The sequence below is a fragment of the Streptosporangium nanhuense genome (assembly GCF_059358815.1).
Window position 1 is genome coordinate 220583 of sequence record NZ_JCADBG010000013.1, and the last position, 54836, is coordinate 275418.

Sequence of the window (54836 nt, forward strand, 5' to 3'; positions counted from 1 at the left end):
TGGAGCTGGCGGGTGATCGGATCGTAGGAGGCGGCCAAGCAGTGTGCGCCTCGGCGCAGCAGCGACTGCTCCATGCCGCCTTCCCACGTCGCTCGCTCCAACTCAACCCAGCCGTCGCCCGATAGCTCCGCCTCCAGGCAGTCCAAAACGAGTTCCGAGTAATCATCGACGCCGCGAGTGCCATACAACTGCTGGTAGGTCTCCCCGGCCCAGCCCTTGTCCTGGTCGGCCACACCGGTGACGTCGCCGATGGCGACGATCGATGCGAGCAGCGCGTCCGCTTCCGGGAACTCGGCCATGGGACAGCCGCCACGGTGGCACCAGTGCTCCCCTGGACACGAGAGGATCGCTCGCCGCACAGTGTCGACTGTGTCCGTACCATCGGCAGAGCGGCTCACGCACAGCAAGTAGCTGTGCAGTGGACCGGGGACGCCGATCAGACCCTCGGTGCCGTGCAGGGCCCCGCCATACACGTACACGATCAATCCACTTCGGCCCTCCCCCGCCCAGCCGGCGATGGCCGCGCGGGCGGTGGCAAGCGTGCCCACATCCATGCTGGAGTCCCATGCGTCAAGCAGCCAACGGGCGCTGTATCGCCAGTCGCCCGCGGACCCGAGAGCGATGGCCAGCGTCTCGATGTCTTGGTGCGTGTTGTCGGTGACTGACAGCCCGCCAAGGCTCGTCGAGGTGGCCAGCAGCTCGCTTGCTACTCCTGGATCCTGCGCTGCCGGCAGCGGCTGTGCCGGTTCGGTCGACCACCAGCGCACACCCTCAGGAATCAGCGCCTCGTTGGCCTGCGCGTCGATCGCAACAGTCGCAGCGGGCCCTTGCTCGCTGGTGACACCCAGGACCGTGTACAGAGCCGCTTCCCATTCCCCGATCCCGCCAGGCATCATGGCCAGCTCCGGCCGCTCCCAGTCAGCAGCGGGCAGAAGGACTGTCACCTCCCCGAGTTCGGCAAGGGCAGTGACCGTCAGAGGCCGCCCGGGAAGAGCCTCAGCGTCGGACGAGTCAGTTTGTGGTTCCCGAATGGGTTTGCCGTGTCGGTCCAGGCGTGGGATCCATGGTGGGCGCCGCTCCTGCCGCCGACGGATCCGGTCCGCCTGGCGCAGCAGTTCGTCCTTGGTCGGATATGAGCGAAGGAAGCCGTCGGCGGCCGGCCGCACCAGTGCGTCCAGATCATCTTTGCGAAGTTCCTCGGGGCGCTCGGGCACGTCAATGAACAGCTCTGGTTCGACCAGCTGAGCAAACCGTGCCTGTACCGCAGCGGTGAACTTCGCCGTGAAGTCACCCTTGGTCGACTCAAACGCCTTCCTGGCGGGCTCCAGGTCAACGCTGTCCCCAACCAGGCTTTCCATCATTGACAGCAGCACGCTGTTCTGGCTGTATGCGCTGAGCATGACCACGACCATAACGGTAAACACGGACACGGGCAGGGAAGTTCGCGCCACTGCACCACTAGTTGCCGCCTCAAGGCACTTGCTGCCCCCGGGCAGCATCGGGCCTTGAGCTGCACGGGTAAATTTGGCACTCGCAACCTCATTCGAGGGGTTGGATGGTATAAGCGATAGGCACTGAATGAGCCACATGACGGGCTGAATTCTCTGCATCCTGGAAGTTTTCGACAGACAGGGAGGCGCCATGCCACACCTCGGAAAGATCACGATATCCAGCGGGGATCCAGCTCCGATGGATGTAGATCATTTGATGGATGCGGTCGCAGCGGCCATCCAGGCAGGATGGGATTCACCGCAGGTCATATCTGAGAATGAGCCAGACGACGAACATGAGGAAGGCGGATCGATCCAGGATTACCGCATCCTGGGGTATCCGGGCGGGGCGATCATCTACGTCTTGCTGGCGGGAGCCGAACTCGAGCAAGCCGCGCTCGCGATTGCCGCGCTCGGCCGTCACCTGGCCACATGGAGCCCTGAACTGCTCGCTTACTCCGTCGCCGAGATAAATGTTTCTCGATACGACGAGCCCTATGACGCTGACAACTGGCTACCCCCATTCGATGACGACGAGCAGCGACCTCGGCCGCACTGGCCACCGGAGGCGCTTCTGGACAAGGACCTTCTGGCGATGAACGCCCGCTACCTCCTTGCCGGTGCCGTTCGGTCACTGTGGGAGCCCGGCCGACGGGTGGGCAGTCCGGCGGTCGATCCATATGACATTGCCGCAGGTGCCGCTGAGCATCCATGGGGAGGTGCTTTCGTTCAAGCTCTGGGGACGCTGCTAATCCGCGCTGCCCGGCTTGACGCGCGGTTGGGTGCTTCCACCAAACTGACCGCCCAGGGGGCGGGGGACCTCGCACTCGCTGCCGACCTGTTGCGCAGAGCTCGCAGAACGGCTCGTGAGAACTCAACGGAAGGTTGGACCGACGACGATATGCGTGGTCACCTGCTTATCGAGGGGTTCATGGAAAAGCATGAACTCGACTGGAACCAAGTCCGCGAGGGCGAGACATCCAGGCAGGTTGACAAGCGCAGTGCCGACCAGCTGAGGCAGCTGCTGTGGGCAGGGTTGAGAACGCTGGCGACACTCGCCTTCCCTCTTGCTCACGTAAGCAATGCTTGGGAACTGCTGAATGATCTGGGCGACGACGATGTTGTGGCGCTTTTGGCCGAGCTGGAGACCGAACGAATTGGCGCGGTCATCGACCATGATCAAGAGCAGCTGGAAAGCGCGGCTGCTGCTCACGCCGCAGTTTGGCTTGCGATCAGCAGACCTGGACTGTTGAACACCGAACAGGGCCGGTGGCTCATCAACATCGTTGTGAGTGACATCGGCACCTTTCATCAGCTCGTGTATTCGGCGCTGGTGATGGCGGGGGCGGGGCCGGCCCGGGCAGCTGTTGACGGCGTTGACATGCCGGCGGCTACACGTGCTGCCATGAGAGAATTCGTGCGTGCGCAGGCGCTGACCGACCCGGATGACGGGAGCTCGTACTCTTTTGATGAGGACGGCGATGCGTATGATGATATGCACCACGCACTTGAAGCGGCTCTCGACGGTGACGGTAATCTCTATGAGTCGGTGCGTGGGATCTTGAATGTTGTCGGTCAGGCAGCCGAGCTGACGTCGACCAAAGTGAACGCGCATCTAGGAAAAGACGGTTATATCTGCACGCCACGTGAACTGGCCAGGGGATTGCTCGAAAGGGCCGGAGAACATGCGTCTATCATTATCAGCGAGGAAGAGCCAGACGATGACGGGAGCGTCCGGCTCAAGGCTTTGTCGATCATTGCCCAGATCACTCCGGACGGGACAGGCGAAATGGCAACAGATTTTCCAGACCTCGTCAGCGACGATCCCCGCAATGAGCCCGCATCTCGGTCGTGGGCACGCCAGTGGATCATAGACGCGCTGGGGGTGGTGCGTAATCATGGCGGCAGCGATCGACAGATTCAGATTAATGGCAGCCCAGACGCCAGGATAGTGATCAACGCCGTCATGGCGAATCAGGAAATGCCTGAGTGGCCAACTCAACGAATGGTCGCCGCATCAGCCGAAGCGGCAGCAAGCCTGCTGCAATCCGCCGCTCTCTCCAGTTTGGCGGCCAAGATCTTCATACAGACATGACATCTCATGGCCGCCGATTGCGTCGAGCGGCAAACAAGGTGAAGACCGGCGCGTACACGCCGCGGGCCTCTGCCTCTTCCGCACCGATCTCCTCCCACCACCGCCACGGCGGTCCGGAGGGTTCCGGGTCCACCGCGTAGGTTCCAGCCTTCATGAGCACGGGAAGTAGTTCGTGGCCGTGCTGCTGATGGGCGTGGGCGGGGAGCGTGACCTGCGACACGGGTATGGTCAGCGAGGCGTCACAGTCCGCACACGTGAACACGATCATGCGCCCTCCCACGTCACGGTGCTTGGATCATCTTGGCGCGGAGCCGGTCTTGAGGGAATCGCTCGGCGCTGATTCGGCGAAAGGCCACGCCGCATCTCACAAGGGATGAGGAATGCTGTACAGCAGTCGATACAGCAACACCGCCTTACAGGATCGCTCTCCACCGACCCGCAACCACCACCTGAGCAGGGCGAGACGCGGCTGACTAGGCATCTGCCTTTCCCTACGGATCAGAAGGTTGGGGTTTCGAGTACCTCCGGCCGCACACATGCAAGAAGGCCCCTGATCAGGCATTACGCCATCAGGGGCCTTCCTGGTTTCTTGATCGCTTGGGCTTCTTGCCAACATCCTTGCTAACAGGGCGTCTTCCTTACTCGCCGACGGCATCCGCGAAGACATCAGCCGCGGAGCGTGATGGACGGATCGGCGTGATCGGGTCGAGCGACGACGTGGACCGGGACACCGGCCAGGAGCACGTCTTCCTACCAGAACGGGAGGTTGGTTCGGCGGTCCTGTACGTCGTCGTAAACCGCACGCAGCCATGGCTCGCGAACCTCCGGCAGTTGTGCCAGCGCGTGGAGGAATATCTCCCGGTCGAGCCGGAACGGGTGAGATGGCGGCGGTGGTGGAGGGTCATCGCGGTAGACGCCGTCGGGTAGCCCGCCCGACGCGGGGTGGAGCCGCCGATTGCGGCTGAAGGCCATGTACGTCCACACATCGGCATCCAGCGGCACCGCCGCCTCCGTGCCGGACGACCATGTCTCCCCGGTCTGCGGGTGCCGTGGAACCAAGGCGATGTGCGTGACCGTGGCGGGCAGGCCCGGTCCGGCCAGAGCCAGGCTCCTCGTCGGCGGCTCGGCCGGGAGCAGGACATCGAGCGCCGGGCGGAACGCTTCGGCGACAGGGCCGTTGGGAACCACGATCCGCGCACCGCCCGACGCGGCCAGCAGGTGGGCCAGCGCCACCGAGGCCGCCGCCTCCCACACCGGGCTCCACGCTCCGATCGGATCAACCGGCGGCCTCTCCGGCTGCTCCCGCAGTTCCTCCCAGCTGAGCACTCGGCGAGCGGGCGCATCGACGTCGAGGAGACGTACGGCGCGCGGGTCCAGCCACACCACCTGCCAGTACCCGCAGTCGTCGATGAGGGTGGCCACGGCACGCCCACACTGCGCGCATGCCAGGTTGGGGCCGTTTCTGCTGTCCAGACCGCAGCAGCGGCCGTCGCATCGCTCCGGAATCAGAACGGTCCCGCGAACGTCGCCCAGCGCGACCGCGATCGCTCCCGGCGGCCCGTACGATAGGGCGAAGACCGGCGCGTACACACCGCGGGCTTCCGCCTCCTCCGCGCCGATCTCCTCCCATCGCCGCCACGGTGGTCCGAAGGGTTCCGGATCCACCGCGTAGGTTCCAGGCTCCATGAGCACGGGAAGTAGTTCGTGGCCGTACTTCTGGTGGGCGTGGGCGGGGAGCGTGACCTGCGACACGGGTAGGGTCAACGAGGCGTCACAGTCCGCGCACGTGAACACGATCATGCGCCCTCCCGTGTCACGGTGCTTGGATCATCTTGGCTCAGAGCCGGTCTTGAGGGAATCGCTCGACGCCGATTCGGCGAAAGCCATGTCGCGCCTCACGAGCGATGAGGAATGCCGTACAGCAGCCGATACAGCAACGCCGCCTTACGGGATCGCCCTCCACCGGCCCGCAACCACCACCTGAGCAGGGCGAGACGCCGCTGACGAGGCATCCGCCCTTCCCTGTGGATCAGAAGGTTGGGGTTTCGAGTACCTCCGGCCGCACATGCAAGAAGGCCCCTGATCAGGCGTTACGCCGTCAGGGGCGGTCACGTCCAGCGGGGTGGTGTGTGAGTTGATCTCCCTGCGATCCTGTTGCCGCAGTTCAAGCCGTAGGTATCTGCAGGAGGGGGTCCTGCGGTGTGTCGCCGACGCATTCGGATTTGCGTCAGATGCCGGGGCTGATGGCCGGTGGGGTCCGGATGACCCGGGCTACGTCAGCGGGCGCGCTGTAGTTCAGGGTGTGCCCGGCGCCCGGCACTTCCACGAACTTTCCCTGAGGAAGCAGGCTGGCGACCCGCCCCGCCCATGCCTGGGGCACGATGAAGTCGTGTGCTCCGCGCATCACCACGGCGGGAGTGCGCACGTGCTGGAGTTTGTCCTCGATTGGGTCGGCGAGGGCGGCGGCGAGTGTGGCGAAGTAGCGGCGCGGGCCGCAGATGAGGTAGTCGCGTGCCAGTACCGGTATGAGGCTGGGACGCTCGAATCTCATGTTCGCAACCAGCCGGGTCCCCTGCCGCCACGCGGAACGCGCGTCCGCGTCCATGGTGGGGCCGATGAGGACGACCGGTCCCAGGAGCTCAGGGGCGTGTGTCGCCAGATCGACGACAACCTGGCAGCCGACGGAGTTGGCCACCAGCGGTGCGCCGCCGCGCCCGGTGGCGCGCAGCCATCCGGCCAGTGCCAGGGACAGGCCACGGATGTTCAGCGGCTCGCGTGGGCCGGGCGTCCGGCCGAATCCCGGTAGGTCGACGGCGACCACCCGCGATGCGGGGACGAGGTGCCGGGCCAGGGGGAGGAAGTAGCGGTGCGAGCAGCCGAGGCCGTGAACGCACACCACCTCGGGCGCGGACGGGGGCCCCAGTACGGCGGCGTGCATGCGCGTCCCCGCGGCAGCGGTGATCTCTCGTCCAGTCCAGCCGGTCAACACGGCAGGCGCCGCGAGCCCATGACAACACCGACCTGGGCGGCCGTCGTAGCGGTCCTGCGCCCGCCGTGCCGGCCGCCGTTCCGTGAACCCGGCCCGTACAGGTTGCCCGACGTGGCGGGCGCCCGCTCCCTCCGGGACAGATCGGTACGGTCGACCTGGGTGGCCGTCATCCGTTCGGTGCGACCGGGAAACATCTTGGACCGCCGTACCAGGGCACGTCCCGCGGAGCCGACGACGACCTTGTCTTTCACCCTCATGCCGATGGCTCCCCGAAATAGAAGATCAAAAGACCTGCCACGGCCCGTTCTCCTTCCCTCCCCCGGAGGTTCGCACCAAAACAGGACCGCCCCGACCCGGGCGCCCCATGCCCGCGCTGCCAGGGGACGTCTGAAAAACCAGGCCGGGGTTCCCCTGAATGCGGACCGGTGCGGCCCGGCCGACAGTCCCAGGACCTCGTAGCCTCGTCTCCCGTCCCGTCCCAGTGGGCGGCGGCTGGGGCTCACCGTACGGCGGGGCCGTGCGCAGGCCGTCGCCGCGGACGTAGATCTGGAGACCCAGGAGAATCGGTCGTTTGGTTTCTCCCGTTCCGTTACTGTCTGCTCGGATACTCGAAGTGAGGGGAGAATCGGATGGACGGCGAGCGCCTGCCCGATGACGTCGTGCTGGGGATGGTGGCCCGCCACCTGGCCGATGCGACGGGCAAGCCCTGGCAGGTCGAGGGGCAGCTGGCCAAGGGGCCTGGGACCGTGGCCGTCACGCTCCGGGAGGACCACACGGACTATCCCGGTCACATCGACCTCGACTTCGTGCTCAACGTCGACCGTCCCGAGAGCACCACGATCGCCGACTGCGTCGCGGGGTACGGCGCCACGACGGAGGAGGCCGTGGACCGCGCGATCCGGACCTGGCTCGGCACCACCGGCAGCGCCGTGCTCGAACTGCTCGAACGGAACGGCACCTTCGCCGTTCACTTCTCCTCCGACGACCCCGAGGGATTTCCGGGCTGGCACGTCATCCACGGTGGCATCATCGGCTGGGGCACCGGGGCCGATCACGAGGCCGGGCAGACCTGGGCCGCGGACAATGTGCTCCTGCCCCACCTGGCGCCCGTCCTGAGCGGAGGGTTCGAACGCGACCACCTGATCGGTGTCAAGGCGCTCTTCGGCGGCGGCCATGACGCCGACGGCCTGGTCGAGACCGCCGAGGTCCGCGTCGACGGTGTCCACCACGAAACGGCCTCACGCGTGCTGGCCGGTCTCGGCTGGCCCCGGCCGGCCGACGGGACGTCCTACACCCGGACGTTCATGCTGCTCGTGCACCGCGAGGACTCCTGACCGGATTCGGAATTCGCATGTCCTGATCAGGCTCTGTCCGCTTCGCCGTGCCTTCGGACGTGACTCGTCCGGCGGTCGCTCGTCGGGCTCTATCCGCGACTGGGATCCCGAGTCGCCGGGGGAAGGTCAAGTTCGGGTCGGCCGCGATGCGGGATGGGCCGGAAGCCCGGGTAGATCTTTACGCGCCATGGGTGCCAAGATCTTGCGCATGAGGAGCTCACTGGTATTCGCGGCATCGGCCTGTGTCCTGCTGGCACCGACAGCCGCGGAAGCGGAGAGCGTGGATCCGGTGGCGGCGGTGAAGCGGCTGATGGCCGGCCAGTTCACCGTCAAGGTGACCGAGGTGGGCAACATCAGCCCCGGTTCGCTCTCGCGGGTGGTCAACAACACCGCCAAATGGTTCCAGTACGACACCAAGCGCGCGGGCTCGATCCAGCTCGGTCGCAAGGGGGTCGTCGCCTCCGACCTCACCAGGCGCGTGATCTTCACGCGAGACGACTCCACCGTCATCCTGAAAGACCTGGTCAGCAAGGGTGATCCCGTTGGCCGGAGCCTCCACGTTCAGAGGGGGGCACACCGTTCCGTGGCGGCGAACGGCAAGCTCTACACCACCGGACCTCTCTACACGAAGGGGCATGGCTGGGCGCTGCGCGGCCCGGTGCACAGCGGGGGAGCCTTCAGCGACCAGATCATCAACGTCTTCGAACCGAAGACGCTGCAGCGGCTGCTGTCCGACACCCACACCAAGAAGCGGGGAGCGGGCCGGCTGAGCGGCATCCCCACGCACAAGTACGTCATGGTCTACGGCGGGACGCTCACCTTCGCCGACCTCTACGCCGCATCGCCCACCTTCCGGGCGACCATCGGACCGGAACTCGATGCCGTCATCGCCAAAGCCACGGTGACGTGGTGGCTGACGACGGATATGGACGGCAGGCCGCTGCTGGTCACCTCCATGTGGGACACCTGGATCGCCGGCCAGCCCTTCCAGCCGAAGCGGGTCCAAGGATCAGCGACGACCGAGTTCCTCTCCTGGCGTTCCGGCGTCACCGTCAAGGCGCCGCGGAAGTTCGTCAGAGTCGATGGCCCGGCAGGCGGCCTCCCCGCGTTCGACGACCCGATGGAGATCATCAAGGAGAGGGAGAAGCGCCAGTAACCGTCGATCGGGGGAGAGCTCCCAGCCGTGACTCGCAGAGCCGAACACCGCGCCGGCGCCAGGCGCGGTGGCCAATCGTGCGAGCCGTTCGCGTACGTCTGACCAGTCGGAGTGTGTCACGTCCGGCACGGTACAAGGGTGAGTGATCCACCCCTGTCCGTCGCGGAACCACGGCATGACGTTGATCACGGAACTGTCGGGGACGTCTGCTTGAGTCGCCCCAGGAACGAGCGCTGAGCGGGCAGGGAGCGGGAATGCGGCGGTCGGAGCGTCTTTGGCACCTCGTCCGGTCCTACGGTATGGGCGAGTGGTTCATGGCCGCCTGGGTGGAGGGTCCGGAGGTGTGGGAGGCCGCTCGGCGCCTGGGAGTGTCGGTCGCGGATGTGGACGACTCGGTCGAGTGCACCTGGGCGGACGTCCTGCGCGGGCGGCCCTCCGACGGCGACGCGGGGATCGTCTGGGCCGGTCGGCTGACGGCGGACTGGACGCAGATCATCCAGTTGCGGGGGTTCGACTGCGAGGGGGCTTTGCGGGAGCTCTCGTACGGCGGGCGGGTGCTGCTGATGCGCTGGGACATCAACGGGCCGCGCGATCTCGAATACGCGGTCGACGGTCACCACGTGACGGGTTTCAGCGTCACCGTCCCCGGCAGGCGCTGGGGAAGTGATCCTCACGCGCTCGACTCCCACGCGCGGGGGTTGCGGTTCGACCTGGACGACTCCGGCTGGGAGAGCGATCCCGAACTGCCGGCGGGATGGCTGGAGTACTGCGCGTGGGAGGAGGCCCGGATGGAGAGCGGACAGGACTACGGGGAGGAGGACATCCCCGACGAGTGGGGGGACTTCATCGGGCTTGTCCACAACGGATACAGCCCGCCCATGGCGACCTGCCTCACGTCGGCCCTGGCGCTCGTCGGCAGGGTGACGGGCAGGGAGATCGACAGGGAGTGGATGAACGGGGCCCACACGCGCTACGTGATCCGCGATCGGCGCGACGGGTAGGCGACGATCCCGCCCTCCTCGTCCCCGTCCTGTTCGTCGTCCTCGCCGAAGCATCCCCCGGCGTCTCGGCGTCATGTGGATCACGGTGATCGTCGCCTGTGCGGCTGCCGTCACACTCGCCGTGATCTTCCGGCCGATCGACGGGAGTTCGACGGCGGAGGATTCAGAACCGACGCGGGATCGCGACCCCGTCGCATCGGTCGATGACGACTACATGACGCGGGTGTGGAATTCGCCCGCGACAACCGCGGCGACGGATAAAGGTGGACGGGTGGTTTCGTTGATCGGATTCGTCATGGGATTCTCTCCGGCATGACCGAACCCGCGGATATCCCGCCTCCCCATATTCCCGGCCCCCAACCTGACGACGACATTGTGTCTGTTCGCATGCTGGGATCTGTCGCGTTGGCCGGCGGTGTCTTTCTGTCCTTCGGCGTCCTGCTCTTCAGTCGTGGGTTCTTGTGGCCGTGGCTCATGAGCCTGTGGCTCACAGCGCTGATCGGGCTTGGACTACGCCTGGAGGCGGCGATTCGCGAGCATGGACGGCGCCGCTGAAATCCCCGCCGCCGCTCCTGAGAGCTTCGAGCCGAGAGTCGGAAGCCGGGCAGGTCATCGGTTTCGCGGGGTACGAGGTCATCGCCGGTGCGGGCGTCGCGGGAAAAGGCTCGTGGGTGCCGGCTCGCCATCCGCGCCCCGCCCCGCCGGGATTCCGTCAGCCGCTCCGCGGAGGGGTGCACGTGATCGGGCCCGGGGCGCCTTCGGCCAGTTGCCCGGTGTACGCGCTGATCTTGTGGGTCACCACGCCGAGAGATTCGGTGAGCTGTTCGATCTGCGCGGTGACCTGGTCCTGGTGTTGCCGCAGGAGGGTCAGCAGGTGCTCCTCGTCGCCCACACCCCGCCTCACGAGGTCCGCGTACCGGCGGATGGCGGGCAGCGGCACGCCGGAGGCGCGCAGGTTGACGCAGAGGTGGAGCCACTCCACGTCCCGGTCGCTGTAGACGCGCCGGCCGCCGGGGCCTCGCCGTACGGGGGCGACCAGGACGCCCTCGCGCTCGTAGAAGCGCAGCGCGTGGACGCTCAGGCCGGTGCGTTCGGCGACCTGCCCGATGCTCAGGCCCGGGTTCGTTTCCGACATGAGGCCAAGGTTAGGGCTTGATCTAGAGTCGGCTCCAGCTCGTATGCTCCGACGCACGCCCATCCCGCCCGGTGCGCGCGGGATCGTCTCCGGCGTTCTCACGATGTTTCGGGGAGCCGATGATGCGTTACCGCCTCATCGGAACGGCGGCCCCGGTTCAGAGGTCCTTTCCGATTGATACTCGAAATGGACAGGCAGGAGCTGATTCGAATATGAGGTACCGCACGATCGGCGGCGATCCGAAGACTCGCCGCGAGGTCAGCGTGCTCAGTCTCGGCGCGATGCTGTTCGGCACCGCCGTCGACGAGGCGACGTCGTTCGCCATTCTTGACCGCTTCGTCGAGGCCGGCGGGAATTTCATCGACACCGCCAACAACTACGCCTACTGGGTCAACGGCACCCAGGGGGGTGAGAGCGAAGCGCTGCTCGGCCGTTGGCGACGCGACCGCGACGTCACGGACGAGATCGTCATCGCCACCAAGCTCGGAGGGCGGCCCAACGCCCCGGCGACCGGCCTCAGCCACGACCTTGAGGGCTTGTCCGCCAAGGTGATCCGGGAGTCCTCGGAGCGAAGCGGGGAACGGCTCGGCGTGGACAGGCTGGACCTCCTGTACGCGCACGTGTACGTCGAAGGTTCCGAAGTGCCGCTGGAGGAGACGGTCGAGGCGTTCGCGGGTCTGGTCCGGGAGGGCGCCGTGGGTCTTCTCGGGGCGAGCAACCACTGGGCCTGGCGACTTGAGCGGGCCCGGAACCTGGCGGCCTCGGCGGGTCTGCCCGGTTACGAGGTCGTGCAGTACCACCACTCCTACCTGCGTCGGCGCACCGATCAGCCGACGCTGCGCTCCAGGGACGGGGACCTCGGCGTGGTCGACGGGAACCTGCTCAGCTACCTGAGGGCCGAGCCCGCACTCACGCCGGTCGCCTACTCGCCCCTGCTGGGCGGCGGTTACGTACGTGAGGACAAGCCGCTCGATGCCGCGCTCGACCACCCGGGCACGCCCCGGCGTCTCGCGGCGCTGCGGGAAGTGGCGCGGGAGACGGGGGCGACGGTCAACCAGGTGGTGCTCGCCTGGCTCATCGGCGGCGATGTCCCGATGATCCCGCTGGTCGGCGCCTCCTCGGTCGCGCAGCTGGAGGAGAGCCTGGCCGCGGTCGACCTGGAGCTGACGGCGGAGCAGCGGGCGAGGCTCGACGCCGCGTACTGACACGCGAGCGCATCGTCGCGCTCCGCCGGGCGCGGTCGCGCGATGTGGGCGACAGCGTGGCTCGGCCGGCGCCCGCGACCCGACTGGCGCCTCGCGGCATTTCGAGGCAGTGCGGTTCGGCTGACGCTTTGCGGCATTTCGAGGCAGTGTGGTTCGGCCGGTGCCTTGCGGCATTTCGAGGCAGTGCGGTTCGACCGCGGCCTTGCGGCACTTCGAGGTAGCACGGTTCGGCCGGTGCCTCGCGGTACTTCTAGGTCGCGACGGCACGCTCGCCGATGGCTCGGACGCGAGCCCTCGTCCCGGTTCGGGCGGCCGGTCATCGGATAATCCAGTCGAAGTGGGCCATGGCCGACCGGAATGATGGCCACATGAAGTTCCGCGATGACAGCGCTCAGCCGCCCCGCCGGGAGATCCTGGTCGAGTTGCACGCCTCGCTCGACCGCCGCTACCGGCCCGAGGACGTCGCCGATCTGGTGCTCCAGGCACTGGCCGGGAAGTTGTCGCGGCGGGAGCGCGTGGTGCTGGAGCGCGCGGCCAAGCACGCCCTGCGCCGGCAGGGCGGGTTCTCCTCGATGTCCACCGACTACGCCCGTCCGGTCGGCGGGGCGCGGCAGGTCGCGGCGGCCACCCGGCTGTTCGGGCGGTCGGTGGAGGTCGACCCCGACGATCCGGAGTCGCTGCTGGAGTTCGCGGCGACCATGGGGCGCGAGATGAGGTGGACGCCCGAGCGCACCGACTTCCTGGCCGACCGGCTGAACCGGGACGCCCGGGAGGCGGCGGGCATGGACGTGACCAAGCGGGAGTACAACCGCCGCTTCCGGCTGCTGCGCAGGCTCGCCGCCAAGGCGGGCACACTCGGCGCCGAGTACGACAAGCGGCGCCTGCTCATGGTGGGCGTCACCGGGTTCGGGGCGGACATCACGCTGGAGAGGTTCGCCGCGGACGTCGACGCGGCGTGCTTCGTGGCGTACTACACCGCGCGGCGCAAGGTACGCCGGGAGTTCAGCCTGTCGGGGCGGGAGAACCCGTTCGACGAGATCGCCTCCATGCTGCTCGACCGGTGCGGGGCCGGCGGCGACTGGTGGATGATCGCCCAGGTGCGGACCGCTCCCGACGTCCTGAAGCGTCTGACCGAGCGGGAGCGGGGGCGGCTGCTGGGCCAGTGGTCGGCGGTCATGCGGCACAGCGCGGAGCTGCTGCGCGGACGCTGGAACCCCGGCACCGAACGCGCGACCATGATCGTCAAACGCGGCGACGACTCCACCACCTGGAACAACCTGGCGGTCGCCTACAACGCGGCTCGCGCGGGCTGGCTGGCCTGCCTGGCCTCGCTGGACGCACTGGACCTGCTGGACGTGGCGTGCCCGGGCAAGGCGATGCGGCTGATGGCCGCCGACCTGGTCAACTGGCACAGCGGCAGCGGCGGTGGCGTCGACCCGAACACGGCTGTGTGGGCGGCGTTGCCGCTGCCGTGGGAGGTCCTGGACGGGAGCGCGGCCTGTGCTCGCGCCGATGTCGAGGCGGCGTGCCGTACGGCGAAGCTGGACCCGGAGCGGTCGGGCTGGACCGTGCCCGCGCCCGGGCGCGGGGTGGCGGTGTTCCGGCCGACGCCCGAGCTGGTGCACGGGGTGAGCATCGCCGACCCGGTCTGGGCCGCCCTGCTCCGGCGGGCGGGGGCGTTCAGCGGCAAGCACGTCAAGCCCGAGATGGCCGACGATGTCCGCCACGGACTGGCCGCCGGGGTGGTCGTCGGCGATCTGCCCGTCCGGGACCACGATCGTTAATTCCGTGGCGCCCGTCGGACGACGTCGGGGAGAATGAGCCCGCGGCCCGCCGTAGTTCAGTGGTAGAACGCCTGGCTCTTCATCCAGGTGGACGCCGGTTCGAGCCCGGTCGGCAGTGGCGTGTGTGATGAGCGTGGCCTCGTCGTAGCTCAGTGGTAGAGCTCCCGGCTCGGGACCGGGTGGACGCCGGTTCGAGCCCGGTCGACGAGGCCACTGCCCACCGGCCCTTCGCCCGGGGCGGTGCGCCGGGTGTGCCGCGGTTCACGTGAACGCCGGTGCGGGACTCGTACGAGGGGACGACGTCGCGCGCGGGCACGGCCTGCTGCCCGCCTGGACGGTCCGCGCCGCCCGCCTGGTCGAACCGGTGGTCGGCGCCGCGGTGATCGCGGCCTGGATCTGGGGAGACCCCGGCCGCCACTTCTGGGTGGCGGCGGCGGTGTGGCACACCGCGCTGGCCGGGTATCTCGCGGTCCTGCTGCGTGTACGGGGCCGGGTGCCGTGTGGTTGCCTGGACGGGGTGAGCCCCGTGTCCCCGTTGAAGATCGCCGTCGGTGGCCTGTGGGCCGCCGCGAGCGTCGTGATGGCGGCGGGAGCGGTCTCCCCTCCGGAGGTCGTGGTCGTCCGCCTCCTGCACCTGGCCGTCGCCGGGTTCGTGGCCCTGCTGGCGGTCGTCGCGGCGTCGGTGTCGTCCGTCTTCCTTCCGAGGAGGATCAGATGACCCGATGGACGCTGATCGCCGCCGCCGCCGTCGCCGTCGCCGCGAGCGGGTTGTCCGCCTGCGCCGCGGGCGGGGAGGCCGCGGGCGGTGGGCCCGTCACCGCCGGGCCCACCATCGCCGGGCCCACCACCGCCGCGCCGACGGCGCGGGTGCTGCTCGACGCGTCGCAACTGCCCGGTGGCCCGTGGACGGCCGAGAGGACCGGCGACGTGCGCTGGGCCGACCTCGACGATGCGCTGGTGCCGTGCGGGAAACGGCTCATCGCCCCGGAGACGGCCCGGGTGCGGTTCCGGGTGTTCGCGTCGGCTGACGGGGTGTCGGTCTCGGAGATCGTGGTCTCCGGTACGGACACCACCCAGACCTTCAAGCGCTTCTACGCCGAGTGCTCCTCCGCGGGGAAGGTGGAGGGGCGGCCCGGCCCGGCCAACGTGGTGCTGCGCGGCGACACGACGGAGGTCGCCGTGTTCACGGACGACCACCTGGTCGTCGTCAGCGGCCCCACGGCCGGAGACGACCTCGGGGCGATCGCCGCCACCGCGCGCGACCAGGCCGCGAAAGCGGGCTGAGACGCCGGGCCGCCGCCGGCAAGCACCGGCATGCGCCCGCATGCGTCCGCATGCGGAGTGAACCGGGCCCCTGTCAGGAGGGCCCGGTTCGGATCCGGATGTCGCTGTCGACGTCGACAGCGACGTCGACAGCGACGTGCTCAGGCCGACGTACTGAGGCCGGTCGGCTTCGAGCGGGTTCGCCGTCGCGGTGACGGCGTCGGCGGTCGCCGTGTTCGCGGACCGGCCGTGAGGAACACGCACGCGGGGAGCGGAGACGGGAGAACCGCGGGCGCACGTCTCACAGGAACCTCCGTCTCACAGGAACCTCCGCCTCAGAGGAACCTCCGTCTCACAGGAACCTCCAGAGGTTGTTGTTCGAGCCGTTGTCGTCGGCGAGCACGACCTGCGCGCCCTGGGCGGTGCCGGCCAGGCCGAGGACCCGGCCGCCGTTGGCGCACTGGACGCGGAAGGTGGCGTTGCCGCCGTAGCGCAGCCGCCAGCGGTGGTCGGCGGCGCCGGTGTCGCCCCACTGCAGGATCCGGGAACCCGCGGCGGTGGCGGCGTTCTCCACCCCCAGCACCTTCTGGCTGTTGGAGTTGCGCAGGCGCAGGTAGCCGCCGGTGTCGACGACGGCCGTCCAGAGGTGGTCGGCGGTGCCGGTGTCGCCCCACTGGACGACGAGCGCGCCGTCGGCGGTGGACATGTTGGTGACCCCGAGCACCATGCCGGTCGCCACGTTCTGGATGCGGCGCGCGCCGTTGGGCACGAACCGCCACTGGTTGTCGGCCGATCCGTTGTCGGGGTCCTGGACCGCCTGGGCGCCGTTGGCGGTGGAGCCGTTCAGGGTGCCCAGCAGCTTGCCGCTGTTGGCGTTGCGAATCTTGGCCGAGCCGTCGCCGACGTCGGTGATCGTCCATCTGTGGTCGGCGGTGCCGTTGTCGCTCCACTGCATGACCCGGGCGTTGTCGGCCGTCGACATGTTCTCGACGCCCAGTACCTTGCCGCTGTTGACGTTGCGGAACCGCAGCCCGTTGCCGTCCACGACCGGCACCCAGTCGTGGTCGGCGGTGCCGTTGTCGGTCCACTGCAGCGCCAGGCCGCCGTCCGCGGTCGACATGTTCTGGATGCCGAGTGCCAGCCCGCTGGCCGCGTTGATCAGCCGGAAGCTCGCCCCGCCGCCCCCGCCCTGTCCCGTGGCGTTCCAGTAGACGACGTAGTTGTGGTTGGAGGCGTCGTAGAACGGGCCCAGGTTAACCGTCGCCCCGTTGGCCGTGGCCGTGAACGTCAGCGCCGAGGTGCTGGTCCGGGTGATCGTCGAGGGGGTCAGTGTCGGCGCCGCCGACAAGGACGTGTTCCCGTAGTTGCCCGACAGCACGACCGGGCCGTAGGTGACGGCCTGGAGGTTCGGGTTGTCGTTGGCGGCTTTCATGATCACTCGCATCGGGAGCCGCACGGTCACCGTGTCGCCCGACGTCCACGACCGGGTGATCGAGGCGTAGGTGCCCGGGGTGGTGGCGACGTCCTGCTGGACGCCGTTGACGCTGATCGTCGCGCCCTGGGTCCAGCCCGGGATGCGGACCTGCATCGTCCATGACCCGCTCACGTTGCCGGTGACCTGCAACGAGGTGGTGTCGCTCACCGGATACGTCGTCGTCTGGGTGACCGTGATGCCGCGCTGCGACCAGTTGAGCGTGGAGGGCGCGAACAGGTTCACGAACAGCGTGGTGCCGTTGTGGTAGTAGATCGAGTCCATCAGCTTGGTGTTGGTCTCGATGCCGGTGCCCTGGCAGCACCACATCGAGTTGTAGTCGGTGCTCCACGTGCCGCCGCCCCAGGCCGGGCCGACGCCTCTCCTGCCGCCGGGGTTGAGCGGGGTGAAGTAGGTGACGTGGCCCCGGCTGTCGGCCGGGTTCTGCTGGCCGAGCAGGTGGTTGACCAGGGCGTTCTCGTAGTAGTCGAAGTAGTCGGCCCGGTTCGGCGACAGCGTCCACAGCTCCCGGGTGAGCTTGAGCATGTTGTAGGTGTTGCAGGCCTCGCCGGTGTCCCTGCTCAGGTACGCGGCGATGGCGTTGGGGGCGCGGAAGTGCTCGGCCTGGCTGTTGGAGCCGTTGGCGTAGGTGTGGGCGTTGATCGTGATGGCCCAGGCGTTGGCGGCGATGTCGCGGTACCGGGTGGTCCCGGTCGCCTTGTACTCCCGTGCGGCACCGATCCACTTGGGCACCTGCGTGTTGGCGTGCCGGCCGTTGAGCTGGTCCTGGTTGGAGGCGAGCGGGTCGAACACCGCGGCGTGGTCGAAGCGCTTCGCGACCGTGAGCCAGCGGGAGTCCCCGGTCATCTGGTACAGGTCGGTGAGCACGGCGTTCATGCCGCCGAACTCGGTGCCCAGCATGGCCTGCATCTGGCTGGAGGACAGGCGGCCGGTCCGGGTGTCCACCCAGCCGGCGAGGGCCAGGAGCACGGTCCTGGCCTGGGTGTTGCCGATGTGCCGCCACACGTCCAGCAGCCCGGCGAGGGTCTTGTGGATGCAGTAGTACGGGACGTTGCCGTTGCTCAGCGTACGGTTCTCGACCGCGGTGATGTCGGACTCGGGGAAGCCCGACAGGTAGCCGGTGGTGAACCCGGCCGCGCCGTTGTTGGCCTGGCACTTGGCCAGCTCGGCGACCATCTGGTTGGCCTTGTCCCGGCAGGTGGTGTCCCCGAGCACGGCGTACGCCTGCGCCCAGGCCGTCAGGAAGTGGCCCTGCATGTGGGACCGGAACGGGAAGCTGGGCGCGTCCCAGCCGCCGTTGGCCGTCGCGCCGTTGGTCGACAGACGGTGGTTGGCGCGGAAGACGTAGAGCAGCCGGTCGACGTCGACGAAGCGCAGGTAGCTGAGGGTGCGGTTCTGGTTGTCCAGCCAGCGGCCGGAGGTCAGCCGGACCTGGCCGAGGTCGAACTCGTAGGCCGAGGCGCCGATCTCGGACCTGACCCACGGGAGCGCGGCCAGGGCGGGGGACGTGCCCACCACCTGGCCGACGGCCGAGAGCGCGGCGGTCGCGCCCGCGGCCCGGAAGAGCTGGCGACGACTTAGGGGCATGGGAAGCTCCTTGGGGTGGGGGGTGCGGTGACCGGCCGAAGCCACTACGGCCGGTCGGCCTTCTCGCGTGGTCGGGCCGTCGGAGCGGCCGGCCACGGCTTCCGGTGCGGAGATGCCGCGCTCAGCGGAAATCGCCGACGATCACATTTTCCCGTGAGGTGACCCGGGACGTCGTGCCCCGGCGGCCGGCGGCCACGGCCGCGCGAAATGTCGGTGGGGGTGGGTGTTCGAGAGGGGAAAGGTATCCGGCGCTCCTCGGCCGGAACGAGGGGGAGAGAGGCGTCGAAGTCTGTTACCGCTAACATTTTCCATCGCAAATCTCCCTGGCCTGCTCCTACGGGGGCGCTGTCGCGGAGTACATCCGACCGTCCGGCCGAGAGTCAACGAGGCGCGAACCCCGTTGACCTGGGCGTGCCGCCGAAATGTTTCCCTGCCTGGACGTTCGTCCGCCGGGAGATCACTTTTCGTGGCCCGCGCATGTGAAAATTTCATAGAATTCACCGGTTGGCAACCATGGGATTCCGGCTGGGCCCGGCCGGCTCCCTCGACGGTGTCCTGACCTGCTTTATGGTGCCGACAGGTGTTAGCGCAAACAGATTTCGTTCGCCCGCACCTCGTCCAGCCGGTTCGGAATCACGTTCTTCACCGGCCCCGGCGGTCGCGTCCGTATCATCTCGGCATGGTGCTGAACCCGGAGCCGAGGCTCAGCCGGCGGGCGGTGCTCCTGGCCGCCGGAGGGCTGCTCGCCGGTTGCTCCCGGCGGCCCGAGGCCGACAGGGTCCACCTGCGCCTGGCCACCGGCCCGGCCGGGGCGGTGTACCGCCGCATCGGTGGCGCGCTGGCCGAGCACATCTCCGAACAGGTGCCGGGCGCCACGGTGACCACCGTGCCGAGCGGGGCGTCCACCGACAACATCCGGATGCTGCGGGCCGGTGAGGTGCACCTCGGGCTGACGAGCCTGGACGCGCTGATCACGACCGACGGCAGCGCGCCCGGGGGACTCTCGGCGATATGCCGGCTCTACGACAGTCACCTGCATCTCGTGGTCATGGCCGGTTCGGCGATCGAGGAGTTCCGGGACATCGAGGGCGGGCGCGTGTCCCTCGGCGCCCACGACTCGGGCACCGAGTTCACGTCGCTGCGGGCCCTGAAGCACGGCGGGGTGAGCGCCGACGGCCGGTACCTCAGCCAGGCCGAGTCGGCGGCGGCGCTGCGCGACGGCGAGATCGACGCGATGTTCTCCCTGACCGGCGTCCCGACACCCGCCATCACGGAGCTGGTACGGCGGCACCCGATCCGGCTGATCCCGCTGGAGGCGCAGGCGGACGCGCTCCTCACCGCGTTCCCGGGTTCCTACGCTCCGGCCACGATCCCCGCGACCGCCTACGCCGGTGTCCCGGCCACCCCCACCGTCGCCGTCCCGAACCTGCTCCTCGTACGCGACGACCTGCCCGACGACCTGGTCCGCGCCATCACCGACACGATTTTCACGCACACCGGCACGATCACCTCCGCCGGTCGGGACGGCACGGAAGCCGTTCCCGAGGCGTGGCAGATCAACGTGCGCACCGGGATCTCCACCGCGTCGATCCCGCTCCATCCGGGCGCGGCCGCCTGGTTCCGCGACCGCAAGCGCTGAACCGGGAGGGCCTCAAGCCCGTGACGGAGCCGGGAGCCTCAGGTCCGTGACGCAGGCGGGAGTCTCACGCCCGTGACGGGGTTCGGAAGTGTCATGACGGGGCCCGGGAGTCTCAGACCTGCGAGGGTGCCGCGGTGCCGGACGGCGACGCCACCTGCGGGACGACCGGCAGCACGACCACCGCGGCGAATCCGTGCCCGGACCCGTCCGGGCGTGGCAGGCCCTCCTCCAGCCGCAGCTCGCCTCCGGCCGCCCCGACCAGGTCGGCGCAGATCGCCAGTCCGAGGCCGGTCCCGGACACGTTCTGGTGCCGCGGCGACCGCCAGAACCGTCGTAGCGCCTGGGCCCGCTCGGACGCGTCGATTCCCTGGCCGTCGTCGCGGACGGCGATGGTGACCACGCCCCCGGCCGCGGAGGTGTCGCCGGGGCCGGTGCTCGCGGTGGCGCCGCCGGGGCCGGTGCCCGCGGTGACGTTTCCGGGACCGGCGTTCATACCGCCGGAGGCGATCCGGGCGGCGTTCGCACCGCCGGAGGCGATCCGGGCGGCGTTCGCACCGCCGGAGGCGATCCGGGCGGCGCCCGCATCGCCGGGGACGACCCGGGCGGTCACCTCCACCGCCCGCGCGTCCGACAGCCGCAACGCGTTGCTGATCAGCTCGTCCAGGACGCTGCCCAGCCCGCCCGGGGGCTCCAGCAGGCGCAGCCCCGGCGGGACGTCGACCGTCAGTGTCTGCCCCGCCGTCGCCGTCAACGCCCGCCAGCGGTTCACCCGGGTCGCCAGCACCGCGTCGAGATCCACCGGCGACGCCTTCCGTATGCTCTCCATCCGCGCGCTGGCCTGCAGCGAGTTCAGCAGCCGCTGCATCGCCTTCAGCTCGTCGACGGCGACGTCGTACACCTGCCGCCCGTCGCCGCTCGCGCGCAGGTGCGGTTCCAGGCTCTCCACGGCGAGCCGGAGGCTGGTCAGCGGGTTGCGCAGCTGGTGCGACGCGTCGGACACGAACGCCCGCTGCCGCTGCGCGGCGTTCTCGACCGCGTCCATCATGGTGTTGAACGACTCCGCCAGCCGCCGCAGCTCGACCGGGCCGGCCTCGGCGTCCGCCCGGATGGTGAGGTCGCCCCGGGAGATCCGCGAGCTCGCCGCGTCCAGCTCACGCACCGGCCGCAGCACCCACGCCGACACCGGCCAGGCGACGGCCACCAGCGCGACCAGCGGCAGCAGCCCGAGCGCGGCGAGCTGGGCCCACCGCACGAGGATGCGGTAGCGCGTCCTCGACAGGTCGGAGATCGTCACGACGGTGCCGACGACCTCGCTGTCGCGGCCCACCGGCTCCGCGACCACGAGGGCCGAGTCGCCCCACGGCGTCCATTCCCCGGACGGTTCCGACCTCGCCCCGGCCAGCGCCGCGGTCACGATCCGGGGCAGCGCGGGCTCGGCCCGCGCCGCCCGCTGGTAGGCGCCGGCCGGTCCGAGCAGCACCGTGCCCGACGTGTCGATCACCGCGGCGGGGATGCCGTACAGCTCGTGGTAGTGCGCCAGCTCGCGGTGGAGCGCCTCGGTCCGCCCGGTCGACAGCGCGGTCTCGGCCAGCGACGCGAACCGGCCGACGTCGTTGAGCCGGTCGACGTAGGTCTCCTGCATCTCCCGTTCGGCCACGGTGACGCTGAGCGGCACCCCGAGCGCCGCGACGAGCAGTACCGCGAGGGGTACCAGGACGGCGAGCAGGCGACGGTGCACGGCGCGTCAGCCGATCAGCTCCGGCTGGTCGGCCAGGAGCCGATAGCCGACCCCGTGGACCGTGCGGATGAGCACGGCAGGCCCGATCTTGTTCCGTAGCGCCGCGATGTGGGTGTCGAGGGTGCGGCTCGACGCCTCCCAGGTCGCGCCCCAGATCTGGTCGAGGATGACGTCGCGGCTCACCACGTTCGGGGCCCGCCGGGCCAGCAGCAGGAGCAGCTCGAACTCCTTGCGGGTCAGCGTCACGGGCGTGCCGTCGACGGTGACCTCGCGGGTGCCGACGACGATCCGCATCGGGCCGAGGACGAGCGGCTCGTCCGGGTGGCTCAGGGAGCGGGCGACCCGGGTGCGCCGCAGGACGGCGTCGATCCGGGCGAGCAGCTCCGGGATGCCGAACGGCTTCACGATGTAGTCGTCCGCGCCGGCACGCAGGCCGCGGACGCGCTCGTGCTCCTCGGAACGCGCCGTAACGGCGATGACGGCCGTCTCCGGGTGGTCACGCAGCCTGCGGATCACGTCGAGCCCGTCGCCGTCGGGCAGGCCCAGGTCGACGAGGACCACGTCGGACGGGGCGGCACGCACCGCCTCCGCGGCGGTGGCGATGCGGTGGACCTCGAAGCCCGCCTGGGCGAGGACGGTCACCAGGCCCCGCGCCACGCGGTCGTCATCCTCGATGATGGTGATCCGCATACCGGCGGATTGTACGGCCAGGACCGGTGCTTGGTCAGCCCTTCATTTCCGGTAACTCTCTGATATCCCCCGCATTCTTGGGATTTCTCTGACACCATCCGAGCCCTCCCCGTCCGACACTGATGCCGCGCACTCATCGAACAAATGCGCGTGCGCAGAGGAGGAGGCCGCGACATGAGGACGACCCGCAGCTACCGAGCCGTCAGGCGGATGATCGCCGCGATCGGTATCGTTCCGCTTGTCGCCGCCTGCTCCGGCAACGGGGGCACCCCCGGCGGCGGCGCCACCGACGCCGGGGGCTACCCCGACAAGAACATCACGTTCGTCGTGCCGTTCAGCGCGGGCGGCCCGACGGACACCGTCACCCGCATGATCGCCGAGCCGATGGCCGCCAAGCTCGGCGCCAAGGTCGTCGTCCAGAACGCCGAGGGCGCGGGCGGCACGATCGGCGCCGGTGAGGTCGCGCGGGCCGATCCCGACGGCTACACCGTGCTCATGCACCACATCGGCATGTCGACGGCTCCCGCCCTATACCAGAACCTGAGCTACAAGCCGCTGGAGAGCTTCGAGATGGTCGGGCTCGTCACCGAGGTGCCGATGACGATCGTCGCCCGCAAGGACTTCGAGCCCAAGACGCTCCAGGACCTCGTGACCCACGTGAAGGCGAACGCGGGCAAGGTCACGCTGGCCAACGCCGGCATCGGCGCCGCGTCCCACCTGTGCGGCCTGCTGTTCCAGTCCGCCACCGGCGTCAAGCTCCAGGAGGTCCCGTACGAGGGCACCGGCCCCGCGCTGACCGACCTCGTCGGCGGCCAGGTCGACTTCATGTGCGACCAGACGACCAACACCAGCGGCCAGATCTCCGCGGGCGAGGTGAAGGCGTACGCGGTGACCACGCCCGAGCGCGTGAAGAGCCTGCCCGACCTGCCCACCACGACCGAGGCCGGGCTGCCCCAGCTCCAGGTGAGCGTGTGGCACGGCCTCTACGTCCCGAAGGGCACGCCGCAGGACGTCGTCCAGAAGCTGTCCGACGCGCTGAAGGTGGCGCTGGCCGACAAGGGGGTCGTCGACCAGATGGCCAAGCTCGGCACCGCGCCGGTCGCGGCCGAGGACGCGACCCCGCAGGCGCACCGGGCCAAGCTGGAGGAGCAGCTCGGCACCTGGGCGAAGGTCATCGCCGACGCGGGCGTCAAGGCCTCCTGAGGTGGAGCGTCGCCGGTCCCTCCCCGACGTCCTGGCCGGGGGAGTCTTCGTCCTGATCGGCGGCGCGTTCGCGGTGGGGGCGCTCGGCTACGACCTGGGCACCCCGCTGCGGATGGGCCCCGGAGCCTTCCCGCTGCTGGTCGGCGCGGTCGTGGCCGCCCTGGGCCTGGCGATCGTCGTCAAGGGACTCGTCGCCGGAGAGGTGATCGAGTTCGGGCCGATCCCCTGGCGCGCGGTCGGCGCCATCGTGCTCGCGGTCCTGTTCTTCGGGCTCACCGTCCGGGGCCTCGGGTTCGTCCCGACGTCGGCGGTGACCGCCCTGCTCACCGCGCTGGCCAGCTCGCGCGTACGGCCGCTCACGGCCGTCGCCGTGGCCGCCGGGCTCACCGCGGCCGCCACGCTCATCTTCGTCGTCGGACTTCAGCTGCGGATCCCGCTCCTGGGCCCGTGGCTGGGGTTCTGACGCGGCATCCGGATTGAGGCATGGAACTTCTCGACAACCTCGTACTGGGCCTCTCGACCGCCCTCCTGCTCCAGAACGTCCTCTACTGCTTCGTGGGAGTGCTGCTCGGGACGGCGGTCGGCGTGCTGCCCGGCATCGGGCCGACGGCGACGGTGGCGATGCTGCTGCCGATCACGTTCAGCTTCGAGCCGGTGACGGCGCTGATCATGCTGGCCGGCATCTACTACGGCGCGCAGTACGGCGGCTCGACGACCGCGATCCTGATCAACCTGCCCGGTGAGTCGTCGGCGGCGGTCACCGCGCTGGACGGGCACGAGATGGCCCGGCAGGGCCGGGCCGGCGCGGCGCTGGCCGCCGCCGCGATCGGGTCCTTCTTCGCGGGCACGGTGGCCACGGTCGTGCTCGCCGTCGCCGCCCCGCCGCTGGCCCGCGTCGCGCTGAACTTCGGCGCGCCCGAGTACTTCTCGCTGGTGCTGCTCGGCCTGATCGTGTCGATCGCGCTGGCGCGCGGCGGGACGCTCAAGGCGCTGGCGATGATCGCGCTCGGCGTGCTGTTCGGCACGGTCGGCCAGGACCTCTACACGGGCACCCCCCGGTTCGTGTTCGACCAGCGCGAGCTGTACGGCGGCATCGACTTCGTGTCGGTCGCCGTCGGCATGTTCGGGGTGGCCGAGATCCTGCGCAACCTGGAGAACGAGCAGACCCGCACGGCGATCGTCGACACGGTGAGGAACCTCTGGCCGACCCGCGAGGACCGGCGCAGGATCGTCGGCCCGATCCTGCGCGGTACCGGCCTCGGCGCCGCGCTCGGCGTCCTGCCCGGCGGTGGCCACGTGCTGGCCTCGTTCACCTCGTACGCCGTCGAGAAGCGGATCTCGAAGCGGCGCGAGGAGTTCGGGCGCGGCGCGATCGAGGGCGTCGCCGGTCCCGAGTCGGCGAACAACGCCGCCGCGCAGACGTCGTTCATCCCGCTGCTCACCCTGGGGCTGCCCGCCCACCCGGTGATGGCGCTGATGGTCGGCGCGTTCATCGTCCACGGGATCACCCCCGGCCCGAACGTCATCGTCGACGAGCCGGAGCTGTTCTGGGGCCTGATCGCGTCGATGTGGATCGGCAACGTGCTGCTCGTGCTGCTGAACCTGCCGCTGATCGGCCTGTGGGTGCGCATGCTGCGCATCCCGTACCAGGTGCTGTTCCCGATGATCATCCTGTTCGCCGCGATCGGCACGTACTCCCTGGAGTTCAACGCCTACGACGTCTACGCGATCGTGTTCTTCGGGATCCTCGGCTACGTCCTGATCAAGTGCGGCTGCGAGCCGGCGCCGCTGCTGCTCGGGTTCGTCCTCGGCCCCCTGCTGGAGGAGAACCTGCGGCGGGCGCTCATCATCTCCCGCGGCGACGCGACGGTCTTCCTGACCCGGCCGATCTCCGCGGTGCTCCTGGTCCTGGCCGTGGCGGCGCTCGTCGTCGCCGTCCTCCCGGCGATCCGCAGGCGCCGCGAGGTGGTGTTCGCCGAGGAGGAGTGAGGAGGAGTGAGGAGTAGGGACCCCGGATCCGGCGGGTCACCCGCAGGGCCGCGAGCCGCGCCCGGCCGCGGACCGGTGCCCGCTCCGGGACGACTGCCCGCTCCGGGACGACTGCCCGCTCCGGGGCGGCGAGAAGCCGCGAGATGTCGCGGGTGGTGTCAGCGGGGGGCCGCGAGGACGTCGCGGACCACGTCCTGCAGGGTGACGCGGGCCAGCTCGCGCCGCAGGGTCTCCTCGATGCCCTCGTAGATGCCCTGCATCGCGGGCCGGATGCCGTACCCCACCACGCATTCCTGGTCCGGGGTGGCGCGGTGCATCGCGAACAGCGGGCCGGGCTCCACCGCCTCGTACACGTCGAGCAGGGTCATCGACTCCAGCTCGCGCGCCAGCGACCAGCCCGCGCCCATGCCCCGCCGGGACTCCACGAGCCCCGCCCTGCGCAGCTCGCCGAGCAGCCGCCTGATCACCACGGGATTGGTGTTCGCGCTGCTCGCGATCTGCTCGGAGGTCGCGACCTCGTTGCCCTGGCGCTGGTAGAGGCTGATCCAGGCCAGCGCGTGGGCGGCGATGGTCAGCCTGCTGTTGGCGCTCATGAACCCTCTTCTCCTGGCCGCGCCGTTGTATGTTACGGCGCTCCAGTCGTAACAGCAAATGTTGCGACCACACTGTCGTAACCATTAGCGTTACGACCATCGGATGGATCGATCAGCGAGGTGAGAAGAATGGACAAGCCGCTCACGGGCAAGGTCGCCCTGGTCACCGGGGGTTCGCGCGGACTGGGAGCCGCGACCGTACGGTTGCTGGCCGAGCAGGGCGCCGACGTCGCGTTCACCTACGTCAGCTCGGACGAGCGGGCGCGGGCCGTCGTCGACGAGGTGCTCGGCAGGGGAGGCAGGGCCGTCGCCCTCAAGTCCGACCAGGCGGACACGAGCGGGGCACCGGCGTTGATCGACGACGTGGTCGCGCACTTCGGCGGCCTGGACATCCTCGTCAACAACGCGGCGATCTCGGTGAGCCACAGGGTGGACGACCCGGACGCCGACACCGCCGCGCTGGACCGGATGCACGCCACCAACTACCTCGGCGTGATCGCCGTCATCCGGGCCGCCTCCCGGGTGCTGCGCGAGGGGGGCCGCGTCATCACGGTGAGTTCCGGGCTGGGCTCCCGGGTCGGGCTCCCGGGCCTCGCCGACTACTCGGCGACCAAGTCGGGGATCGAGAGATACACCATGGGCGTCGCGCGGGACCTCGGTTCCCGGGGCATCACGGCCAACGTCGTGGAGGCCGGGCTGATGGAGAGCGGGATGGAGCCGCCGGACCCCGAGACCCTCAAGGCCCTGGTCGGCTCGCTGTCCCTGCAGCGCCTGGGGCACCCCGACGAGATCGCCGTGGCGATCGCCTTCCTGGCGAGCCCCGCCGCGTCGTACGTCACCGGCGCGGTGCTGGACGCCCACGGCGGCTACAACGCCTGAACCGGACCCACGAGGACCGGCCGTGACTCAGGAGCGGTCGTGGCGCAGGACCGTCCGCCGGCCGTCGCCCGGGATGGTCACGATGAGGCGGCTCGCCATCGCGGTGACGTCCCCCTTCGTGAGGCTCGCCCCCATGGTCGTGGCCTCGTCGTACGTCTCCGGCGAGAGGGCGGCGCGCACGACGGCCACGTTCCGGGGGCCGTCCAGCGGGTCCATGAGCTCGGGGGAGTAGCCCACCCGGGAGCCGATGGCCGCGACCGCGCCGAGCAGCACCGCGCCGTCCACCCCCCGGCCGGCCATGCCGAGCGCTCCGCCGAGCACGTGGGCACAGGCCAGCCAGGAGGTCACGTCCCGCACGCGGTCGAGGTGCACGACCAGGCGGGCCGCCTGCTGCACGGCCCGGCCGGCGTCGCCCGTGTCCATGGCGACCTTCGCCCCGATCCAGCCCGAGGAGCAGTACGCCCAGTCGTGGCCGCAGGCCTCGGCGATGTCGGCGGCCTGCACGAGCTGCCCGGCGGCGAGCAGCGGGTCGCCCGCCACCCTGGTGATCTGCCCGCGCACCATCATCAGCTCGGCCTCGATCCAGGACAGCCCCGTCGCCCGCACCCGCGTCCAGCCCTCGGCGAGGGTGAGCTGCGCCCTGTCCGGGTCGCCGCTGAGCTGGAGGAAGTACGCCCGGTAGGGCAGGGCGCGGGCCATGACCTCGATGTCGCCGGTGGTCTCGGCCTCCCGCAGTGCCATCTCGACGTCGTCGTTCCCGGCGAACGGGTCGCCCGCCAGGTAGCGGAGCAGTGCCCGCCCGATCAGCGCCTGCCCCCGCCCGGGGTGGTCGGCGCCCGCGAGGTCGAGGGCCTCGGACAGCCGCGCGATGCCCTCGTGCACGTTGCCGTTGCGGTACCAGAACCACGACAGCGCGCCGGCGAGGCGCAGCGCGGAGTCCCCGTCGCCCGTGGCCAGGGCGTGGCCGAGCGCGGCCCTGGTGTTCGCCTGCTCGTGCCGGAGCCTGCGCAGCCACAGCTCCCCGTCGAAGGTGCGCAGGCGCCGGCCGGCCGTCTCGGCGAGCTCCACCGTCCACGCGAGATGGCGGCCCGCCCAGCGGGCCCGCTCGTCGCCGGGCAGGGCGCGCAGGGCGTACTGCCGGATGGTCTCCAGCATCCGGTAGCGCCGGGGCGCGGCGGAGCCGTCCACGGTGACCAGCGACTTGGCGACGAGGCCGCCCAGCCTGTGCAGCGCCCCGGGAGGCCCCGCCACCCGTTCGGCCGCCTCCAGGTCGAACCCGCCCTCGAAGAGGCTCAGGCAGCCGAGCAGTTCCCTCTCCGGCGGGGTGAGCAGGCGCACGCTCGACGCGATGACCGCCTCCAGGCTCCGATGGCGCTCGGGGGCGGTACGGGAGCCGGTGGCCAGCAGCGCGAACCGGTCGTCGAGCCCGTCCGCGATCTGTTCGAGGGACAGGACCCGGGTCTGGGCCGCCGCGAGCTCGACGGCCAGGGGGAGGCCGTCCAGCTCCCGGCAGATCCGGGAGATCAGCTCACGCTCGTCGTGGCGCGGCCGTCGGCCGGGACGGACCGCGCCAGAACGTTCCAGGAAGAGCTCGACGGCCGCCCCGTCGGGATCCAGCGGCGCCAGGTCCCAGGTCGCCTCCCCCGTGACGGCCAGCGGTTCCCGGCTCGTGGCGAGCAGCCGCAGGCCGGGGCAGCGGGACAGCAACGTCTCCGCCAGCGGCGCGACCGCGTCGACCAGGTGCTCGCAGTTGTCGAGAACCAGCAGCGTCTCCCGGTCGCCGATCGACGCGGCGAGATGGTCGGTGCCGCTCGTGGTGGCCGCGCCCATCGCCGCGCCGATCGCGACCGGCAGCAGTTCCGCGTCCGTCACGTCCGCCAGGAGGGCGAGCCACGGGCCGTCCTCCTCGCCGCTCCCGCCCTCGTCTCCGTTTCCGGCCCCGTTCCCGATGCGGTGCTCCCGGGCGGCCTCCAGGGCCACGCGGCTCTTGCCGGTGCCGCCGGGGCCGACGATCGTCACCAGCCGGTGCGCGGCGAGCAGGTCCTTCACCGCGCCCACGGCGCCGTCACGCCCGATGAGGCGGGTCAGCGGCACCGGAAGCCGCGGGCGGGCGGGCTCTCCCGGCTCGGGACGCGCGGCGGCCGTCGCGGCCTTCTCCGGGGTGCGCGGGTCCAGGGCGGGATCCTGCCGGAGGATCGCCGCCTCCACGGCGCGCAGCGAGGGGCCGGGGTCCACGCCGAGTTCCTCGATCAGCCGCTCGCGCGCCGTGCGGAGGGTGGCCAGCGCGTCCGCCTGCCGCCCGTTCCGGTACAGGGCGAGCGCGAGCAGTTCCCAGGACCGCTCCGCCAGGGGGTGCTCGCGGACCAGCGACTCCAGCTCGCCGACGGCCTGGACGTCCGCGCCGGTCGCGAGGCGGGCCGCCGCGTGGTCCTGGCGGGCGGTCAGCCGGGCGTTCTCCAGGCGGGCGATCTCGGCGCCAGCCACGTCGGTGTCGCCGAGGTCGGCGTACGCGGGACCGTGCCACAGCGCGAGCGCGGCCGCGAGGCTCTCCGCCGCCGCCGACGGGTCGTCGGGAAGCAGTCTCGCGCCGCGCTCGGCCAGGGCGGCGAAGCGTTCGGAGTCCACCGATTCCGGCCTGACGCGCAGGACGTATCCCGGCCCCTGCCGGTCGAGGAGGCCGGTGGTGGTACGGGGAGGCCGGTCCGGTTCCAGGACCCTTCTCAGCTTGGTGATGTGCGAGTACAGGGTGGCGACGCCGCTGGCCGGGGCGTTCTCCCCCCACACCGCGTCGACGAGGCGGTCGCTCGTCACCATCTTGCCCTGCGCGATGAGCAGGGTCGCGACGAGGGCTTTGACGCGGGGGCCTCCGAGATCGAGCCGTTCCCCCTCGCGGGTCACCGTCAGCGGACCCAGGACGGAGAAGTGAAGCCCGGATGGTTCAGCGCTCACCTGACAGCCCGCCCTCTTCGCCACCACCTCCGTCCAAATACGGACTTATCGCGATTATGCCCCAAAGCAGCAATAAGGCCAGGGCATTTCTTGCCGGGGACGCGGGTGTCCGAGGGCACCGGTTGCCGTTCGGGTGATCATGGGTAACGCTTCTGATCATGCAGACCGGTCCTTTGCTCGGCTCCGGCCGTACCGCGGATGTGTTCGCGATCGACGACGCGTGGGCGCTGCGCCGGTACCGGGACGGCGGCGACGCGTCCGCCGAGGCGGTCGTGATGTCCTACGTCTCCGGTCACGGGTATCCGGCGCCGCGTGTCGGGTCGGTCTCGGGCGGGGATCTGACCATGGAGCGGCTGTCCGGCCCGACCATGCTGGAGGCGCTCATGCGGGGCGCGATCACCCTGGAGGAGACGGGCACGGTCCTGGCGGGGCTGCTGCGCCGCCTGCACGCCCTCCCGCCGCGGGTCTCGGCAGACCCGGCGGACCGCGTCCTCCACCTCGACCTGCATCCGGGGAACGTGATGCTCACGCCCGGCGGGCCGATGGTGATCGACTGGGCCAACGCCGGGGAGGGGCCGCCCGCGCTCGATCGGGGGATGTCCGCCCTGATCCTGGCGGAGGGCGCGGTGAACATGCCGGACGCGGCGCCCATGGTCCGCACGATCCTGGTCGCCCTGCTCGGCGGGCTCGACCACGCGATCGACATGGAGGGGGCCCTCGCCCTCCGGACCGCCGACCCGGCGCTGAGCCGGTCCGAGAAGCGACTCCTCGGCGACGCCGTGGCGGTGGTGAGCTCCCTCACCCCTCGGTAGCGACCGGCGCGGGGGCCGTCCGTCCGGGAGACGGACGGCCCCCGGCCGCCGTCACCGGGTCGTGCAGACGGTTCCGTTGAGGGTGAAGACGGCGGGCAGCGTGTTCGGGCCGCTGTAGTTGCCGACGAAGCCGACCGTGGCCGACGCGCCCGTGGGCAGCGAGCCGTTGCCGGGGTCGTTGACGACCTTGACGTCCCGCCCGTCCTGCGTCCAGACGGCGCCCCAGCCGCTGCCCAGGCTCTGCCAGGGGTTGGGCCAGCTGAAGCTCAGGGTCCAGCCGCTGACCGGCGCGCCGTCGTTGGTGATGTCGATGGCGCCGACGTAGCCGCTGGCCCAGTCGGACTGCTTGGTCAGGCGTACCGAGCACGAGCTGGAGGCGGGCGTGCCGGTCGTGAACGTCAGCGGCGCGGAGGGCGCCGAGACGCCGCCGCCGCTGTCCCGGGCGATCACGTTGACCGTGTAGCGGGTGCCCGGCCTCAGGTTGCGCACGGTGAGGGAGGTGCCGCCGGTCTCGCCGACCTGCTCGGTGACGGCCCCGTTCTGGCGGTGGACCTCGTACTTCGCGATCGGGCGCGTACCGGCGGAGGCGGCGGGCCAGGAGATGGTGGCGGTCCTGTCCGTCACGGCGGAGGCCGTGGGCTGTCCGGGCACGCCCGGCAGGCCGGCCTGGGCGGAGGCGGGACGCAGGACGACCGTGGTCAGCGAGAGCGGCGGCAGCGTCTGGCCGGTCGCGCTGCCCGCCGTCGAGGTGGTGATGCCCGTGGCGCCGTTGGTGTGGGTCAGCACGGTGGGAGCCCCGGACGCCGGGCTGAACCCGGCGTAGCCGATCGTGACGGGATAGGACGTGTCGGAGGAGGTGTTGACCAGCAGGACGGCCAGATCCCCGTTGGGACGGCGCACGGCGTGCGCGACGACCTTCGCCTGGTCGGTCGCGGCCCGGACGAACCGGTCCCCGGGGCGGGCGAACCTGCTCACCATCTGGAGCGCGTAGTACGGCGCGAAGGGCGTGTTCGCCGCCGGTTCGCAGACGCCGCCGTCGGCGGTGCACGTCCCGCTCGACAGCAGGCCGAAGTCGCCGTAGTCGGTGTGTCCCTCGACCTGCGTGACGTTGCCGATGCCGTTGTGGACGTTCCACCAGTCGACCGTGAACACCCCGTTGGCCAGCAGCGTCGCGTAGGCGTCGGCGGCGGCCAGCGCGCCCGGCTGGGTCGTCGTGCCGCCGCTGTTCGACCCGGTGTTGAACTCGGTCATCGCGATGCCGATCCGCTCGGATCCGGCCCCGACGTGCTTCGCGATCTGCTGGCGGGTGAGGTGGATCATGTCGGGGACGTGCGCGGCCCTGTCGAAGGCGCCGGGGTACCAGTGCAGGATCACAAAGTCGATCTTCGATCCCGCGGCGGCCAGGACGACGTCGTTCCAGGTTCCGGCGTCGCCGTCGGCGACTATCCCGTCGGGCCAGTTGGCCGGGGTGGTCAGCACCGCGCCGATCTTGATGGTCGGGTCGACGGCCTTCATCGCGTCGGAGTAGGCCACGACGTGGCGCGCGTACTCGGCCGGGCTCTTGTCGGGGTGGTCGTCGGCCTCCCAGACGGCGCCGTAGTGGCCGTTGCCGTAGTTCTCGTTGCCGATCTCCCAGTACTTGACGCCGTAGCCCTTGACGACGTTGGCGTGCCGCACCCAGGCCGCGGCCTCCGCCGCCGTGCCGGTGCCGTAGTTGGCGGTCACCATCGGCTGCGCCCCGGTGCGCCGCACGCCGCGCATGAAGGTGTCGAAGTCGGTGTCGGGAGCCACGTAGCCGCCGGGAGCTGTGTGGTCGGCCCAGTGGTAGATGTCGGAGTACGAGCCGCCGGGGTAGCGCAGCACCTTCATGCCCGCGTCCTTGAGCAGGTCGGCGGTCTCGTCGGTGCCCAGCCGGCTGTCCCAGATCGCGTGGTTGGTACCGATGCCGGTCTCGGGGACGGTGGCGAGCGCGGCGCGGGCGTTGACGGTCACCGCGACCGGATCGACCTCGTCGGCGTGCGCGGCGGGATCGGCGTGCGCGGGGGAGACGGTCAGGGCGGCCAGCGTCAGCAGGATCGCGGACGCGGCCCGTAACGGAACTTTCGGCATCGATGCACCTCGCAACGGATAAGTGACGTTCACTCGACGCTCCGGCCCTGACTCGGAGGCAACGTGATCGTCAGCGGTCACCTCCCCGTTCGTCAACCGGCGTTGAAACTTTCACGCGGGCCGGTGATGGTCAGCGTGGGACGGCCGGGTCGCACCGGCCGGAGGGACAACCACGCCGGACAGTGGCCGCTTGTCCGCTCAGCGAGCGAGAACGGACCGCCGCCCCGGCTCCCGGCCGGGGTGAGACCGCGACGGGACAGGGCGGCATCCCCATCGTGCCGTGTTACAGGGGCGTATAGGCTGGACGGTGAACATGCCACATGCTCTGTTGAGGTGTCCGGATGCCGGTCCTTCGTGAGAGGCCGCCCCGTGACATCCCCGTTGTGAGGAGTCGGTGAATGCCGCGCGAAGGCGTCGGACCGGATTTCATCGAGGCGCTGGCCCGAGGGCTGGAGGTCGTCACCGCCTTCCAGCCGCGCCGCCCGGTGATGTCGCTGACCCAGGTGGCCACCGCGACCGGCCTGGCCCGGCCGACCACCCGGCGCATCCTGCTCACCCTCCAGGAGCTGGGCTACGTGCGCTCGTGCGAGGGCGGGTTCGCGCTGACCCCCCGGGTGCTGGAGCTGGGCGTGGCCTACGTGCGCTCGATGGGGTTGTGGGACGTCGCCCGCCCCCACCTGGAAAGGCTCGTCGCCCGTACGGGCGAGTCGTGCTCGATCGCCCAGCTCGACGGCTCCGACATCGTCTACGTGGCCAGGGTCGCGGTGCCCAAGATCGTGGGGCTGGCCGTGCAGATCGGCACCCGGTTCCCGGCGCAGGCGACCTCGCTGGGCAAGATCTGCCTGGCCGCGCTGTCCCCGGAGGAGGTGGACCGCGTGCTGGCCGAGCCGTCGCGGTCCGGCATCGAACCGAGGCGGATCGGCCGCGAGGAGCTGCACGCCGAGCTGCGCGAGGTGCGCGCGCGCGGCTGGGCGTTCACCGACGAGCAGCTCGCGCCCGGCATCCGCTCGGTCGCCGCGCCGCTGCGTGACGGGTCCGGGCGGGTGATCGCCGGGATCAACGTCAACAGCCACGCCGCGGAGACCTCCCTGGAACGGCTGCTGGAGGAGCACCTTCCGCCGCTGCTCCAGACCGCGGGGGAGATCAGCGCTGACTTCGCCCGGCTGGAGACGGTCCCGCACGTGACCCGGCCGGCCGCCTCCTGAGCGGCCCGCCACGTCCTGAGCGGCCCGGCCCTCCCGGCGGTTCGGGTCGTTCGGGTCGTTCGAGAAGTCGTCCAGGAGAGTCGTTCAGGGGATGAGGACGATCCGGCCGGTCGCGGTGCCCTCGTGCTGGCGCCGCCACGCCTCCCCCGCCTCCCGCAGCGGCATGGTCTCGTGGGTGACGGACAGGGTGCCGAGCAGGGCCCGCTCGGCGACGAACGCGAGCGAGGCGGCGCGCCGCTCCGGGCTCAGCTCGTTGTTGGTGTAGCCGAGCAGGCGCAGTGACCCGCCACGCAGGGTGGCCGAGTCGATCGGGCAGGTCTCGCCCGCCGAGCCGCCGAGGTTGACCAGCCTGCCGCCGGGGCGCAGGGTGCGCGCGGCGGCGGCGGCCGGTGCGCCGAACAGCGGGTCGAGCACCAGGTCGACCGGCCCGTCGGCGACGGCGGTGAAGCGCGCCGCCAGCTCGGCGACGTCCTCGGTGTCGAGCGTGACGACGGCGTCGGCGCCGGCCCGCTCGGCCCGGTCCCTGGCGGCGGCGGACCGCGCGGCCGCGATCACCCTGCGGGCACCGGCGGCGCGGGCGAGCTGGACGGCCGCCTGGCCGACCACGCCCCCGGCGCCGAGCACCAGCACCTGTTCCCCGGCGACCAGCTCGCCGCGCCAGGTCAGCGCCTGGTGCGCGGCGACGGCCGACAGCCCCAGCGCGGCGATCGCCACCGGATCGATCCCGGCGGGGAGCCGCACCACGTCGCCCACCGGCACGCGGGCGAGCTCGGCCATGCTCCCGTCGCCCGGCGCCATCCCCGCCGAGGTCGCGAACCACACCGGCTCGCCGTCGACGGTCCCGACCCCCTGCACGCCCGGCACGTACGGGGTCCGCGGCCTCCCGAAGTACGACGTGCCGCTCGCGCACAGCAGGTCCAGCGGGGTGACGGGAGCGGCCGTGACCGTGACCGGCGTCTCGCCCGGGACGGCCGGGGGCGCGTCCCGCACGACCGGCACGGGCGGGCGGCCGGGTTCCTGGATCTCTACGGCGCGCACGGGCTCAGGTGGCGATGTCGGGATAGGGAAGCGCGAAGTGTGCGAGCCGTTCGGCGTACTGGAGCTGGAAACCGAGCGGCTCCTCGTGGTCGCGTTCGAACATCGCGATGAAGAGGGTGAGGGTGAGGAACGGGTGTGCCCCGAGCTCGAACAGCGCGGGGTAGTCGTGCTCGGCGAGCGCGGCGCGTTCGGTGTCGTCGAAGCGCAGCCAGGTGCTCGACTCGCCGTCTATGCAGTTGAGGATGCGGTTGGCCTGCTCCCTCTCCCACCACTCCACGGTGCCCCGGGGGTCCTCGCGGTAGCGCTCGACGAGCTCGGGGTCGCGGTCGACGGTGTAGAGGAACTTGTTCAGCAGGTACTTGCTCACTGGCCGGCTCCCTTCGGGTACCAGGTGAAGTAGGCCTCCATGGTGTGGAACAGGTCGTAGGTGTCGACGTAGTCGGCCTTCATCCCCTCGCCCGCGACGCCCATCATCAGCATGAAGTCCATGAATCCGTGGGTGGCGTTGCCCGGCGCGTGCAGGCTGTCCAGCGTCACCTCCGACAGGCAGCCTTCGAGGTCGCCGGTGGAGATCCACTCCACGGCCCGCCGGTCGAACTCCGGGTCGGGGCCGTGCGGCCCGAACTGCCGGGGCCCGCCCAGCTCCAGCGACAGGTGCCCGGTGCCGATGACGGCGACGCGCACGTCCTGCGGCCAGGACTCCACCAGCTCGCGGATCGTCTTCCCGAGCTGCACGAAGCGCTTGGGCCGCGGCATCGGCGGGGCGAAGATGTTGGTGTAGATCGGCACGATCGGCAGGTCGTTCTGCGGGCGCAACGTGATGATCGGGCACGTGATCGAGTGGTCGATCCGCAGCTCGTTGGAGAACGCCAGGTCGAACCCCGCGTCCATCCCCTCGCGCAGCAGGTAGGACGAGAGGTCCTCCTGCCCCTTGAGCAGCATGCGCGGCAGCCCGAACTCGCGTTCCTCGTTGTAGAAGTTGCCGTCGTAGAACGGCGCCTTGCCGATGAGGAACTGCGGCATGTTGTCCAGCCACAGCTGGTGGAAGTGGTCCGAGCCCACCATCACCAGCACGTCGGGGCGCGCCCTGGTCAGCGTCTCGCGGAACGCCTCGACCTTGCGTACCCACTCGTCGGCGAACTCCGGGCGGTCCGCGCCCGTCGCGGTGCTGGCCCGGTAGTAGAACGGGTGGTGCGTGGACGCGACCACCGCGACCAGTTCGGCCATCGGATCTCCTTGTAGATGGTTTGCGAGGTTAGGGGTGGTCTTCGGGGGTGTACGGCACGGGCTCGACGGACCGGTTGTTGAGGTCCACCGAGAGGAAGATGTCGTTGCCGACCGGGTTGCGTATCTCCTCGGCGAGCTGCCCGATCAGCCCGGCGGTCCTGGCGAGCAGGGCGAACCCGCGAAGCAGCTCCAGCGGCAGGCCCAGGTCGGCCAGCGCGGCGCCGCACACCCCGGCCCCGTTCAGCGGCAGCGTCCGGCCCAGCACCCGGGGATGCACCCGGCCGATCGCGGCGAACAGCGACAGATGCGGCCCGAACAGTCCCTCCTCGGTGGCGATCTCCATCAACCGGGGGGTACGGGGGTCGCCCTCCTTGTGGACGTGGTGGCCCAGCCCGGGGACGAACCTCCTGGCCGCGCGCCGGTCCTGGACGGTCCTCAGGGCGAGGGCGTCCCAGCCGTCGTCGCCGTCCGGCAGGTCGCCGTCCACCGAGGTCAGCACGTCGTGCAGGAAGCGGCCGGTGTCCTCGGTGACGCCCAGGAACCTCGACCCGCCGCCCAGCAGGCCCGCCGCGAGCGCGCCCTGCACCGAGTCGGGCGCCGACAGGTAGGTGAGGCGGGTGACGATCGCGGTCGGGGTGAAGCCGTGGTCGGCCAGCGCGGCCAGCACGGCCTCGAACACCCGCACCTCGCCGCGCCCCGGCCGCCGCTGGGTCGCCAGCCAGAACGCCAGCTCGCCGAACCCGACCTCGCCCATGACGTCCGCCGCCAGGTCGTGGCCGAGCAGGGTGATCGTCCTGAGACTGGACGCGCCGAGCGCGGTCGGGTACCCGGGCCTGTCGATCCGCTCAGTCACGGTCGTCCTCCCCCGCGAGCCGTTCGCGCCGCTCGGCGCCGTGCTCGTCCGGTCCGGTGAGCCGTTCGCGCGGCTCCGTGCGGTGCCTGCCCGGTTCAGTCACGGTCGTCCTCCCCCGCGAGCCATTCGCGCAGCTCCGCGCCGTGCTCGTCCAGCTCGGGGGGCGGCAGCCGGTAGCCGGCCGGGGTCCGCGAGAACCTGATCGGATGCCGCGTCGTCGGCACCGCCCGATCGTCCTCGCCGACCTCCACGATCGGCTCCAGCTCGAAGCGCTCGGCCATCGCGAACCCGCCGTCGACGGTGTTGATCGGGCCGCTGGGCACCCCGGCCTTCACCAGCAGCTCGAACCACTCGACCGCGCCCCGCTCGGCCAGCCGTTCGACGAGGATCGGGCGCAGCTCGTCGCGGTGCGCGGTGCGGTCGGCGTTGCGGGCGAACCGCGGGTCGTCGGCGATCTCCGGGACGCCCAGCACCTCGCACAACCTGCGGAACTGGCCGTCGTTGGCGGCGGTGACGATCAGGTCGTTGTCGGCGGTCGGCAGCGGCTCGTACGGGAACACGCTGGGATGCGCGTTGCCCATCCGGTAGGGCACGACCCCGCCGGCCACGTAGGCGGAACTGTGGTTGACCAGCCCGGTCAGCGCCGACGACAGCAGGTTCACCTCGACGTGCTGTCCCTGGCCGGTCGCGTCCCGGTGGCGCAGCGCCGCGAGGATGCCGATCACGACGTGGTTGCCGGCCATCACGTCGAACACGGAGATCCCCGCGCGGTAGGGCGGCCCGTCCGGATCCCCGGTCAGGCTCATCAGGCCGGAGATGGCCTGCACCATCAGGTCGTACCCCGGCACGTCGCGCCCCTTGCCCGACCCGAAGCCGCTGATCGAGCCGTAGACCACGCCCGGGTTGGCCGCGCGGACGCTTTCGTAGTCGAGGCCGTACTTGGCCAGGCCGCCGGGCTTGAAGTTCTCCACCACCACGTCCGCCCTGCGGGCCAGCTCGCGGGCCAGCCCGGCGTCGGTCTCGTCGCGCAGGTTCAGCGCGATCGAGCGCTTGCCGCGGTTGACGCCCAGGTAGTACGTCGACACGTCGCCGCGGACCGGCGGCGTCCACGACCGTGTCTCGTCGCCCCCCGGGCCCTCGACCTTCACCACCTGGGCGCCCAGGTCCGCGAGCAGCATGGTGGCGTACGGCCCGGCCAGCACCCGCGAGAAGTCCGCGACCAGCACCCCCGACAGCGGCCCGCCGGAGACCTCGTCCGGCGACGCAGCGCTCACTGACATCCAGCTCCCTCGTTGGTCCGCTCAGTGGACATATGTCCGCTCAATAGATTCTGGCAAACATCTGCCATCCGTCAAGGCAGATCCAGGTAAAAGAGATCTATTGACAGCCGCAATGCGAAGCGTGACAGTACGGAGAAACACGGTGACCGTAAAGCGGACACCCGTCCGGTCACGTGATCCGGTATGCGCGGTAAGGAGTCCTGGTCATGAGCGAACGGATTCGGTTCGAGGCCGGCCGGCCGGTGGTGCTGCGCGGAGGCACGGTGCTGCCGATGGACGACGGGCGCCGGGTGCTCACCGACACCGACGTCCTGGTCGTCGGTGACCGGATCGCGGCCGTCGGGCCCGGACTGCCCGTACCGGAAGGCACCGCCGAGATCGACGCGACCGCCGGCATCGTGATGCCCGGGATGATCGACACCCACCGGCACATGTGGCAGACCGCCATGCGCGGCTACGGCGCCGACTGGACCCTGACGCAGTACTTCATCTGGTACTACCTGGAGCACGGCAAGCTGTTCCGGCCCGAGGACGTCCACGCCGGCAACGTGCTGGCCGCCATCGAGGCCCTCGACGCCGGCGTCACGACCGTCGTCGACTGGTCACACGGCCTCCAGACGGTCGACCACGCCGACGCCGCCGTCGACGCGCTGCGGTCGGTGCCCGGCCGGTTCGTGCTGGCCTACGGCAACATCCAGCGGGCGCCCGCCGACTGGACCGCCGCGCCGGAGTTCCGCGACTTCGTCCGGCGGCGGATCACCGGGGACGACATGCTCGGCTTCCAGCTCGCCTTCGACGTCACCGGCGACCCGGAGTTCCCCGAGAGGCCCGCCTTCGAGGTCGCCCGCGATCTCGGCGTCGCGGTCACCACCCACGCCGGCGTGTGGGGCGCCACCTCGGACGACGGCATCCGGCTCATGTACGACCACGGCTTCATGAACGCCGGCACGGTGTACGTCCACGCCGCCTCGCTGTCCGCGGACTCCTACCACCGCATCGCGGCCACCGGCGGCTCCATCTCGGTCTCCACCGAGAGCGAGCAGAGCGCGGGCCAGGGCTACCCGCCCACCTGGGCCATCCGGGCCCACGGCATCCCGGTGTCGCTGTCGATGGACACCAGCGTCTGGTGGAGCGGCGACCTCTTCTCCGCCATGCGCTCCACGCTCGGCGCCGACCGTTCCCGCGAGCACCTGGAGGCCCACGCCAAGGGCGGCACCGTCACGCACAGCGGCCTGCGCGCCGACCAGGTCGTCGACTGGGCCACCCGCGGCGGCGCGCGGGCCCTGGGCCGCGGCGGCGACCTCGGCACCCTGGAAGCAGGCCGCAAGGCCGACGTCGTCCTCATCAAGAACGAGCACTCACCGGTCTCGTTCCCGCTGCTCAACCCCTACGGCCACGTCGCGTTCCAGGCGCAGCGGGGCGACGTGCACACCGTCCTGGTCGACGGCCGCGTCGTCAAGCACGAGCACCGCCTGCTCGGCGTCGACCTGGCCGCCGCCCGCGAGGAGGTCGAGCGGACCGTCGAGCACCTGCGGAGCACGATGGGAGAGGAGGAGTGGCATAAGGGGATGAACCCCGACATCCCCCAGACCACCCTCCTCGACAACCCGTACACCTACACCGACTACCACAGCGACGCGACCCACACCCGCCGGAAGTCCCCCGAGTAGGGCCGGGGTGGTCTCGCTCAGGCGCGCTTTCTCCAGTGGAGGAACGAGCGCCTTCGACGCGGTGGTCCGGGAGCGGGGGCGGGCTTCTCCTGGACCGGATGCAGGTCCCGCCAGCCGGCGGCGACCTTCTCCACGTCGACGAGGGGCTGGAAGAACGGCGGGCCGGACAGGGTCTTCCCGTAGCTCTCGCGGATCCTGTCGTTCATGCCCTCGACGATCGCGCGGGCCTGGGCCTCCGTCCGCGCGACCATCGCCTCGGCCACGGACTCCTCGACCTCCTTGCGCAACGCGAGCGTGCCGGGCAGCGGGAACGACAGGTTCTCCTCAAGCATCTTCTGCTTGATCCACCACATCTCGTCGTGCGGCTTCCCCTCACCGGGGAGGGGCTTGCCCGCGCCCGGCAGGTTGTCGAACTCCCCGCGTTCGGTGGCCTCCCGGATCTGGCGGTCGATCCAGGTCTCGAAGCCGACCCCCGGTGGCTTGCGTTCCGTCATGGATCCCACCCCTCATGCCGCGCCAGCACCACTTCGAGGATAACGAGGGGGTACGGCGAGGGACGGGACGGGGCTGGAGGGCCGTTGAACTCGTACGGGCTGATTTATGTCTATTTTTCGCTTTTAGCCAGCATTTCCAGGACTTTGTCGAGCCGGGTCTTCCTGTTCTCCGGTGTGAGCGCCTGGAGCAACGGCAGGATCACCAGATAACGCCCGGTCTTGTCAAGCGCCTCGAACGCCTTCCTGGCCTCCGGGCTCGCGTCGAGCGCCGCCGCGAGATCGGGGGGCACCGTCGCCGTCTTCTGCGACTCGTAGGCCACCGCCCAGCGCCCGTCCTCCTGCGCCTTGCGCACCTCGGCCAGCCCGGGTTCGCGCATCCGCCCGGCGGCCGTCAGCATCGCGACCTTGTCGACGTTCACCTGCGACCACAGGCTCCTGGGCCGTCGTGGCACGTACTTCTGCAGGTAGTACAGCTCGTCGAGGGAAAGCCGCTGCCCGGAGATCCAGCCGTAGCACAGCCCGACGTCGACCAGCTCGTCGGAGGTGATGGTCGGAATGCCGGACTTCTTCTTGGCCAGCTTGATCCACAGACCCTCGTGGCGTGTGTGGTGCTCGGCGAGCCAGTTCTCGAACGCCTCGGCGTCCACGAAGGCGATGATCTCCACTCCGTCGCGTTCATCCATGTGGATCAACCTATCTCCGTGATGAGTCCGGCCACTGAGGATCTGTTTCAGCCGGACCGGCTCGGCCATTTCTGACTTTTCTCGATTTGGAAACGTGTCATCAACTTGACGCGGAACAATACGGGCGAAGTACTGTGGATCATATGCTGATCGTCGTCGCGGGATCGACCGGCCTCATCGGCAGAACGGTGGTCTCCGAACTCCGCGCGGCGGGTCACGAGGTGCGCAGGCTCGTCCGGCGCGAACCGGTGACGGAGGACGAGCGCGAATGGGACCCCCTCTCCGGCACGATCGCGCGGGACGTGTTCGACGACGGCGTCGACGCCGTGATCAACCTGTGCGGCGCGTCGTTCCAGGGCCGGTGGAACGCGGCGCGTAAGCGGCACATCCGGGCCAGCCGCATCGAACCCGCCAGGACGCTGGCCGAGGCCGTCGCCAAGCACGGCGTCCCCACCCTGCTCAACGCGTCCAGCCTGAGCTTCTACGGCGACACCGGCGACGTCGTCGCCGACGAGACGTCGGGCCGGGGCACCGGCTTCCTCGCCGAGATGGTCGTCGACTGGGAGGCCGCGACCGCCGTGGCGCGCGACGCGGGCAGCCGGGTCGTGCTGCTGCGCACCGGCCTCGTGCTGTCGCCCGACGGCGGCCTGCTCAGCCTGCTCATACCGCCGATCCGGCTCGGGCTGGGCGGGAGGCTCGGCGACGGCAGGCAGTACGTGGCGTGGATCAGCCTGCCCGACGAGATCGCCGCCATCCGCTTCCTCCTGGACGACCCGGACGTCTCCGGACCGGTCAACCTGTGCGCGCCGGAACCCGTGACCAACGGCGAGTTCACCGGGGCGCTCGGCCGGGCACTCCGCCGGCCCGTACTCCTGCCCGTGCCGAAGACACTGGTCCGGGCCGTGCTCGGCGAGGCGGCCGACGAGCTCGCGCTGATCAGCCTGCGCGTGGTCCCGCGGGTGCTGCGCGAGGCGGGGTTCACGTTCCGGCACACCGACTTCCGGACCGCGCTCACCGACGTCCTGCGCCCGCCGATGTCAGGCAGGTGACGAGGACGGCGTCGCGGGGCGACTCGCGCGTGGCCGCGTGGCCGCGTGGCCGCGTGGCGGCCACCGGCGGGCCGGGGACACCGCCGCTAGGACGAGACAGGGGCCCCGGTGAAGCGGTAGCGGGTCTGCGCGGGCGGCTCCTTGCCGAACGCGAACACCTTGGCGGGCTCGACGCGGAACACGACCGCGGGATGGCCCGCGACCTGGGCGACGTCGTCGACGAGCTCCAGGCTCCAGCTGTTGTGGGCACCGTACTTCGCGTCGAACGCGGCGACGATCCCCGGCAGGGCCTCGGGGGAGGTGATCTCGGTGGCCGTACCCTCGACGACGACGTCGAGCCCCTTGGTCCAGAGGTTGTTCCCCGTCGTCATCGCGACCTTTCCGCTGTGCTCCAGGTTGCGCATCTTCTGCTCGATCGAGGCGGTGGTGAAGTACACGGCGTCCTCGTGCCACACCGCGACCACCGGTGTCACGTGGGGGCGGCCGTCGGCGCGGACGGTCGTCAGCCAGAACAGCTCGGCCGTCTCCAGCGTGTCCAGGGTCCCCCGCCACGAGGTGGGCCCCACCCCCGGTTCGCTGTAACGCACTTCCAGTTCGGCCTCGGGATAGGTGGTGGACATCGTTTCTTCCTTTCTGCCGTACGGGGACGGACAGGGATGATCTCGACCTCGACCTCGCGAAACGATGACCACGACGACGAGAAATGATGTTCCGGGCACGAGGCTACGACCGCGGCGACGGGCAGACAATGACGTTCCCATAAGCGGTGTCTTTCGTATCGATTAAGCCCGGCGGTGATCCGGGTTCGCCGCCCGGGATGAGCAGGGTATTCACGATTTCAATAAGAAATTCTTACCCCGCGCAATAAGTAATCGTTATGGCGTGCTCGTTGTCCCTAAAGGTGTTACCGGCATAACTTGATGACAGGTAAACGTAGTCGGGCGGAACGAAGGGGAAGTGGGAGGTCCGAGACGTGCCCCCTCTCCTTCCGTTCGCCGACACCGGAAACCGATCATGAGGAGGTAGTAATTATGGAGGACGTCTGCATTATCGGCGCGGGCTCGTCGGGGATTGCGACCTGCCAGGTCCTGCACGAGCGCGGTATCACCTTCGACTGTTATGAAGCCGGCTCCCAGGTTGGCGGCAACTGGCGATATCTCAACGACAACGGCCTTTCCTCGGGCTACCGGTCGCTGCACATAAACACCTCTCGGAAGCTGACGGAATACCGCAGTTATCCCATGCCTGACGACTATCCGTCCTATCCCACCCACTTCCAGATGGCGCGTTATTTCGACGACTTCGTCGACCACTTCGGCTTCCGTGACGCGATCGTCTTCCGTACCGAGGTCACCCGCGTGGAGCCGGCCGACGGCGAGGGCTGGACCGTGACCGTGCGCCACCGCGACACCGGCGTCGAGACCAGCCGTCACTACCGGGCGGTGGTGGTGGCCAACGGCCACCACTCGATCCCCCGCTACCCCGAGCCGCCCTTTCCCGGCGTGGACACCTTCACCGGCAGCCAGATCCACTCGCACTACTACAAGGTCCCCGACGAGTACGCCGGCAAGCGGGTGCTCGTGCTCGGCCTCGGCAACTCGGCGTCGGACATCGCGGTGGAGACCTCCGCCGTCTCCGACCGTACGTTCATGGCCATGCGCCGCGGGGGATACGTCTTCCCCAAGTTCATGTTCGGCAAGCCCAGCGACGACCTCATCAGCCCCTTCCTGACCAGGGTGCTGCCGCGGGAGGCGCAGCGGTGGGTGATGGCGGGCCTGCTGCGCCTGACGGTCGGCAAGGTCACCGACTACGGGCTGCCGGAGCCGGGCCACAAGCTGTTCAACTCCCACCCGACGGTCTCCGAGACCCTGCTGGCCCGCCTCGGCCACGGCGACATCACCATCAAGCCGAACATCACCCGCTTCGATGGCGACACGGTGCACTTCACCGACGGCAGCAGCGAGGTCATCGACGCGGTCATCTACGGCACCGGCTACAAGATCAGCTTCCCTTTCCTGGACAAGAGGGTGATCGCGCCCACCGACAACGACGTCTCCCTGTTCCACCGGGTGGTCGACCCCAACCACGCCGGCCTGTACTTCGTCGGGCTCTTCCAGCCCCTCGGGGCGACCACGGTGCTGTCCGAGGCGCAGTCCCACTGGGTGGCCGACCTGCTGGAGGGCAGGGCCATGTTGCCCCCGCCGGAGCAGATGCGCCGGGAGATCGCCGGTTACAAGGCGCGGCTCGCCAAACGCTACGTGACGTCCAAGCGCCACACCATGCAGGTGGACCACTACCCGTACCTGGCCGAGCTGGACCGCGCGCGGCGCGACGGGGCCCGGCTCGCGCTGGCGGCGTCCAAGGCCGAGAGCAAGGCGGAGAGCAGGGCCGCCGCGAACGAGCGTCCCGACAGCTACAAGCCGGAAGAGGTGTCGATCTGGATCGACGCCGATCCCCAGGTGGTGTGGGACCTCGTCAGCGACGTGACGCGGATGGGGCAGTGGAGTCCCGAATGCCGTCGATGCATTTGGATCGGCGGCAGGCGCGGGGTCGGGGCGCGCTTCGTCGGGATCAACCGCCGTGGCTGGGCCGTGTGGTTCACCACCAACGAGGTCGAGGAGGCCGAGCTGGGCAAGTCCTTCTCGTTCCGCACCAGGACCAACGGCGTGCGCTGGAGCTACCGGCTGGAGCCGGAGGGCGGGGGCACCCTTCTCACCGAGCGGTGGGACGTGTCCGGGCAGAGCACCGGGCAGCGCAAGCGCACCGCGTCCTTCGCCAACCTGGCACTCGGCGGCTACAAGGAGCACACCGAGGAGTTGCGCGACGGCATCCACAAGACCCTGGAGCGCATCAAGGTCGCGGCCGAACAGCTTGCCCGGCCTACCGCGGACGAGGAGGGGAAGGTGCCGCAGTACGCGTCCCTGGACGCGTGAGGAGAACCACGATGATCACCGGTGACGCACCTGACGGTCATCGGTGATCGTCCGGTACGGACAAACGGACGAACGGGCGAAACGTGACACGTGACCTCGGGTAGGCGGCCCCGGCCAGGGCGGGAGATCGGCGACCCCCTCGGCCGGGACCGGAGGTCTCCACGCTGGAGGTATTCGATGACGGACGAGAACCTGCACTTCACCTCGGTCGACGAGTTCGCCACCTGGCTGGAGGCGAACCACCGGACCGCCGACGAGGTCTGGGTCGCCCTGCCGAAGAAGGGGACCGAGGTGCCCTCGGTCACCAGGTCCCAGGCCCTGGACGTCGCCCTGTGCTACGGCTGGATCGACGGCAAGGCCTTCTCGGGGAACTCGCCGGACGGCTGGTGGGCCCAGCGCTTCTCCCCGCGCAGGGCCCGCAGCTCATGGTCGAAGATCAACTGTGTCAAGGTCGGGAAGCTCATCGCCAACGGCCGGATGCGGCCGGCCGGGCTCGAACAGATCGAGCTGGCCAAGGCCGACGGCCGCTGGGACGCGGCCTACGCCCCGCCGAGCACCGCGGAGGTCCCCCCCGACCTGCGGGCGGCACTCGACGCCTCCCCCGCCGCGGCGGCCGCCTACGCCGCCCTCAGCAAGAGCAACAGTTACCAGATCCTGCTCACCGTCCAGAAGGCGAAGAAGCCCGAAACGCGAGCCCGCAGGATCGCCGGCTACGTCGAGCGCCTTGAGGCCGGGGAACCGCCCCACGGTCCCCGGAGAAAGCCCTGACGCCTCTCCCCTTAAGACCGTGACTCATTTGGCGGTCGCTCGTTGGACATGACGTGGATGCGTTTCTTCAGCGACTGGTTCCTGATGAGTTGTGGGAACTGTTTCAGCGGGTGATCCCATCGGCGCCTACTCGGCCACAAGGCGGCGGACGACGGCGCGCAGACGATCGGATGGTCCTGGCCGCGATCGTGTACGTGGCCACCACCGGGTGTGCCTGGAGGCAGCTCCCCCCGGTCTTCGGTGCCTCCTGGCAGACGGTGAACCGGCGTTTCGCCGAGTGGAGCGCCGCCCGGGTGTGGGCCAAGCTGTATCGGATCATTCTGGACGAGCTCGGCGCCCGGGGTGAGCTGGACTGGTCGCGGTGCGCGATCGACTCGGTCAGCCTGCGAGCGGTCAAAGGGGGGAGCTGACAGGTCCGAATCCTGTCGATCGCGGCAAGAACGGGTCGAAGATCCATATGATCACCGAGCGAACCGGTCTGCCGATCTCTGTCGCGATCTCGGCGGTGAACGTCCATGACAGCCGGGCCGTCGAGCCTTTGGTGCGCGGTATTCCGCCGATCCGCTCCCGGCGCGGGCGGCGCCGGCGCCGCCCGGCCAAGCTGCATGGTGATAAGGGCTACGACTACCCGGGTGTGCGGCGTTTCCTGCGACAGCGCGGCATCACCCCGCGCATCGCTCGCCGTGGTGTGGAGTCCGGTCGGCGCCTGGGTCGGCATCGGTGGGTCATCGAGCGCACCATCGCCTAGCTGAACGGATGCCGCCGACTGCACCGCTGTTACGAGCGCCGCGCCGATCACTTCGCATCTTTTGTCGCTCTCGCAGCGGCCCTCATCCGCTACCGCAGACTCACCAAATGAGTCACCCTCCAAAGGCGGCGCGGCACCCTCAAGGGCGGCACAGCACCTTCAAGGGCGGCGCGGCACCTTCAAGGGCGGCGCGGCACGCGAGCCTCCGGCGGGAGGGGTGCCGATCCCGGTCGGCACCCCTCCCGCCGGAGGCTTCCCCCTTCCGGCACTACGTCCGGCGATCCACGACAGGCCCGCGCCACCGGGTCGGAACGGACTCATCCTGTCGACCGGTCCTGCGAGCATGACGAGATGATCGCGACCCCCGACGACCACGCCTGGTTCTCCTACGAGCGCTTCCCCGAGCTGGCCGAGGCCTACTGCTTCACCTACCTCCGGGGCCTGACCCCCGAGCGACTGGTGTCCCGGCTCGGTGGCCGGCCGGAGGATTTCACGCCCATGAAGCTTGAGGAGCTGAACGAGACCTGCCGAAGGCACCATTACGAAACCGCGTTCCTCGGCGTCACGACCATCGGCGACTGGGTGTTCGCCGTCGAGCCCAACGGCGGGCTCGGCGTCGATGAGAAGCTCATCACGTCGTTGTCGGCGGGAACCCGCCTCGTCTCCCACTTCCGCGACGTCGAAGCCGTCGAGTACTTCTACTGGGTCGACGACGGGGAGATCCGGTTCTGCTTCGACGCCGACGAGGGGTACTCGGAGATCCCGGAGGAGGTGCCGGACGAGATCGTGGAGGCCATACGGCGGATCCCCCCCGAGGAGGGGCACACCTACCCCTCCGAGGGACCGGCGTTCCTCCTGGTCGAGCATCTCACCGGGATCAGGCTGACACCGGAGCTGCTGGAGGAGTCCGTCTACCTGTGCGGACCCACCCCCGAAGCGAGGTGAGCGGGACCCGTCGTCCGTGCCCCCCAGGGCCCCGGCCGCAGCGGACGCCCTTCGTCGCGCGGCGGCTCCGGACGACCTCGTACGCCCACGGTGGTGCCGCCCATGCGAGCCGGATCAGAAGTCACCGCTGCGGACGCCCGCCAGGAAGTCGCGCCAGGCCTTCGGGGTGAAGGTCAGCGCGGGACCGGAGGGGTCCTTGCTGTCGCGGACGGCGACGAGCCCCGGCAGGTTCGTCGCCACCTCGACGCAGGCGTCCCCGCTGTTGCTGTAGCTGGACTTACGGAACTTGGCGCCGGGCAGATCACGGGAGATCATCCTTCTCTCCTCGCCGCAGCTATATGTGCTGCGGATTCTCTGAGGGACAGACATGCGCTGGTGGGTGTTCGAGCATCGGTGTTTGAATCAGAAGTCGCCGCTGCGGACGCCCGCCAGGAAGTCGCGCCAGGCCTTCGGGGTGAAGGTCAGCGCGGGACCGGAGGGGTCCTTGCTGTCGCGGACGGCGACGAGCCCCGGCAGGTTCGTCGCCACTTCGACGCAGTTGTCGTTCGTGCCGCCGGAGTAGCTGCTTTTACGGAACTCGGCACCAATCAGATCGAAGAAGGTCATGTTTGCTCCTTGATCGCAGCGATGAACGCCACGGACTCCTCGGGGGACAGTGCCATTCCGGCAAGATGCCCGAACGTCAGCTTAAGGTTCCGGACCTGATCCGCCGCCTCTATGTAGACATCACCGCCAGGACACCCGACATAACCCACATCTGGGTCTTCGGCGTCGAACGACAGCACTGAGAAGGCGCCGTCGAGACCAGCATGCGGACCGACTGTCAGCGGCAGGATCTGGAGTGTGACGTTGGACTGTCCGGCGATGCGGATGAGGTCGTCGAGTTGTTGTGCCATGACGCGCGGCGGCCCAACAGGACGTCGTAGGGCGCTCTCGTCCACCAGGGCCTGCAGCGTCGGCGCGTTCGATCCCGCGAGGGTGATTTTGCGTGCCATCCGAGCATCCACACGGCGCTTCAGCTCGGAGTGATCCAACCCCGGGCGGGCCGCGCGGATGAGTTCGCAGGCGTATTGCTCACTTTGAAGCAGGCCCGGCACCAGCAGAGGTTCCCACGTACGGATGGCCGACGCCTCCGCCTCCAGCACGACGTACGAGCCACCGAGCACATCGGAGTACGCGGTCCACCAGCCGCGTACGGCGGCGTCCTTGCAGAGCTGGATCAGCCCGGCCTTGGTGGAGGAGTCCGCGCCGTACAGGTCACAGGCGTTGGCGACATCCGAGGTGGTCACCGTGATCCGTGCGTTCTCGATCCGGTTGACCTTTGGCCGGCTCCAGCCGAGCTGGCGAGCCGCCATCTCTGGGGTGAGGTCAGCTTGTTCCCGAAGTCGTCGCAGCTCACGACCTAGGCGACGATGCCGGACCGTGGGGCTCTTTGTCATGCTGTTCAGTGTGCTGGGGAGCTGACGAAAATTCCACATGAACAGTGCTTGCTGTGATGCACAGTGCAGGGGCATGATGGTCCAAAAGAGCCGCTACTTTGAGTAAGGACATCATGACGCTGAAGTGTTGTCCTTCGCCACGGATCAGGCTGGTCAGAGCTGCCCGGGCTCCCTCACTTGGCAGGCTGCTTTTCTCCGGCGTCGGCTTGGCTGGTGCGCTTGGGCGGCAGCACGAACGTTCCAAGGCTGGGCACGAGCTTGACGAGCCCCAGCTCGCGCAGATGTTGAAGGACGTGGCGGGCGGTGTTGTTCCCGACGGCATACTCACCCATGATCGTTACGATGCTCGGGACCTTGTGTCCGGGTGGCCAATCACCATTGTGAATGCGCTGCTCGAACACCTCCGCGACCTGCTCCCACTTAGGTCGGTCGGGCTCGAAATTGATCATGCTCGCGACCGTACCTGGCCCTGGCACGCCTGGGCGATATCAGACAGGCCTAGGCCTGGTTAGGCATGCCTAGGCATGCATGGACACGCCTATATGGACTAATTATCCCTTTGTTGTGGCCTGAACAGCGAATTTGTCCGGCGCCTATCGCATCCGGACGGGCCCTAGAGCGGACTTAGGAGGTCCGATCCATGGAAGATGCTAGATCCACAACGCCCGAATCGACCATTCCCGGCTGGCGGGTGATTCTCAGCGACAGGGGACGGCTGTGGGCCTCCCGCGTCCTCCCGTTCACCGACGCCGAGTCGGACGCGGGCGCGGATCGTACGGTCGACGCCGACACCCTCGACGATCTGCGAGCCGAGGTCGATCGGCACGAGGCCATCGCCCGGGAGACGGCCAAGCGGGTGACGCGGGTGACACCGTGATCGGGCGCCGGTGCCGTGCCTCCGGGCGGTACCACGAAAGTCCGGCCCCCCGCCGTTCACTTCATCCGTACCGGAGCGTGCTCGGATGATCGCCATGAGAGCGGCCCAGGTCGCCGTCATCGTGAGCGCGCCCGAGGAGCGTCAGCGTGCCGCGCTTGAGCAGACCTTCCCCGAGTGGCACATCGTCCACGACCCCCTTCTGCGCCGCTGGACCGCTCTTCGGCGTCGGCCGCTCACCGATCGGGAGGTGCAGGCGGGCATCAGGTGCATGCTCATCCGTGCCTCACCCGAACGGCTGGTCACGGTACTGGTCCGCCAGGTGCAGATCGCGCTCAGCCTGAACGCCGGTCACCCGCCCGGCGGCTGAAACGGCGCGGCGGCCCGAGAGGATCCTCCTCCCGGGCCGCCGTGCTTGGGGAGTTCACGCCACGCGTACGGCGATCCCGGGGTAGTCGAGCACGAGGCCGGACTCGTCGTAGACCAGGCGGCACGCGAAGTCGAAGGCCGGGGAGCTGTAGTCGTAGCGCTGCCGGGAGCCCTCGTCGGCGACGCGGACGTAGTCCTGGTCAAGCCGTTCGACGGTGAGATCGGTGGCGCGTACATAGGCGGCGGGGGCGGCCGACTTCTCGCCCACGCGAAGGCCCATCCGATGCGCGGGGAAGGCGTTGGTCATCGACGAGGACTCCAGGTCGACGTCCAGGCAGCCGTCCAGGTGGGGAGCCGGTGTGCCGTCGACACGCCAGTGGCCGGCGCCGTCGGCCTCCAGCAGGGTGTGCTGGGTCCCCGAGGCCGAGCGGCCCGTGATCCGCGCGCTCCGCGTGGTCCAGGAGGCGTTCAGCTCGATGGAGTAGCCGACGATCCAGGTCTCGCCATCCTCGACCGCCGTCGTGCACCCCTCGATGTGAAGGCCGTCGTCCGAAGGCTGGAAGTAGGTCACCTCGAAACCGTCCCGCGCGTCGAGATGCCGCCAGGCGGCGGTCCCCGGCGGTGCTGTGAAAGTCATGACGCGATTCTTCCCTCCGAACGGTGGACCCGCCGCCGGGGTCATCGCGCGACGCGGAAGAACTCACGCAGGTCGCCGACGAGCAGGTCGGGTGTCTCCATCGCCGGGAAGTGGCCACCCCGGTCGAACTCCGACCAGTGGTCGACGGTGTTCGCCGGGTCGGCGAGTGCGCGGACCGTCATGTCCGCCGCGAACACCGCGACCCCCTGAGGTGGCATCGGCGCGGACGGCCACCCGGCCTGATCGCCGCCGTTCTGGTCGTCACCGTTCTGGTCGCCGCCGGACTGCGCGGCGGCGATCTCGCGGTAGGCCCGCATGCCCTCGTAGAGGATGTCGGCCGAGGACGCGCCGGAGCCGGTGAACCAGTACAGGCTCACGTTGGTGAGCAGCCGGTCGCGGTCCACCGCGTGCTCGGGCAGTTCGGCGGCCGGGTCGGTCCACTCCTTGAACTTCTCCGCGATCCACGCCAGCTGTCCGATCGGCGAGTCGGTCAGCGAGTAGGCGACGGTTTGCGGACGGGTGGCTTGCAGGTGCAGATAGCCGAAGCCGTCCTGCCGGGCGGCGTTGAACCGCTCGGCGCGCGCCCGGTCCGCGCCGGACAGGCCGTCCGGCTCGACGGGCGGGCCGAACGGGTACGGCGACGGACCGTTGACGTGGGTGGCGACCACACGGCCGGGCGCGGCCATGGGCAGCAGCGTGGTCACGCCGCCGCCGACGTCCCCGCCCTGCGCGGCGAACCGCTGGTAGCCGAGCCGGCTCATCAGTTCCCCGAACGCGGCGGCCACCCGGAACAGGTTGCCCCAGCCCGGCTCCCGCACCGGGTTGGAGAACCCGAAGCCGGGCAGCGACGGGATCACGACGTGGAAGGCGTCCGCAGGGTCACCGCCGTGCGCGCGGGGATCGGTCAGCGGCCCGATCACGTCCAGGAAGTCCACGAACGAGCCCGGCCAGCCGTGGCACAGGATCAGCGGCAGCGCGTCCGGCTCGGGCGAGCGGACGTGCAGGAAGTGGATGTCCTGGCCGTCGATCGTCGTCACGAACTGCGGGTGCTCGTTCAGCGTCTTCTCCTGCGCGCGCCAGTCGAAGTCGTTCATCCAGTAGTCGGCCAGTTCTTTGAGGTAGCCGACGGGAACGCCGCGCTCCCAGCCGGTTCCGGAGATCTGCCGGGGCCAGCGGGCCCGGGTGAGGCGATCGCGCAGGTCGTCCAGCTCGGCCTGCGGGATGTCGACGCGGAACGGGCGGATGCCGGTGTTGTTGTCCATGACGAGAAAGGTAGGAGCGATACCGGAAAGATCCGTTCCTGTATTCGGGCAGACTTGAGAACATGCTGGACACGGCACAACGACTCCTGCGACTGCTCTCCCTGCTGCAGGCGCCGCGCGACTGGACCGGGCCGGAGCTGGCCGAGCGCCTCGACGTCACCACACGCACCGTGCGCAACGATGTGGAACGCCTGCGCGACCTCGGCTATCCGGTGCACGGGATCAGGGGTGTCACCGGCGGCTACCGGCTCGGGGCCGGTGCGACGTTGCCGCCGCTGCTGCTCGACGACGAGGAGGCGGTCGCCGTCGCCGTCGGGCTGCGCGTGGGCGCCACACAGGGCGCGGTCACCGGGATCGAGGAGGCGGCGCTGCGTGCCCTGACCAAGCTCGAACAGGTGCTGCCGTCGCGGATCCGCCATCGTGTCAACGGCCTGCGCGCGTACCTCGTCCCGCTTCCGCACGCCGGCGTGAGCGTGGACGCCGCCACGCTCACCGCGATCGCGGCGGCCTCCCGCGACCACGAGCGGCTCCGGTTCGACTACGTCGGCCACGACGGGTCGGCCGGCCGCCGCGAGGTCGAGCCGCACCGGCTCGCGCACAGCCGGGGCCGCTGGTATCTGGTCGGGTGGGACGTCGCGAGGTCCGACTGGCGCACGTTCCGGGTGGACCGGATGCGGTTGCGGACACCGAACGGCCCGCGGTTCACCCCGCGCGAGGATCCCGGAGGTGACCTCGTCGGCCACGTCGCCGCCGGCCTGGCCGCCGCACCCTGGCGGTGCCGGGCGCGGGTGACGGTGTACGCACCGGCCGAGCACGTGCGCGACCGGCTGCCCGGTGTTCCGGTGGAACCTTCGGGCGACGACGCCTGCGTGGCCGAGGTCGGCTCGGACACACCGCAGATGCTGGCCGGATACCTCGGCATGCTCGACGCCGACTTCGAGGTCACCGAGCCGCCCGAACTCGTCGCACAGCTCCGCGTGCTGGCCGACCGCTACCGGCGGGCGGTTCCGAAGGGGACACCTCGCAGTGCGTTGCCGAGCAGCGCGCCGCCCGGCCAGGCCGGTGAACCTGGGCGGTCACCGCACTAGCGAGGCTCGATGCGGACGAGTCGGCGCCCGGACGTGCTCCGAGAGCAGGATTCCCTGATGTGTGAGTGATGTCGGCGACACGCCGCGACAGGACCTGCCGCAGCGGGCACCTGCTGCTTAACCTGCAGAAACAGGCGTACACCACCGGCGGACCCAGGCTGTGAGGGCGGCGTGCGTTCTTCGGCCGCGACCGCGCGGGTCGCGACAACGCGCGACAACGAAAGGGACGTCATGACCGGCACCTCACCCCACGTCACATCCCTGGCGAACGCGTCACCGGCGTTCGAGAGCGAGCTCGGGTCGGTCACCCTGGTCGACGCCGGCGTCCTGCCCATTCTCAGCGGGCTCTCGATCAAGCATGTGGTCCTCGAACCCGGCGCGATCCGCGAGCCGCAGTGGAACGTCAACGCCAACCAGATCGGCTACTGCCTTTCCGGCACGGTCCTGGTGTCGATGCTCGGGAACGCGGACGTCTTCTCCTCGTTCGTCATCGCCGCGGGTCAGATGTACCACGTCGAGTCAGGCGCGATCTACCACCTGGAGAACATCGGTGACGACCGCGCCGAGTTCGTTCTCGCGCTGCGTGACGAGCGCCCCCGGCATTTCTCGCTGCGCGACAGTTTCAGCGCGATGACCGACGCGGTGCTCGGCAACACCTACGACCTGCCTGCCTCGGCGTTCGCCGCCTTCGACCGGTCTCCGGCCCAGCAGATCGTCCGCCGCACCGGCGCCGCCGACATCCCGTCCACGGCCGGGCTGCCCAACGCCCACCTGTTCGACATCGAGGGTCAGCACCCGCCGCTGTCGTACGCCTACGGTGACGCCCGCCTCGCCCGCAGGCAGTACTGGGCCGCCCTGGAGGACATCTCCATGTACTCCCTGCGCATCAAGGAGAGCGGGATGCGCGAACCGCACTGGCATCCCGTCACCGGCGAGATGGGATACGTGGAGAAGGGGCACGCCCGCATGCGGGTCCTGGACCCCGACGGCACCCTCGACGAGTACCTGCTCAGCCCCGGTGACGTCTACTTCGTGCCACGCGCCTTCCCGCACCACATCGAGGTCATCGGCGAGGACGACATCCACTTCCTCATCTTCTTCGACCAGGCCATGCCCGCCGACATCGGCTACCGGGCCAGCGC

The 54836-nt window shown here is 69.8% G+C and carries 52 protein-coding genes, 2 tRNA genes and 1 pseudogene (2 of these 55 running past the window's edge); 29 read left to right on the forward strand and 26 right to left on the reverse strand.

What is annotated here, in order from left to right:
* Positions 1-1400: the 5' portion of a hypothetical protein gene (locus tag AC5L38_RS25205; protein ID WP_495245280.1), read on the reverse strand. The gene continues 325 nt to the left of window position 1, outside the view; the window shows 1400 of its 1725 coding nt (coding positions 1-1400); the start codon lies at positions 1398-1400; the stop codon falls past the left edge of the window.
* A gap of 289 nt (positions 1401-1689) precedes the next feature.
* Here AC5L38_RS25205 and AC5L38_RS25210 point away from each other — a divergent pair, with 289 nt between their 5' ends.
* Complete coding sequence (locus AC5L38_RS25210) at positions 1690-3585, forward strand: hypothetical protein (RefSeq protein WP_495245281.1); 1896 nt, start codon at positions 1690-1692, stop codon at positions 3583-3585.
* A 4-nt stretch (positions 3586-3589) separates the two neighbouring features.
* Here AC5L38_RS25210 and AC5L38_RS25215 read toward each other — a convergent pair whose 3' ends face one another.
* The 4 genes from AC5L38_RS25215 to AC5L38_RS25230 form a co-directional block, all read right to left on the reverse strand.
* A complete protein-coding gene (locus tag AC5L38_RS25215; RefSeq protein WP_495245282.1) occupies positions 3590-3853 on the reverse strand; it encodes a hypothetical protein in 264 nt (87 codons plus the stop codon).
* A gap of 482 nt (positions 3854-4335) precedes the next feature.
* The gene (locus tag AC5L38_RS25220) at positions 4336-5385 is read right to left on the reverse strand and encodes a hypothetical protein (RefSeq protein ID WP_495245283.1); all 1050 of its coding nucleotides are present in this window, start codon (positions 5383-5385) and stop codon (positions 4336-4338) included.
* 427 nt (positions 5386-5812) lie between these two features.
* Positions 5813-6523 (reverse strand): alpha/beta fold hydrolase, encoded by a 711-nt coding sequence (locus AC5L38_RS25225; RefSeq protein ID WP_495245284.1) that lies wholly within the window; start codon positions 6521-6523, stop codon positions 5813-5815.
* A 44-nt stretch (positions 6524-6567) separates the two neighbouring features.
* Positions 6568-6831 carry a hypothetical protein gene (locus AC5L38_RS25230; protein WP_495245285.1) on the reverse strand — a complete coding sequence of 88 codons (264 nt, stop codon included), beginning with the start codon at positions 6829-6831 and terminating at the stop codon, positions 6568-6570.
* A 372-nt stretch (positions 6832-7203) separates the two neighbouring features.
* On the opposite strand from AC5L38_RS25230, the gene AC5L38_RS25235 reads away from it, so the two are divergent.
* The 5 genes from AC5L38_RS25235 (at position 7204) to AC5L38_RS25255 (ending at position 10620) form a co-directional block, all read left to right on the forward strand.
* Positions 7204-7908 (forward strand): DUF6348 family protein, encoded by a 705-nt coding sequence (locus AC5L38_RS25235; RefSeq protein ID WP_495245286.1) that lies wholly within the window; start codon positions 7204-7206, stop codon positions 7906-7908.
* A gap of 208 nt (positions 7909-8116) precedes the next feature.
* Positions 8117-9064: a hypothetical protein gene (locus tag AC5L38_RS25240; protein ID WP_495245287.1), complete on the forward strand. Its 948-nt coding sequence runs from the start codon at positions 8117-8119 to the stop codon at positions 9062-9064.
* Positions 9065-9363: 299 nt separating this feature from the next.
* The gene (locus tag AC5L38_RS25245) at positions 9364-10065 is read left to right on the forward strand and encodes a DUF6461 domain-containing protein (protein WP_495245288.1); all 702 of its coding nucleotides are present in this window, start codon (positions 9364-9366) and stop codon (positions 10063-10065) included.
* A gap of 73 nt (positions 10066-10138) precedes the next feature.
* Positions 10139-10381: a hypothetical protein gene (locus AC5L38_RS25250; protein WP_495245289.1), complete on the forward strand. Its 243-nt coding sequence runs from the start codon at positions 10139-10141 to the stop codon at positions 10379-10381.
* A complete protein-coding gene (locus tag AC5L38_RS25255; RefSeq protein ID WP_495245290.1) occupies positions 10378-10620 on the forward strand; it encodes a hypothetical protein in 243 nt (80 codons plus the stop codon). Before AC5L38_RS25250 ends, AC5L38_RS25255 begins: the two co-directional genes overlap by 4 nt.
* A 157-nt stretch (positions 10621-10777) precedes the next feature.
* On the opposite strand, the gene AC5L38_RS25260 is transcribed toward AC5L38_RS25255, so the two are convergent.
* A complete protein-coding gene (locus AC5L38_RS25260; protein WP_495245291.1) occupies positions 10778-11200 on the reverse strand; it encodes a MerR family transcriptional regulator in 423 nt (140 codons plus the stop codon).
* 212 nt (positions 11201-11412) lie between these two features.
* On the opposite strand from AC5L38_RS25260, the gene AC5L38_RS25265 reads away from it, so the two are divergent.
* The 6 genes from AC5L38_RS25265 (at position 11413) to AC5L38_RS25290 (ending at position 15473) form a co-directional block, all read left to right on the forward strand.
* Entirely contained in the window at positions 11413-12405 is a 993-nt protein-coding gene (locus AC5L38_RS25265; RefSeq protein ID WP_495245292.1) for an aldo/keto reductase, read from the forward strand.
* 368 nt (positions 12406-12773) lie between these two features.
* Positions 12774-14189 carry a hypothetical protein gene (locus AC5L38_RS25270; protein WP_495245293.1) on the forward strand — a complete coding sequence of 472 codons (1416 nt, stop codon included), beginning with the start codon at positions 12774-12776 and terminating at the stop codon, positions 14187-14189.
* A gap of 45 nt (positions 14190-14234) precedes the next feature.
* Positions 14235-14307 (forward strand) — tRNA-Lys (locus AC5L38_RS25275).
* A 20-nt stretch (positions 14308-14327) separates the two neighbouring features.
* A tRNA-Pro gene (locus tag AC5L38_RS25280) sits at positions 14328-14402 on the forward strand.
* A gap of 52 nt (positions 14403-14454) precedes the next feature.
* Positions 14455-14907, forward strand: a complete 453-nt coding sequence (locus AC5L38_RS25285) for a MauE/DoxX family redox-associated membrane protein (RefSeq protein WP_495245294.1) — start codon at positions 14455-14457, stop codon at positions 14905-14907.
* A complete protein-coding gene (locus AC5L38_RS25290) occupies positions 14904-15473 on the forward strand; it encodes a hypothetical protein (protein ID WP_495245295.1) in 570 nt (189 codons plus the stop codon). Before AC5L38_RS25285 ends, AC5L38_RS25290 begins: the two co-directional genes overlap by 4 nt.
* Before the next feature lie 331 nt (positions 15474-15804).
* On the opposite strand, the gene AC5L38_RS25295 is transcribed toward AC5L38_RS25290, so the two are convergent.
* Complete coding sequence (locus AC5L38_RS25295; RefSeq protein WP_495245296.1) at positions 15805-18531, reverse strand: beta-L-arabinofuranosidase domain-containing protein; 2727 nt, start codon at positions 18529-18531, stop codon at positions 15805-15807.
* 679 nt (positions 18532-19210) lie between these two features.
* On the opposite strand from AC5L38_RS25295, the gene AC5L38_RS25300 reads away from it, so the two are divergent.
* A complete protein-coding gene (locus AC5L38_RS25300; RefSeq protein ID WP_495245297.1) occupies positions 19211-20170 on the forward strand; it encodes a TAXI family TRAP transporter solute-binding subunit in 960 nt (319 codons plus the stop codon).
* A 112-nt stretch (positions 20171-20282) separates the two neighbouring features.
* On the opposite strand, the gene AC5L38_RS25305 is transcribed toward AC5L38_RS25300, so the two are convergent.
* Both AC5L38_RS25305 and AC5L38_RS25310 read right to left on the reverse strand, forming a co-directional pair.
* Entirely contained in the window at positions 20283-21908 is a 1626-nt protein-coding gene (locus AC5L38_RS25305) for a sensor histidine kinase (protein ID WP_495245298.1), read from the reverse strand.
* A 6-nt stretch (positions 21909-21914) separates the two neighbouring features.
* Positions 21915-22598 carry a response regulator transcription factor gene (locus tag AC5L38_RS25310; RefSeq protein ID WP_495245299.1) on the reverse strand — a complete coding sequence of 228 codons (684 nt, stop codon included), beginning with the start codon at positions 22596-22598 and terminating at the stop codon, positions 21915-21917.
* Between the two features lie 174 nt (positions 22599-22772).
* On the opposite strand from AC5L38_RS25310, the gene AC5L38_RS25315 reads away from it, so the two are divergent.
* Genes AC5L38_RS25315 through AC5L38_RS25325 form a run of 3 tightly spaced genes read left to right on the forward strand, consistent with a single transcriptional unit; the run spans position 22773 to position 25790 of the window.
* The gene (locus tag AC5L38_RS25315; RefSeq protein WP_495245300.1) at positions 22773-23801 is read left to right on the forward strand and encodes a tripartite tricarboxylate transporter substrate-binding protein; all 1029 of its coding nucleotides are present in this window, start codon (positions 22773-22775) and stop codon (positions 23799-23801) included.
* A 1-nt stretch (position 23802) separates the two neighbouring features.
* Positions 23803-24264 carry a tripartite tricarboxylate transporter TctB family protein gene (locus AC5L38_RS25320; RefSeq protein ID WP_495245301.1) on the forward strand — a complete coding sequence of 154 codons (462 nt, stop codon included), beginning with the start codon at positions 23803-23805 and terminating at the stop codon, positions 24262-24264.
* A 20-nt stretch (positions 24265-24284) separates the two neighbouring features.
* Positions 24285-25790 (forward strand): tripartite tricarboxylate transporter permease, encoded by a 1506-nt coding sequence (locus AC5L38_RS25325; RefSeq protein ID WP_495245302.1) that lies wholly within the window; start codon positions 24285-24287, stop codon positions 25788-25790.
* A gap of 158 nt (positions 25791-25948) precedes the next feature.
* On the opposite strand, the gene AC5L38_RS25330 is transcribed toward AC5L38_RS25325, so the two are convergent.
* Complete coding sequence (locus tag AC5L38_RS25330) at positions 25949-26383, reverse strand: Rrf2 family transcriptional regulator (RefSeq protein WP_495245303.1); 435 nt, start codon at positions 26381-26383, stop codon at positions 25949-25951.
* Positions 26384-26512: 129 nt separating this feature from the next.
* Between AC5L38_RS25330 and AC5L38_RS25335 the strand changes: the two genes are divergently transcribed.
* Positions 26513-27262, forward strand: coding sequence for an SDR family NAD(P)-dependent oxidoreductase (locus AC5L38_RS25335; protein ID WP_495245304.1), 750 nt, complete (start codon positions 26513-26515; stop codon positions 27260-27262).
* A 27-nt stretch (positions 27263-27289) separates the two neighbouring features.
* Here AC5L38_RS25335 and AC5L38_RS25340 read toward each other — a convergent pair whose 3' ends face one another.
* Positions 27290-30211 carry an AfsR/SARP family transcriptional regulator gene (locus tag AC5L38_RS25340; RefSeq protein ID WP_495245305.1) on the reverse strand — a complete coding sequence of 974 codons (2922 nt, stop codon included), beginning with the start codon at positions 30209-30211 and terminating at the stop codon, positions 27290-27292.
* A 158-nt stretch (positions 30212-30369) separates the two neighbouring features.
* Between AC5L38_RS25340 and AC5L38_RS25345 the strand changes: the two genes are divergently transcribed.
* Complete coding sequence (locus AC5L38_RS25345) at positions 30370-31023, forward strand: phosphotransferase (protein WP_495245306.1); 654 nt, start codon at positions 30370-30372, stop codon at positions 31021-31023.
* 51 nt (positions 31024-31074) lie between these two features.
* On the opposite strand, the gene AC5L38_RS25350 is transcribed toward AC5L38_RS25345, so the two are convergent.
* Positions 31075-33132 carry a cellulose binding domain-containing protein gene (locus AC5L38_RS25350; RefSeq protein WP_495245307.1) on the reverse strand — a complete coding sequence of 686 codons (2058 nt, stop codon included), beginning with the start codon at positions 33130-33132 and terminating at the stop codon, positions 31075-31077.
* 398 nt (positions 33133-33530) lie between these two features.
* On the opposite strand from AC5L38_RS25350, the gene AC5L38_RS25355 reads away from it, so the two are divergent.
* Positions 33531-34337, forward strand: a complete 807-nt coding sequence (locus tag AC5L38_RS25355; protein WP_495245308.1) for an IclR family transcriptional regulator domain-containing protein — start codon at positions 33531-33533, stop codon at positions 34335-34337.
* Positions 34338-34421: 84 nt separating this feature from the next.
* On the opposite strand, the gene AC5L38_RS25360 is transcribed toward AC5L38_RS25355, so the two are convergent.
* The 5 genes from AC5L38_RS25360 to AC5L38_RS25380 all read right to left on the reverse strand — a co-directional run bounded on the left by AC5L38_RS25360 (position 34422) and on the right by AC5L38_RS25380 (position 38735).
* A complete protein-coding gene (locus tag AC5L38_RS25360) occupies positions 34422-35375 on the reverse strand; it encodes a quinone oxidoreductase family protein (RefSeq protein WP_495245309.1) in 954 nt (317 codons plus the stop codon).
* A gap of 4 nt (positions 35376-35379) precedes the next feature.
* Positions 35380-35742 carry a hypothetical protein gene (locus AC5L38_RS25365; protein WP_495245310.1) on the reverse strand — a complete coding sequence of 121 codons (363 nt, stop codon included), beginning with the start codon at positions 35740-35742 and terminating at the stop codon, positions 35380-35382.
* On the reverse strand, positions 35739-36602 hold the full coding sequence (locus AC5L38_RS25370; protein WP_495245311.1) for a DODA-type extradiol aromatic ring-opening family dioxygenase: 864 nt from the start codon (positions 36600-36602) through the stop codon (positions 35739-35741). Before AC5L38_RS25370 ends, AC5L38_RS25365 begins: the two co-directional genes overlap by 4 nt.
* Before the next feature lie 28 nt (positions 36603-36630).
* On the reverse strand, positions 36631-37455 hold the full coding sequence (locus AC5L38_RS25375; RefSeq protein ID WP_495245312.1) for a citryl-CoA lyase: 825 nt from the start codon (positions 37453-37455) through the stop codon (positions 36631-36633).
* 95 nt (positions 37456-37550) lie between these two features.
* Complete coding sequence (locus AC5L38_RS25380) at positions 37551-38735, reverse strand: CaiB/BaiF CoA transferase family protein (protein WP_495245313.1); 1185 nt, start codon at positions 38733-38735, stop codon at positions 37551-37553.
* A 206-nt stretch (positions 38736-38941) separates the two neighbouring features.
* Here AC5L38_RS25380 and AC5L38_RS25385 point away from each other — a divergent pair, with 206 nt between their 5' ends.
* Entirely contained in the window at positions 38942-40405 is a 1464-nt protein-coding gene (locus AC5L38_RS25385) for an amidohydrolase family protein (protein WP_495245314.1), read from the forward strand.
* Positions 40406-40422: 17 nt separating this feature from the next.
* Here AC5L38_RS25385 and AC5L38_RS25390 read toward each other — a convergent pair whose 3' ends face one another.
* On the reverse strand, positions 40423-40899 hold the full coding sequence (locus AC5L38_RS25390) for a DnaJ family domain-containing protein (protein ID WP_495245315.1): 477 nt from the start codon (positions 40897-40899) through the stop codon (positions 40423-40425).
* 110 nt (positions 40900-41009) lie between these two features.
* Entirely contained in the window at positions 41010-41582 is a 573-nt protein-coding gene (locus AC5L38_RS25395) for a YdeI/OmpD-associated family protein (protein WP_495245316.1), read from the reverse strand.
* A 143-nt stretch (positions 41583-41725) separates the two neighbouring features.
* Here AC5L38_RS25395 and AC5L38_RS25400 point away from each other — a divergent pair, with 143 nt between their 5' ends.
* On the forward strand, positions 41726-42631 hold the full coding sequence (locus AC5L38_RS25400) for a TIGR01777 family oxidoreductase (RefSeq protein ID WP_495245317.1): 906 nt from the start codon (positions 41726-41728) through the stop codon (positions 42629-42631).
* 86 nt (positions 42632-42717) lie between these two features.
* Here AC5L38_RS25400 and AC5L38_RS25405 read toward each other — a convergent pair whose 3' ends face one another.
* Entirely contained in the window at positions 42718-43251 is a 534-nt protein-coding gene (locus tag AC5L38_RS25405; protein ID WP_495245318.1) for a pyridoxamine 5'-phosphate oxidase family protein, read from the reverse strand.
* Positions 43252-43662: 411 nt separating this feature from the next.
* On the opposite strand from AC5L38_RS25405, the gene AC5L38_RS25410 reads away from it, so the two are divergent.
* From AC5L38_RS25410 to AC5L38_RS25425, 4 genes and pseudogenes are all read left to right on the forward strand, one after another.
* Positions 43663-45564, forward strand: a complete 1902-nt coding sequence (locus AC5L38_RS25410; RefSeq protein ID WP_495245319.1) for an NAD(P)-binding domain-containing protein — start codon at positions 43663-43665, stop codon at positions 45562-45564.
* A gap of 177 nt (positions 45565-45741) precedes the next feature.
* Positions 45742-46332 (forward strand): YdeI/OmpD-associated family protein, encoded by a 591-nt coding sequence (locus AC5L38_RS25415; protein WP_495245320.1) that lies wholly within the window; start codon positions 45742-45744, stop codon positions 46330-46332.
* Positions 46333-46385: 53 nt separating this feature from the next.
* Positions 46386-47191, forward strand: a pseudogene (locus tag AC5L38_RS25420) (IS5 family transposase).
* A gap of 240 nt (positions 47192-47431) precedes the next feature.
* Positions 47432-48025: a DUF6461 domain-containing protein gene (locus AC5L38_RS25425; RefSeq protein ID WP_495245321.1), complete on the forward strand. Its 594-nt coding sequence runs from the start codon at positions 47432-47434 to the stop codon at positions 48023-48025.
* Between the two features lie 114 nt (positions 48026-48139).
* Here the strand turns inward: AC5L38_RS25425 and AC5L38_RS25430 are convergent, their stop codons facing one another.
* From AC5L38_RS25430 to AC5L38_RS25445, 4 genes are all read right to left on the reverse strand, one after another.
* On the reverse strand, positions 48140-48340 hold the full coding sequence (locus AC5L38_RS25430; RefSeq protein ID WP_495245322.1) for a DUF397 domain-containing protein: 201 nt from the start codon (positions 48338-48340) through the stop codon (positions 48140-48142).
* A gap of 87 nt (positions 48341-48427) precedes the next feature.
* A complete protein-coding gene (locus tag AC5L38_RS25435; protein WP_495245323.1) occupies positions 48428-48631 on the reverse strand; it encodes a DUF397 domain-containing protein in 204 nt (67 codons plus the stop codon).
* Positions 48628-49464, reverse strand: a complete 837-nt coding sequence (locus AC5L38_RS25440; protein WP_495245324.1) for a helix-turn-helix domain-containing protein — start codon at positions 49462-49464, stop codon at positions 48628-48630. Before AC5L38_RS25440 ends, AC5L38_RS25435 begins: the two co-directional genes overlap by 4 nt.
* Positions 49465-49637: 173 nt before the next feature.
* A complete protein-coding gene (locus tag AC5L38_RS25445) occupies positions 49638-49913 on the reverse strand; it encodes a GntR family transcriptional regulator (RefSeq protein ID WP_495245325.1) in 276 nt (91 codons plus the stop codon).
* 191 nt (positions 49914-50104) lie between these two features.
* On the opposite strand from AC5L38_RS25445, the gene AC5L38_RS25450 reads away from it, so the two are divergent.
* Both AC5L38_RS25450 and AC5L38_RS25455 read left to right on the forward strand, forming a co-directional pair.
* Positions 50105-50341, forward strand: coding sequence for a hypothetical protein (locus tag AC5L38_RS25450; RefSeq protein WP_495245326.1), 237 nt, complete (start codon positions 50105-50107; stop codon positions 50339-50341).
* Positions 50342-50426: 85 nt separating this feature from the next.
* Positions 50427-50708, forward strand: a complete 282-nt coding sequence (locus tag AC5L38_RS25455) for a hypothetical protein (RefSeq protein ID WP_495245327.1) — start codon at positions 50427-50429, stop codon at positions 50706-50708.
* Between the two features lie 54 nt (positions 50709-50762).
* Here the strand turns inward: AC5L38_RS25455 and AC5L38_RS25460 are convergent, their stop codons facing one another.
* Positions 50763-51344, reverse strand: coding sequence for a putative glycolipid-binding domain-containing protein (locus tag AC5L38_RS25460; RefSeq protein WP_495245328.1), 582 nt, complete (start codon positions 51342-51344; stop codon positions 50763-50765).
* A 41-nt stretch (positions 51345-51385) separates the two neighbouring features.
* On the reverse strand, positions 51386-52606 hold the full coding sequence (locus tag AC5L38_RS25465; protein ID WP_495245329.1) for an epoxide hydrolase family protein: 1221 nt from the start codon (positions 52604-52606) through the stop codon (positions 51386-51388).
* A gap of 62 nt (positions 52607-52668) precedes the next feature.
* Between AC5L38_RS25465 and AC5L38_RS25470 the strand changes: the two genes are divergently transcribed.
* Together AC5L38_RS25470 and AC5L38_RS25475 are read left to right on the forward strand one after the other, a co-directional pair.
* Entirely contained in the window at positions 52669-53694 is a 1026-nt protein-coding gene (locus tag AC5L38_RS25470) for a helix-turn-helix transcriptional regulator (protein ID WP_495245330.1), read from the forward strand.
* 231 nt (positions 53695-53925) lie between these two features.
* A protein-coding gene (locus AC5L38_RS25475; RefSeq protein ID WP_495245331.1) for a cupin domain-containing protein crosses the window boundary here: on the forward strand, positions 53926-54836 show its 5' portion. Its footprint extends 130 nt past the window's final position; the window shows 911 of its 1041 coding nt (coding positions 1-911); it begins with the start codon at positions 53926-53928; its stop codon lies off the right edge, out of view.

Bases quoted from the DNA above. Each gene is read 5' to 3' on its own strand.
- AC5L38_RS25210 (WP_495245281.1), top strand. From the start codon at position 1,690: ATGGATGTAGATCATTTGATGGATGCGGTCGCAGCGGCCATCCAGGCA.
- AC5L38_RS25215 (WP_495245282.1), bottom strand. From the start codon at position 3,853: ATGATCGTGTTCACGTGTGCGGACTGTGACGCCTCGCTGACCATACCC.
- AC5L38_RS25220 (WP_495245283.1), bottom strand. From the start codon at position 5,385: ATGATCGTGTTCACGTGCGCGGACTGTGACGCCTCGTTGACCCTACCC.
- AC5L38_RS25225 (WP_495245284.1), bottom strand. From the start codon at position 6,523: ATGCACGCCGCCGTACTGGGGCCCCCGTCCGCGCCCGAGGTGGTGTGC.
- AC5L38_RS25230 (WP_495245285.1), bottom strand. From the start codon at position 6,831: ATGAGGGTGAAAGACAAGGTCGTCGTCGGCTCCGCGGGACGTGCCCTG.
- AC5L38_RS25235 (WP_495245286.1), top strand. From the start codon at position 7,204: ATGGACGGCGAGCGCCTGCCCGATGACGTCGTGCTGGGGATGGTGGCC.
- AC5L38_RS25240 (WP_495245287.1), top strand. From the start codon at position 8,117: ATGAGGAGCTCACTGGTATTCGCGGCATCGGCCTGTGTCCTGCTGGCA.
- AC5L38_RS25245 (WP_495245288.1), top strand. From the start codon at position 9,364: ATGGGCGAGTGGTTCATGGCCGCCTGGGTGGAGGGTCCGGAGGTGTGG.
- AC5L38_RS25250 (WP_495245289.1), top strand. From the start codon at position 10,139: ATGTGGATCACGGTGATCGTCGCCTGTGCGGCTGCCGTCACACTCGCC.
- AC5L38_RS25255 (WP_495245290.1), top strand. From the start codon at position 10,378: ATGACCGAACCCGCGGATATCCCGCCTCCCCATATTCCCGGCCCCCAA.
- AC5L38_RS25260 (WP_495245291.1), bottom strand. From the start codon at position 11,200: ATGTCGGAAACGAACCCGGGCCTGAGCATCGGGCAGGTCGCCGAACGC.
- AC5L38_RS25265 (WP_495245292.1), top strand. From the start codon at position 11,413: ATGAGGTACCGCACGATCGGCGGCGATCCGAAGACTCGCCGCGAGGTC.
- AC5L38_RS25270 (WP_495245293.1), top strand. From the start codon at position 12,774: ATGAAGTTCCGCGATGACAGCGCTCAGCCGCCCCGCCGGGAGATCCTG.
- AC5L38_RS25290 (WP_495245295.1), top strand. From the start codon at position 14,904: ATGACCCGATGGACGCTGATCGCCGCCGCCGCCGTCGCCGTCGCCGCG.
- AC5L38_RS25295 (WP_495245296.1), bottom strand. From the start codon at position 18,531: ATGCCCCTAAGTCGTCGCCAGCTCTTCCGGGCCGCGGGCGCGACCGCC.
- AC5L38_RS25300 (WP_495245297.1), top strand. From the start codon at position 19,211: ATGGTGCTGAACCCGGAGCCGAGGCTCAGCCGGCGGGCGGTGCTCCTG.
- AC5L38_RS25310 (WP_495245299.1), bottom strand. From the start codon at position 22,598: ATGCGGATCACCATCATCGAGGATGACGACCGCGTGGCGCGGGGCCTG.
- AC5L38_RS25315 (WP_495245300.1), top strand. From the start codon at position 22,773: ATGAGGACGACCCGCAGCTACCGAGCCGTCAGGCGGATGATCGCCGCG.
- AC5L38_RS25325 (WP_495245302.1), top strand. From the start codon at position 24,285: ATGGAACTTCTCGACAACCTCGTACTGGGCCTCTCGACCGCCCTCCTG.
- AC5L38_RS25330 (WP_495245303.1), bottom strand. From the start codon at position 26,383: ATGAGCGCCAACAGCAGGCTGACCATCGCCGCCCACGCGCTGGCCTGG.
- AC5L38_RS25335 (WP_495245304.1), top strand. From the start codon at position 26,513: ATGGACAAGCCGCTCACGGGCAAGGTCGCCCTGGTCACCGGGGGTTCG.
- AC5L38_RS25345 (WP_495245306.1), top strand. From the start codon at position 30,370: ATGCAGACCGGTCCTTTGCTCGGCTCCGGCCGTACCGCGGATGTGTTC.
- AC5L38_RS25350 (WP_495245307.1), bottom strand. From the start codon at position 33,132: ATGCCGAAAGTTCCGTTACGGGCCGCGTCCGCGATCCTGCTGACGCTG.
- AC5L38_RS25355 (WP_495245308.1), top strand. From the start codon at position 33,531: ATGCCGCGCGAAGGCGTCGGACCGGATTTCATCGAGGCGCTGGCCCGA.
- AC5L38_RS25370 (WP_495245311.1), bottom strand. From the start codon at position 36,602: ATGGCCGAACTGGTCGCGGTGGTCGCGTCCACGCACCACCCGTTCTAC.
- AC5L38_RS25380 (WP_495245313.1), bottom strand. From the start codon at position 38,735: ATGTCAGTGAGCGCTGCGTCGCCGGACGAGGTCTCCGGCGGGCCGCTG.
- AC5L38_RS25385 (WP_495245314.1), top strand. From the start codon at position 38,942: ATGAGCGAACGGATTCGGTTCGAGGCCGGCCGGCCGGTGGTGCTGCGC.
- AC5L38_RS25390 (WP_495245315.1), bottom strand. From the start codon at position 40,899: ATGACGGAACGCAAGCCACCGGGGGTCGGCTTCGAGACCTGGATCGAC.
- AC5L38_RS25395 (WP_495245316.1), bottom strand. From the start codon at position 41,582: ATGGATGAACGCGACGGAGTGGAGATCATCGCCTTCGTGGACGCCGAG.
- AC5L38_RS25400 (WP_495245317.1), top strand. From the start codon at position 41,726: ATGCTGATCGTCGTCGCGGGATCGACCGGCCTCATCGGCAGAACGGTG.
- AC5L38_RS25405 (WP_495245318.1), bottom strand. From the start codon at position 43,251: ATGTCCACCACCTATCCCGAGGCCGAACTGGAAGTGCGTTACAGCGAA.
- AC5L38_RS25410 (WP_495245319.1), top strand. From the start codon at position 43,663: ATGGAGGACGTCTGCATTATCGGCGCGGGCTCGTCGGGGATTGCGACC.
- AC5L38_RS25415 (WP_495245320.1), top strand. From the start codon at position 45,742: ATGACGGACGAGAACCTGCACTTCACCTCGGTCGACGAGTTCGCCACC.
- AC5L38_RS25425 (WP_495245321.1), top strand. From the start codon at position 47,432: ATGATCGCGACCCCCGACGACCACGCCTGGTTCTCCTACGAGCGCTTC.
- AC5L38_RS25430 (WP_495245322.1), bottom strand. From the start codon at position 48,340: ATGATCTCCCGTGATCTGCCCGGCGCCAAGTTCCGTAAGTCCAGCTAC.
- AC5L38_RS25435 (WP_495245323.1), bottom strand. From the start codon at position 48,631: ATGACCTTCTTCGATCTGATTGGTGCCGAGTTCCGTAAAAGCAGCTAC.
- AC5L38_RS25440 (WP_495245324.1), bottom strand. From the start codon at position 49,464: ATGACAAAGAGCCCCACGGTCCGGCATCGTCGCCTAGGTCGTGAGCTG.
- AC5L38_RS25445 (WP_495245325.1), bottom strand. From the start codon at position 49,913: ATGATCAATTTCGAGCCCGACCGACCTAAGTGGGAGCAGGTCGCGGAG.
- AC5L38_RS25450 (WP_495245326.1), top strand. From the start codon at position 50,105: ATGGAAGATGCTAGATCCACAACGCCCGAATCGACCATTCCCGGCTGG.
- AC5L38_RS25455 (WP_495245327.1), top strand. From the start codon at position 50,427: ATGATCGCCATGAGAGCGGCCCAGGTCGCCGTCATCGTGAGCGCGCCC.
- AC5L38_RS25460 (WP_495245328.1), bottom strand. From the start codon at position 51,344: ATGACTTTCACAGCACCGCCGGGGACCGCCGCCTGGCGGCATCTCGAC.
- AC5L38_RS25465 (WP_495245329.1), bottom strand. From the start codon at position 52,606: ATGGACAACAACACCGGCATCCGCCCGTTCCGCGTCGACATCCCGCAG.
- AC5L38_RS25470 (WP_495245330.1), top strand. From the start codon at position 52,669: ATGCTGGACACGGCACAACGACTCCTGCGACTGCTCTCCCTGCTGCAG.